Source organism: Lysobacter sp. H21R4, assembly GCF_015277535.1.
GTDB lineage: Bacteria > Pseudomonadota > Gammaproteobacteria > Xanthomonadales > Xanthomonadaceae > Novilysobacter > Novilysobacter ciconiae.
This window is the reverse complement of record NZ_CP063772.1, coordinates 2,592,244-2,649,914: the sequence shown is the minus strand read 5'-3', so window position 1 is coordinate 2,649,914 and position 57,671 is coordinate 2,592,244. Positions and strand designations below refer to the sequence as shown.

Annotated in this window: 51 protein-coding genes and 1 riboswitch (2 of these 52 only partly in view); of the genes, 33 read left to right on the top strand and 18 right to left on the bottom strand. The window is 68.0% G+C overall.

All coding sequences use genetic code 11. From position 1 onward, the window contains the following. The 7 genes from INQ40_RS13105 to INQ40_RS12005 form a co-directional block, all read right to left on the bottom strand. Positions 1-3,404, bottom strand: partial view of a hypothetical protein gene (locus INQ40_RS13105; protein WP_228482025.1) — the 5' portion only. It extends 2,347 nt beyond the left edge of the window; the window shows 3,404 of its 5,751 coding nt (coding positions 1-3,404); it begins with the start codon at positions 3,402-3,404; its stop codon lies beyond the left edge, outside the window. 556 nt (positions 3,405-3,960) lie between these two features. Next, complete coding sequence (gene metK, locus INQ40_RS12030; RefSeq protein ID WP_194340615.1) at positions 3,961-5,196, bottom strand: methionine adenosyltransferase; 1,236 nt, start codon at positions 5,194-5,196, stop codon at positions 3,961-3,963. A gap of 121 nt (positions 5,197-5,317) precedes the next feature. Beyond that, the gene (gene dusB / locus INQ40_RS12025; RefSeq protein WP_194340614.1) at positions 5,318-6,316 is read right to left on the bottom strand and encodes a tRNA dihydrouridine synthase DusB; all 999 of its coding nucleotides are present in this window, start codon (positions 6,314-6,316) and stop codon (positions 5,318-5,320) included. Between the two features lie 44 nt (positions 6,317-6,360). Next, complete coding sequence (locus tag INQ40_RS12020; RefSeq protein ID WP_194342561.1) at positions 6,361-7,317, bottom strand: ribokinase; 957 nt, start codon at positions 7,315-7,317, stop codon at positions 6,361-6,363. A gap of 22 nt (positions 7,318-7,339) precedes the next feature. Further along, positions 7,340-8,611, bottom strand: a complete 1,272-nt coding sequence (locus tag INQ40_RS12015; protein WP_194340613.1) for a nucleoside permease — start codon at positions 8,609-8,611, stop codon at positions 7,340-7,342. A gap of 84 nt (positions 8,612-8,695) precedes the next feature. Continuing rightward, the gene (locus INQ40_RS12010) at positions 8,696-9,829 is read right to left on the bottom strand and encodes a GGDEF domain-containing protein (RefSeq protein WP_194340612.1); all 1,134 of its coding nucleotides are present in this window, start codon (positions 9,827-9,829) and stop codon (positions 8,696-8,698) included. Positions 9,830-9,883: 54 nt separating this feature from the next. Beyond that, positions 9,884-10,462 carry a TMEM165/GDT1 family protein gene (locus INQ40_RS12005; RefSeq protein ID WP_194340611.1) on the bottom strand — a complete coding sequence of 193 codons (579 nt, stop codon included), beginning with the start codon at positions 10,460-10,462 and terminating at the stop codon, positions 9,884-9,886. A 109-nt stretch (positions 10,463-10,571) separates the two neighbouring features. Then, positions 10,572-10,672: riboswitch (yybP-ykoY riboswitch) on the bottom strand. Between the two features lie 114 nt (positions 10,673-10,786). Between INQ40_RS12005 and INQ40_RS12000 the strand changes: the two genes are divergently transcribed. From INQ40_RS12000 to gcvH, 5 genes are all read left to right on the top strand, one after another. After that, positions 10,787-11,758, top strand: a complete 972-nt coding sequence (locus tag INQ40_RS12000; RefSeq protein WP_194340610.1) for an aldo/keto reductase — start codon at positions 10,787-10,789, stop codon at positions 11,756-11,758. 102 nt (positions 11,759-11,860) lie between these two features. Next, positions 11,861-12,814, top strand: coding sequence for an SPFH domain-containing protein (locus tag INQ40_RS11995; RefSeq protein ID WP_194340609.1), 954 nt, complete (start codon positions 11,861-11,863; stop codon positions 12,812-12,814). A gap of 3 nt (positions 12,815-12,817) precedes the next feature. Next, positions 12,818-13,255, top strand: a complete 438-nt coding sequence (locus tag INQ40_RS11990) for an NfeD family protein (protein ID WP_194340608.1) — start codon at positions 12,818-12,820, stop codon at positions 13,253-13,255. Between the two features lie 100 nt (positions 13,256-13,355). Continuing rightward, positions 13,356-14,492: a glycine cleavage system aminomethyltransferase GcvT gene (gcvT, locus tag INQ40_RS11985; protein ID WP_194340607.1), complete on the top strand. Its 1,137-nt coding sequence runs from the start codon at positions 13,356-13,358 to the stop codon at positions 14,490-14,492. An 87-nt stretch (positions 14,493-14,579) separates the two neighbouring features. Then, entirely contained in the window at positions 14,580-14,975 is a 396-nt protein-coding gene (gcvH, locus tag INQ40_RS11980; protein WP_193984858.1) for a glycine cleavage system protein GcvH, read from the top strand. A 407-nt stretch (positions 14,976-15,382) separates the two neighbouring features. Here gcvH and INQ40_RS13185 read toward each other — a convergent pair whose 3' ends face one another. After that, the gene (locus INQ40_RS13185) at positions 15,383-16,651 is read right to left on the bottom strand and encodes a hypothetical protein (RefSeq protein WP_255524259.1); all 1,269 of its coding nucleotides are present in this window, start codon (positions 16,649-16,651) and stop codon (positions 15,383-15,385) included. A gap of 176 nt (positions 16,652-16,827) precedes the next feature. Next, complete coding sequence (locus INQ40_RS11970) at positions 16,828-18,105, bottom strand: serine hydrolase domain-containing protein (protein ID WP_228482213.1); 1,278 nt, start codon at positions 18,103-18,105, stop codon at positions 16,828-16,830. Between the two features lie 220 nt (positions 18,106-18,325). On the opposite strand from INQ40_RS11970, the gene INQ40_RS11965 reads away from it, so the two are divergent. The 4 genes from INQ40_RS11965 to INQ40_RS11950 all read left to right on the top strand — a co-directional run bounded on the left by INQ40_RS11965 (position 18,326) and on the right by INQ40_RS11950 (position 22,966). Next, positions 18,326-18,922: a LemA family protein gene (locus INQ40_RS11965; protein ID WP_194340604.1), complete on the top strand. Its 597-nt coding sequence runs from the start codon at positions 18,326-18,328 to the stop codon at positions 18,920-18,922. Between the two features lie 33 nt (positions 18,923-18,955). Continuing rightward, entirely contained in the window at positions 18,956-20,863 is a 1,908-nt protein-coding gene (locus INQ40_RS11960) for a M48 family metallopeptidase (RefSeq protein WP_194340603.1), read from the top strand. Further along, positions 20,860-22,203, top strand: coding sequence for an MFS transporter (locus INQ40_RS11955; RefSeq protein WP_228482024.1), 1,344 nt, complete (start codon positions 20,860-20,862; stop codon positions 22,201-22,203). The genes INQ40_RS11960 and INQ40_RS11955 overlap by 4 nt, the downstream gene beginning before the upstream one ends. 97 nt (positions 22,204-22,300) lie before the next feature. Then, positions 22,301-22,966 (top strand): DUF481 domain-containing protein, encoded by a 666-nt coding sequence (locus INQ40_RS11950; RefSeq protein WP_194340602.1) that lies wholly within the window; start codon positions 22,301-22,303, stop codon positions 22,964-22,966. A gap of 81 nt (positions 22,967-23,047) precedes the next feature. Here INQ40_RS11950 and hemC read toward each other — a convergent pair whose 3' ends face one another. From hemC to INQ40_RS11930, 4 genes are all read right to left on the bottom strand, one after another. Further along, a complete protein-coding gene (gene hemC / locus INQ40_RS11945; protein ID WP_194340601.1) occupies positions 23,048-23,965 on the bottom strand; it encodes a hydroxymethylbilane synthase in 918 nt (305 codons plus the stop codon). A gap of 17 nt (positions 23,966-23,982) precedes the next feature. Next, on the bottom strand, positions 23,983-24,738 hold the full coding sequence (locus INQ40_RS11940; protein WP_194340600.1) for a LytTR family DNA-binding domain-containing protein: 756 nt from the start codon (positions 24,736-24,738) through the stop codon (positions 23,983-23,985). Between the two features lie 37 nt (positions 24,739-24,775). Next, entirely contained in the window at positions 24,776-25,459 is a 684-nt protein-coding gene (locus INQ40_RS11935; RefSeq protein WP_194340599.1) for an alpha/beta hydrolase, read from the bottom strand. 76 nt (positions 25,460-25,535) lie between these two features. After that, entirely contained in the window at positions 25,536-27,299 is a 1,764-nt protein-coding gene (locus INQ40_RS11930) for an SLC13 family permease (RefSeq protein WP_194340598.1), read from the bottom strand. 180 nt (positions 27,300-27,479) lie between these two features. On the opposite strand from INQ40_RS11930, the gene INQ40_RS11925 reads away from it, so the two are divergent. From INQ40_RS11925 to hslU, 11 genes are all read left to right on the top strand, one after another. Further along, complete coding sequence (locus INQ40_RS11925) at positions 27,480-28,457, top strand: YafY family protein (protein ID WP_194340597.1); 978 nt, start codon at positions 27,480-27,482, stop codon at positions 28,455-28,457. Positions 28,458-28,565: 108 nt separating this feature from the next. Continuing rightward, positions 28,566-28,916 (top strand): hypothetical protein, encoded by a 351-nt coding sequence (locus INQ40_RS11920; protein WP_194340596.1) that lies wholly within the window; start codon positions 28,566-28,568, stop codon positions 28,914-28,916. Positions 28,917-29,002: 86 nt separating this feature from the next. Continuing rightward, positions 29,003-31,117 carry a prolyl oligopeptidase family serine peptidase gene (locus INQ40_RS11915; protein WP_194340595.1) on the top strand — a complete coding sequence of 705 codons (2,115 nt, stop codon included), beginning with the start codon at positions 29,003-29,005 and terminating at the stop codon, positions 31,115-31,117. Positions 31,118-31,292: 175 nt separating this feature from the next. Beyond that, positions 31,293-33,485 (top strand): S9 family peptidase, encoded by a 2,193-nt coding sequence (locus tag INQ40_RS11910; RefSeq protein WP_194340594.1) that lies wholly within the window; start codon positions 31,293-31,295, stop codon positions 33,483-33,485. A gap of 11 nt (positions 33,486-33,496) precedes the next feature. Further along, on the top strand, positions 33,497-33,880 hold the full coding sequence (locus tag INQ40_RS11905) for a YbaN family protein (protein WP_194340593.1): 384 nt from the start codon (positions 33,497-33,499) through the stop codon (positions 33,878-33,880). 40 nt (positions 33,881-33,920) lie between these two features. Next, entirely contained in the window at positions 33,921-34,217 is a 297-nt protein-coding gene (locus tag INQ40_RS11900) for a hypothetical protein (RefSeq protein WP_194340592.1), read from the top strand. Further along, complete coding sequence (dapF, locus tag INQ40_RS11895) at positions 34,210-35,076, top strand: diaminopimelate epimerase (protein ID WP_194340591.1); 867 nt, start codon at positions 34,210-34,212, stop codon at positions 35,074-35,076. Before INQ40_RS11900 ends, dapF begins: the two co-directional genes overlap by 8 nt. Then, positions 35,073-35,747 (top strand): DUF484 family protein, encoded by a 675-nt coding sequence (locus INQ40_RS11890; RefSeq protein ID WP_194340590.1) that lies wholly within the window; start codon positions 35,073-35,075, stop codon positions 35,745-35,747. The genes dapF and INQ40_RS11890 overlap by 4 nt, the downstream gene beginning before the upstream one ends. After that, the gene (xerC, locus tag INQ40_RS11885) at positions 35,737-36,669 is read left to right on the top strand and encodes a tyrosine recombinase XerC (protein WP_194340589.1); all 933 of its coding nucleotides are present in this window, start codon (positions 35,737-35,739) and stop codon (positions 36,667-36,669) included. The genes INQ40_RS11890 and xerC overlap by 11 nt, the downstream gene beginning before the upstream one ends. Positions 36,670-37,290: 621 nt before the next feature. Then, positions 37,291-37,842, top strand: a complete 552-nt coding sequence (hslV, locus tag INQ40_RS11880; protein WP_194034437.1) for an ATP-dependent protease subunit HslV — start codon at positions 37,291-37,293, stop codon at positions 37,840-37,842. A gap of 2 nt (positions 37,843-37,844) precedes the next feature. Continuing rightward, complete coding sequence (hslU, locus tag INQ40_RS11875) at positions 37,845-39,227, top strand: ATP-dependent protease ATPase subunit HslU (protein ID WP_228482023.1); 1,383 nt, start codon at positions 37,845-37,847, stop codon at positions 39,225-39,227. Here hslU and fabR read toward each other — a convergent pair. Further along, positions 39,224-39,919, bottom strand: coding sequence for an HTH-type transcriptional repressor FabR (gene fabR, locus INQ40_RS11870; protein WP_194342558.1), 696 nt, complete (start codon positions 39,917-39,919; stop codon positions 39,224-39,226). The two genes, hslU and fabR, sit on opposite strands and share 4 nt — an antisense overlap. A gap of 25 nt (positions 39,920-39,944) precedes the next feature. After that, positions 39,945-40,451, bottom strand: a complete 507-nt coding sequence (locus INQ40_RS11865; protein ID WP_193984816.1) for a hemerythrin domain-containing protein — start codon at positions 40,449-40,451, stop codon at positions 39,945-39,947. A 189-nt stretch (positions 40,452-40,640) separates the two neighbouring features. Between INQ40_RS11865 and INQ40_RS11860 the strand changes: the two genes are divergently transcribed. After that, a complete protein-coding gene (locus tag INQ40_RS11860; protein WP_194340587.1) occupies positions 40,641-41,798 on the top strand; it encodes a GGDEF domain-containing protein in 1,158 nt (385 codons plus the stop codon). A 4-nt stretch (positions 41,799-41,802) separates the two neighbouring features. Here INQ40_RS11860 and INQ40_RS11855 read toward each other — a convergent pair whose 3' ends face one another. Both INQ40_RS11855 and INQ40_RS11850 read right to left on the bottom strand, forming a co-directional pair. Continuing rightward, on the bottom strand, positions 41,803-42,207 hold the full coding sequence (locus INQ40_RS11855) for a GFA family protein (RefSeq protein ID WP_194340586.1): 405 nt from the start codon (positions 42,205-42,207) through the stop codon (positions 41,803-41,805). A gap of 478 nt (positions 42,208-42,685) precedes the next feature. Next, positions 42,686-43,138, bottom strand: a complete 453-nt coding sequence (locus tag INQ40_RS11850; protein WP_194340585.1) for a nucleoside deaminase — start codon at positions 43,136-43,138, stop codon at positions 42,686-42,688. Positions 43,139-43,238: 100 nt separating this feature from the next. On the opposite strand from INQ40_RS11850, the gene ubiE reads away from it, so the two are divergent. The 4 genes from ubiE (at position 43,239) to INQ40_RS11830 (ending at position 47,862) form a co-directional block, all read left to right on the top strand. Further along, on the top strand, positions 43,239-44,078 hold the full coding sequence (gene ubiE / locus INQ40_RS11845) for a bifunctional demethylmenaquinone methyltransferase/2-methoxy-6-polyprenyl-1,4-benzoquinol methylase UbiE (RefSeq protein WP_194340584.1): 840 nt from the start codon (positions 43,239-43,241) through the stop codon (positions 44,076-44,078). A 72-nt stretch (positions 44,079-44,150) separates the two neighbouring features. Then, positions 44,151-46,100: a M1 family metallopeptidase gene (locus INQ40_RS11840; RefSeq protein WP_194340583.1), complete on the top strand. Its 1,950-nt coding sequence runs from the start codon at positions 44,151-44,153 to the stop codon at positions 46,098-46,100. 473 nt (positions 46,101-46,573) lie between these two features. After that, the gene (locus INQ40_RS11835) at positions 46,574-47,353 is read left to right on the top strand and encodes a hypothetical protein (protein ID WP_228482022.1); all 780 of its coding nucleotides are present in this window, start codon (positions 46,574-46,576) and stop codon (positions 47,351-47,353) included. Positions 47,354-47,433: 80 nt separating this feature from the next. After that, complete coding sequence (locus INQ40_RS11830) at positions 47,434-47,862, top strand: VOC family protein (RefSeq protein WP_194340582.1); 429 nt, start codon at positions 47,434-47,436, stop codon at positions 47,860-47,862. A gap of 13 nt (positions 47,863-47,875) precedes the next feature. Here INQ40_RS11830 and INQ40_RS11825 read toward each other — a convergent pair whose 3' ends face one another. Further along, entirely contained in the window at positions 47,876-48,808 is a 933-nt protein-coding gene (locus tag INQ40_RS11825) for a carbohydrate kinase family protein (protein WP_194340581.1), read from the bottom strand. Positions 48,809-49,116: 308 nt separating this feature from the next. Here INQ40_RS11825 and INQ40_RS11820 point away from each other — a divergent pair, with 308 nt between their 5' ends. From INQ40_RS11820 to INQ40_RS11785, 8 genes are all read left to right on the top strand, one after another. Next, complete coding sequence (locus INQ40_RS11820) at positions 49,117-50,163, top strand: rod shape-determining protein (RefSeq protein WP_043957283.1); 1,047 nt, start codon at positions 49,117-49,119, stop codon at positions 50,161-50,163. Between the two features lie 179 nt (positions 50,164-50,342). Next, on the top strand, positions 50,343-51,305 hold the full coding sequence (mreC, locus tag INQ40_RS11815) for a rod shape-determining protein MreC (RefSeq protein WP_228482021.1): 963 nt from the start codon (positions 50,343-50,345) through the stop codon (positions 51,303-51,305). Continuing rightward, complete coding sequence (gene mreD / locus INQ40_RS11810) at positions 51,302-51,787, top strand: rod shape-determining protein MreD (RefSeq protein WP_193984803.1); 486 nt, start codon at positions 51,302-51,304, stop codon at positions 51,785-51,787. Before mreC ends, mreD begins: the two co-directional genes overlap by 4 nt. 12 nt (positions 51,788-51,799) lie before the next feature. Further along, entirely contained in the window at positions 51,800-53,800 is a 2,001-nt protein-coding gene (gene mrdA / locus INQ40_RS11805) for a penicillin-binding protein 2 (RefSeq protein WP_194342556.1), read from the top strand. Then, positions 53,797-54,909 (top strand): rod shape-determining protein RodA, encoded by a 1,113-nt coding sequence (rodA, locus tag INQ40_RS11800; protein WP_194340579.1) that lies wholly within the window; start codon positions 53,797-53,799, stop codon positions 54,907-54,909. Before mrdA ends, rodA begins: the two co-directional genes overlap by 4 nt. A gap of 100 nt (positions 54,910-55,009) precedes the next feature. Next, positions 55,010-56,164: a lytic murein transglycosylase B gene (gene mltB, locus INQ40_RS11795; protein ID WP_194340578.1), complete on the top strand. Its 1,155-nt coding sequence runs from the start codon at positions 55,010-55,012 to the stop codon at positions 56,162-56,164. Beyond that, positions 56,161-57,498, top strand: a complete 1,338-nt coding sequence (locus INQ40_RS11790) for a septal ring lytic transglycosylase RlpA family protein (RefSeq protein ID WP_194340577.1) — start codon at positions 56,161-56,163, stop codon at positions 57,496-57,498. The genes mltB and INQ40_RS11790 overlap by 4 nt, the downstream gene beginning before the upstream one ends. A gap of 61 nt (positions 57,499-57,559) precedes the next feature. Next, positions 57,560-57,671 carry the start of a D-alanyl-D-alanine carboxypeptidase family protein gene (locus INQ40_RS11785; RefSeq protein WP_193984796.1) on the top strand. 1,124 nt of this gene lie beyond the right edge of the window, so 112 of the gene's 1,236 nt are visible here — the first part of the coding sequence; the start codon lies at positions 57,560-57,562; its stop codon lies beyond the right edge, outside the window.

Below are 57,671 nucleotides of genomic sequence, written 5' to 3'. Positions count from 1 at the left end.
CCCGGTGCCCAGGCGCCGCCGCCGACGGCGGTGGAGTAGGCGCCCGACGCCTCCGACGGGAGGAACCCGAACAGGGCACCACCTACGGCGACACTGTTGGTGCCACTGGCGATGCTGGAACTGCCCACCGCGGTGCTGTCGGCGCCGCTGGCGGACGCGCTGGCGCCCACGGCGGTGGCGTAGTCGCTGCTGGCCTCGGCGCCGTAGCCGATCGCCGATGACAGGAAGCTGTTCGCGCTGGAGTAGCCGCCGATCGCGCTGCTGCCGTCGCCGCTGGCCTCGCTGCGGAAGCCGTTGGCGGTGCTCTGCAGGCCCGAAGCGACGGCCTCGCTGCCGCTGGCGGTCGCGTAGGCAGCCGATGCATCGGCACCTGCACCCAGGGCGGTGGCACCGGTCTCGGACGCGTTGGCACCGGCACCGATCGCGGTGCTGTCGTCCGCGGCGGCCACGGTGTTGGAGTAGACGGGGTTGCCGTCGGCATCCAGGACCGAGTTGCCATCCTCATCCAGCACGGCGCGGCGTCCGCCGACCGCCACGCTGGAGTTGCCGGAAGCCTCGCTGCTGCTGCCGCTGGCGACGCTGTCGTTGCCGAGGGCGGAAGCGTTGTAGCCGCTGGCGGTGGCGTAATCGCCGGATGCGAGGGCGCCGCTGCCGAACGCGGACGCGCCTTCGCCAAGTGCGCTGCTGCTGGAGCCGACCGCGGTGGCGTAGTCGGCGCCGGCGTAGGCATTGCTGCCTGCGGCGACTGCGTCCTCGCCATCGACGATCGCCTCGCTGTCACCCGTCGCCTTGAAGTACTTGTTGGTCTCCTCCGCGACTGCGGCCACATCGTTGAGCTGGTCCAGGTTCACCGCATCGGTGCCTTCGGTACCGGCGGCGACGTTGGTGATCTGGCGCTCGCCGCCGACCTCACCGACCGAGACGCTGTTTTCGCGATCGGCGACCGAACCGGCACCGAGCGCGACACTGTTGGCTGCATCGGCGTAGGCGCCGTAGCCCAGCGCGGTGGAGTCCTGCTCGGCCGCCCAGGCCCCGGCGCCCAGCGCCGTGGAGCCGTCAGCGTCGGCGCTGCTCATCCAGCCGATCGAGGTGCTCTCATCGCCGCTGGCCCAGGCGCCGTTACCGAAGGCGGCACTGCCATCGCCGGTGGCTTCGGTGGCGATGAATCCGTACGCGGTACCGCCCACGGCGGTGCTCTCCATGCCGGAGGCATCGGCCGACTCGCCGACCGCGGTGCTGCTGGTGCCGGCAGCGGCCGCTCCGATACCGACGGCGGTGGCATAATCGCCGGAGGCGTCGGCGCTGTAACCAATCGCCGAGGACAGGAAGCCCGAGGCGCTGGAGTAACTGCCCAGGGCGCTGCTGCCATCGCCGTCGGCCTCGCTGCGGAAGCCATTGGCGGTCGCCTGCGTGCCCGCTGCGATCGACTCGCTGCCGCTGGCGGTGGCGTAGGCGCCGGAGGCCTGCGCATCCGCACCCATCGCGGTGCTGCCGACCTCAAGCGCGGCCGCGCCGGAGCCGGCGGCGGTGCTGTCCTCGCCAAGGGCCAGCGAGTTGTAGCCGGCGGCAGTGGCACCGTTCGCAATGGCGTTGGCGCCGGCACCGAAGGCGGAAGCGCCATCGCCGATCGCATTGGCGGCTTCGCCGGCGGCGGTGGCGTCATCTCCTTCGGCGTAGGCGCCGGCATCGCTGTCGTCGCTGCCGGTCGCCTTGAAGTACTTGTTGGTCTCCTCCGCGACTGCGGCCACATCGTTGAGCTGGTCCAGGTTCACCGCATCGGTGCCTTCGGTACCGGCGGCGACGTTGGTGATCTGGCGCTCGCCGCCGACCTCACCGACCGAGACGCTGTTTTCGCGATCGGCGACCGAACCGGCACCGAGCGCGACACTGTTGGCTGCATCGGCGTAGGCGCCGTAGCCCAGCGCGGTGGAGTCCTGCTCGGCCGCCCAGGCCCCGGCGCCCAGCGCCGTGGAGCCGTCAGCGTCGGCGCTGCTCATCCAGCCGATCGAGGTGCTCTCATCGCCGCTGGCCCAGGCGCCGTTACCGAAGGCGGCACTGCCATCGCCGGTGGCTTCGGTGGCGATGAATCCGTACGCGGTACCGCCCACGGCGGTGCTCTCCATGCCGGACGCGTCGGCCGACTCGCCGACCGCGGTGCTGCTGGTGCCGGCAGCGGCCGCTCCGATACCGACGGCGGTGGCGTAATCGCCGGACGCGTCGGCGCTGTAACCAATCGCGGAGGACAGGAAGCCCGAGGCGCTGGAGTAACTCCCGAGGGCGCTGCTGCCATCGCCGTCGGCCTCGCTGCGGAAGCCATTGGCGGTCGCCTGGGTGCCCGCTGCGATCGACTCGCTGCCGCTGGCGGTGGCGTAGGCACCGGAAGCCTGGGCATCGGCACCCATCGCGGTGCTGCCGACCTCAAGCGCGGCCGCGCCGGAGCCGACGGCGGTGCTGATCTCGCCCGTGGCCTGGCTGCCACTGCCGCTGGCAAGGCTGTTGGTACCGGTGGCGGTGGCGTTGTAGCCGCTGGCGGTGGCGTAATCGCCGGATGCGAAGGCGCCGCTGCCGAACGCGGAGGCGCCTTCGCCGAAGGCGCTGCTGCTGGAGCCGACCGCGGTGGCGTAGTCGGCGCCGGCGTAGGCGTTGCTGCCTGCGGCAACCGCGTCCTCGCCATCGACGATCGCCTCGCTGTCACCAGTCGCCTTGAAGTATTTGTTGGTCTCCTCCGCGACTGCGGCCACATCGTTGAGCTGGTCCAGGTTCACCGCATCGGTGCCTTCGGTACCGGCGGCGACGTTGGTGATCTGGCGCTCGTTGCCGGTCGATCCGACCGAGACGCTGTTCTGGCGATCCGCGATGGAGTTGGCTCCCAGCGCGACGCTGTTGTCCGCCGTGGCCTCGGCCAAGTAGCCGAGTGCCGTGGATTCATCACCGCCGGCGTAGCTGCCGCTGCCCAGGGCGCTGCTGCCGCTGCCTTCGGCGTCGGCCGAGTCACCGATGGCGATCGAGTCGCTGCCACTGGCGTCGGCCGAGGCCCCGACTGCGGTGGCACTCTTCGCGCTGGCCGACGAATTGGCTCCCAGTGCCGTGGCGGAGGCCTTCGAGGCGCTGGCGTTGTTGCCGACCGCCGTCGCCTCCTTGCCCGTTGCGCTGCTGTAGGCGCCGATGGCCGTGGCGCCCTTGCGGCTGGCGACGCTGCCCTCGCCGCAGGCCAGTGCCTGGGCGCCGCTGGCGACCGAACCGTTCGCCGGATCGGTGGTCTTGCAAGTTTCCGCGGCCATGACGCCGGTCGAGCTCATCGCCAGCACGGTGGCGAGAGCGGCGTACAGGGGTGCACGACGGGTCAGGGAATGACGCTTGGCATCGGCCGGGATGGCGCTGTTGGGAGTCTTCGAGACGGGCATGGATGGTCTTCTCTCGTTGGGGCGTCAGGTTTGGAGCCCTGCGCGCATCGCACCGGCTCCCCATGAGGGCCGCGTTGTGATCGCGCAGCTGGAGAAACGGCGCGCGACCGCCAAAACGGCGCGCGCTTGATCCCTGCGAAGGTGATCAAGCGCGTAATCCGAAGAGATGACGTCTGGCGTCACATTCCGACCGGATCGGATATAGCGATAGCACACAAAATGACTGTGTGGTGAACAGTATTCTTCGCGTTCACCACCGCAGTGGCAGCCCAAGGGGCCGCAAGGCGCATGGTTATAGGGTTTTCCGCGGTTGGTCCGTACAGCTTTGTGCGGTGCGTCAACAAGTGACCCCGGGAGTCACCCACGACGAAATGCGCAACTTTGCGGAGGTGACCGCGATCCGCGTAATCCGTGAACTGCGTCACGTCGGCAGCCCCCGGCGGGTCGATTCAGCCCGTCGAATACGGCCCATCGCGCGGGTGAATTCCACGCATAAAAAAACGGACCGCTATGCGGTCCGTTTTCGTGTCGACGTCCGGCTGGGACTGGCGCGCGGCTACTTCAGCTTGGCGGCCTTGCGCAGGTCTTCAGCCCGATCGGTCTTCTCCCAGGAGAACGCGGTCGCCTCGTGCTCGGCGCCGTCGGAGTCCTTGTACTTGACGAGCTTGGGCTTGCGACCGAAGTGGCCGTAGGCAGCGGTGGACTGGTAGACCGGATGGATCAGGTCGAGCATCTTGACGATGCCGTACGGACGCAGGTCGAAGTGCTTGCGGATCAGCAGCTCGATCTTGTCGTCGCTGAGCTTGCCGGTACCGAAGGTCGTCACCGAGATCGAGGTCGGCTCGGCCACGCCGATGGCATACGACAGCTGCACTTCGCACTTGTCGGCCAGCCCGGCCGCGACGAGGTTCTTGGCCACATAGCGCGCCGCATACGCCGCCGAGCGATCGACCTTGGACGGGTCCTTGCCCGAGAACGCGCCGCCGCCGTGGCGCGCCATGCCGCCGTAGGTGTCGACGATGATCTTGCGCCCGGTCAGGCCGCAGTCGCCCACCGGGCCGCCAATCACGAAGATGCCGGTCGGGTTGATGTGGATCTTGTTCTTGGGCAGCGTCTCCAGCCACTCCTTGGGCAGGACGGGCTTGAGGATGTGCTCGCGTACCGCCTCGATCAGGTCCTTCTGCTTGATGCCTGGATCGTGCTGCGTGGACAGCACCACCGCATCCAGACCGGCGATCTGGCCGGCGTTGTCGTAGCGCAGGGTGACCTGGCTCTTCGCGTCCGGGCGCAGCCAGGGCATCGGCGAGTTGCGCTTCTTGCGCATTTTCGCCTGTTGCTCGACCAGCCGGTGGCTGTAGTAGATCGGCGCGGGCATGAACTCGGGCGCCTCGTTGCAGGCGTAGCCGAACATCAGGCCCTGGTCGCCGGCACCCTGCTCCTCGGGCTTCTTCAGATTCCTGTCGCTGCCGTCCACACCCGCGGCGATGTCGGGCGACTGTTTGCCGATCAGGTTCAGCACGCCGCAGGTTGCGCCGTCAAAACCGACTTCCGAGCTGTCATAGCCGATGTCGACGATGACCTTGCGGGTCAGCTCCTCCAGGTCGATCCAGGCCGAGGTGGTGATCTCGCCGGCGACAATCGCCACGCCGGTCTTGACCATCGTCTCGCAGGCCACGCGGGCGCGCTTGTCCTGGGTCAGGATGGCGTCGAGCACCGCATCGGAAATCTGGTCGGCGACTTTGTCGGGGTGGCCTTCGGAGACCGATTCGGAGGTAAACAGGTAGCTGGACATCAGGGCTATATCCTTGCATTCGGATAGAGGGATGGGTGCGAATCATACAGGCATCGCCCGCGCCGCGCATGGATCCGGCCCCCGGGTTTGTCCGCCGTTAATCCGGATACGGGCGGCGCGATCAGGCGGCGGCGGACAGTTCCGGGGGGACGCCCGCAATCAACGCATCGAAATAGTCCCGGGTCAGGCGGAGCTGCAACTCGGCGGTCTCGGCGCGGTTGACCACGGCGCGGAAGGCCGCGTTTTCCGGGTGATCCTTGGCGTACCAGCCCAGGTGCTTGCGCGCGATGCGCACGCCGGAGCGCTCGCCATAGAAGGCGTGCAGATCGTGCAGGTGCTCCAGCAGCACGTCGCGCACCTCGCCCAGGCCCGGCGACGGCAGCAGCTCGCCGGATGCCAGGTAGTGGGCGATCTCACGCAGGATCCACGGCCGGCCCTGCGCGGCGCGGCCAACGAGCACCGCGTCGCAGCCGGTGTAGTCCAGAACGTGCGCGGCCTTGAGCGGCGAGTCAATGTCGCCGTTGGCCATGACCGGGATCGACAGCGCCGCCTTGACCGCGGCAATGGTGTCGTACTCCGCCAGCCCCTTGTATTGCTGGTCGCGGGTGCGCCCGTGCACCGCCAGCGCGGCGATGCCGGCCGACTCGGCGATGCGGGCGATCTCCAGCGCGTTGCGGTGGTCGGCCGCCCAGCCGGTGCGGATCTTCAGCGTCACCGGCACGTCGACCGCGCTGACCACGGCCTCGAGGATCGCCGCCACCAGCGCCGGCTCGCGCATCAGCGCCGAGCCGGCCCACGCGTTGCAGACCTTCTTTGCCGGGCAGCCCATGTTGATGTCGATGATCTGCGCGCCCTGGTCGACGTTGTGGCGCGCCGCGTCGGCCAAGACCGCCGGCACGGTGCCGGCGATCTGCACGCTGATCGGCGCCGGCTCACCGGCGTGGTCCATGCGGTGCAGCGACTTGCTGGTCGTCCAGAAACGCGGATCCGAGGTGGTCATCTCCGACACGCACAGCCCCGCGCCCAGCCGCTTGCACAGCACCCGGAACGGCTTGTCGGTGACCCCGGCCATCGGTGCCAGGATCACTTTGGGGTCGATCGTGTAAGCGCCGATCTGCATGGCGCCATTCTACCGCTGCGCCGAAGGTCGGCCTTGCGCCGAAATCAGTCCGCCGGTGGCGACTGCCGGGGCATGGCCGCCGCTGCGCCGCGCCGTTCGGTGGCGCGGCCTGCGTACGACGTCGCGAAGGCGACATGGCGCGAAAACGCGCGCGCCGGAAACTGCGCCATCGACGCGACCAGTGCGCCGTTGAACGCATCGCCCGCGCCGGTGGTGTCGATCGCCTTTGCTGGCGAAGCGCCGACGCGGTAATGCGCGTCGTCGTCGCCGCGGCACTGATCCTGCGGGTGGGAGACGAAACAGCCCGCCGCGCCCAAGGTGATGACCACGCTGCCGGCGGGCAGCAGGGCGCGGCAATACCGGTGCAACTGCGCGTCGTCCAGCCCGGGGACCGTGTCGGCGCCGACCTCCAGACCCTGCTGGCGCTGCAGTTGCGCACAGAACTCGGACTCGTTAGGTGTGATCACGTCGCTCAACGCGAGCAACCCGGCGCTGAGCAGGGCATCCGCCGGCGCCGGGTTCAGCACCGTCACCGCGCCGGCATCTCGTGCGAGGCGGAATCCGGCTTCCACCGCCGCGGCGGGTGATTCCAGCTGTGCGATCACCACCGCCGCGCCCGCCAGCGCCGTTGACTGCTCCCCGATGAAGTCGACATCGAGAGAGGCGTTCGCGCCCGCGCCGATGACAATGGTATTGCGGCCGTGCGCGTCGACGTAGATGCCGGCCGTGCCCGTGGGCGCAACGCTGGCCTGCACGTGCAGCGCGATCCCGTCCGCATCGGCCAGTTCCCGTGCTACCTGGCCGCCCGCGTCGGATCCCAGCGAGCACACGAACGCGGTGGCGGCGCCGGCCCGCGCGCAGGCGGTGGCCTGGTTGAAGCCCTTGCCGCCCGGCCCGGTGTGGTACTCGCCGACCAGCGTCTGGCCGACCTGTGGCAACGCGGGCAGCGCCCACACGTGGTCGATGTTGAACGACCCGATCACCACCACCTGCGCGGGCACGGCCGTGTCCAACGCGGCGCCCTCAGACACCGAGACGGGCGGCAGCGCGTTCGGCCGCCGGGCCGCGGGTGTGTCTGTGCTTGAACAGCGGCACGAACAGCACTGCCAGGGTCAGCGAGTACAGGGCGAACGTCATCCAGATGCCGTGCCAGTTCTTGCTCTGGTCGGGATAGGTGAAGAAGTGCTCGATGATGTAGCCGCTGAGCACGCTGCCCAGCACGGCGCCGAAGCCGTTGGTCATCATCATGAAAAGGCCCTGCGCGCTGGCGCGGATCTTCGGATCGCTCTGGCTCTCCACGAACAGCGAGCCGGAAATGTTGAAGAAGTCGAAGGCCATGCCATAGACGATGCACGACAGCACGATCATCCACAGGCCCGGGCCCGGATCGCCGTAGGCGAACAGCCCGAAGCGCAGGAACCAGGCCAGCATGCTCATCGTCATCACCGCCTTGATCCCGAATCGCTTCAGGAAGAACGGGATGGTCAGGATGAACAGCGCCTCGGAGGCCTGCGAGATCGACATGATGATGGCCGGGTAGCGCACCGCCAGCAGGCCGGAAAAGCGCTCATCGTTGGCGAAGTCGTGCAGGAAGGTGTCGCCGTAGGCGTTGGTCAGCTGCAGCGCCGCGCCCAACAGCATCGCGAAGACGAAAAACACCGCCATGTTGCGGTCGCGGAACAGGCGGAACGAGGTCAGCCCCAGCACGTCGACCAGGCTGCGCTTCTCGCCCTTGCCCAGCTTGGGCGGGCACTTTGGCAGGGTGAAGGCGTACAGGCCCAGCACCAGTGACGCGCCCGCGGCGACGTAGAACTGCGCGGCCGATTGCTCCAGCTGCAGCAGGCTGACCGTCCACAGCGCGACGATGAAACCGATCGTGCCCCAGACCCGGATCGGCGGGTAGTCGTTGACCACGTCGCGGCCGTCGACGATCAGCGCGTTGTAGGCCACCGTGATCGCCAGGGCGATGGTGGGCATGTAGAACAGCATGCACAGCAGCATCACCCAGAACATCGTCTGCGGATTGTCCACCTGCGGCAGGTAGAACAGCACCGCCGCGCCGCACAGGTGGAGGATGCCGTACAGCCGCTCGGCGTTGATCCACTTGTCGGCGACGATGCCCATCAGCGAGGGCATGAACAGCGAGGCGATGCCCATGGTCGAGAAGATCGCGCCGAAGCCGGTGCCCGACCAGCCCTTGTTCTGGAACCAGTAGGCACCGATGGTCAGCAGCCACGAGCCCCAGATGAAGAATTGCAGAAAGTTCAGCAGGATCAGTCGGAGTTTCAGGCTCACCGGTTCGCTTCCTCTGGGTGCACGGCAGCAGCGCGCAGCAATCGGCCAGCGTAGTGGGATTCGACGGCGTAGTGAAGCGCCCGCTCACTCGTCGCGTGCGACCACCCGGTTGCGACCGCCGCGCTTAGCGTGTTTGAGCCGGCGATCGGCCCGACCCAGCAGCTGCGAGGTGTCGTGGCCATCGTGGGGGCTGGCCGCGACGCCGACGCTGACCGTGATGCGGATCGGCTCCGCCCGGGGCGTGCCGGGATGGAACGGGTGCGCGGCCGCGCGCCGCCGCAGTACCTCCATGCGTTCCCAGGCCGCGCCGACCGGCAGTGGCATCACCAGCACCAGTTCCTCCCCGCCCAGTCGTACCAGCCACTCGCTCTCGTTGAGCGCATCCTGCAGGACCGCCGCGAGGTGGCACAGCACGCGATCGCCCACGCGATGACCGACCTCGGTATTGATGGCCTTGAAGTGGTCCAGGTCGATCAATGCCAGGCTCAGGCTCCGGCCCTGTTCGTGCGCGGCCTCCAGCAGCCATGGCATCCGGTGCAGCAGCCACGTCCGGTTGGGCAGGCCGGTCAGGCCATCGATGCCCGACATCTGCACCAGCCGTTGCATGCGGTAGACGATGGTGGCCGTCAGCGCGGTGGTGAGGGCGAGCAGGATCAGGCGCTGGATCTGGCTGCCCGGCGTCACCGCGCCATACTCGGGCGAGAGCAGCTGATCGGCCGAGGCGGTGAGGAACACCATCGCGATGAGCATGCCGTACTGCACCAGTGCCAGTGCGCCGGCAAAGACCGTGATGCGTCCGTCGCTGCGCAACGCGGTCATCAGGATCGCCAGTACGTAGCAGCACCACACGACCATCGAGTTGAGCGCCGCCGGCAGGTACTGCGCGCCCAGCAGTGCCAGCACGACGGTGGTGGCGGTCACGTCGAAGGCCGCAGTGGCGAACGGCAGCCATCGGTAATGGCGCGGACGGCGGGCCAGCCGCAACCACAGGAGCGCGAAGATGTTGACGAAAGCGGCGCCGCCAAAGCCGATCACGCTTTCTCCCGGCAGGCCGCCGGTCAGCGCATTGGTCAGCGGCAGCAGGAACAGGCAGGCCGCCAGCGCCACCCGCAGGCGCGCCGCCAGCAGTTCGCCCGAGGCGCCGGCCGCGAGCATGATCTCGTCGGGCCGCGACAGTACGGTCCTGAACGTGCCGCCGATGTTGCGGTTCTGATTCATCCCTGTGTCCCGCGCCTGTAGCGGCGAGGATAGCGCGCGCCGGCGGCATGCGGCTCAGCCCACGCCGCGCAGCGCCACCCACAGCCCGATCAGCAGGAATACCGCCGCGGCGGCCCGACGCGCGGCGACCAGCGGCAAGCGGTTCGCAAACCGGCTGCCCAGGAGGACCACCGGAACATTCGCCAGCAGCATTCCGAGCGTGGTGCCGACCACCACTTCCCACAGCGGCACGTATCTGGCGGCCAGCAGCACCGTGGCGATCTGGGTCTTGTCACCGATCTCGGCGATGAAGAACGCCACCGTGCTGGCCATGAACGCGCTGCGCGTGGCAATCGGGGTGTCCTCGTCCAGGGTGTCGGGCTTCAGGGTCCACAGCGCCACCAGGATGAAGCTGGCGGCAACCACCCAGCGCAGCACGTCCGGCTGCAGCCAGTGGGCCACCGCGCTGCCGGCCCAGGCGGCCACGGCATGGTTGAGCACTGTCGCCACGGCGATGCCGGCGATGATCGGCCACGGCCGGCGGAATCGCGCGGCCAGCAGCAGGGCCAGCAGTTGGGTCTTGTCGCCGATCTCCGCCAACGCAACGGTGGCGGTGGAAATCAGTGCGGTCGAAAACGGAAGCGCATCAATCATGGATTCTGCAAGGGGCCGGGCGGCGAGGCGAAAGCAGGCCGCGCGGCCCGGCCCCGATGGCCGGTGGCCAGCATGGGTTGTTCGCGCAAACCTGCCTTCGGTCTCGCTCAGCCTGCGCGACTGGGCGCGGGCCGCATGCACCATGGCCGGCGGGCCAAGTATGTTGATGCGTGCTTCTGCGCAGTGCGCAGACGAGCTACTCCCCGGAGGAACAGCGCCGGCAGTCTAGCCCGGCGCCGGCAAGACGGCCAGCTCGCCGTGTTTTCGAGGGCCGGCGCTTACACTGCAGGCGTCCGCCGCCGCGCCATCCAGCAAGGAGCCACCATGCAATACCGTCGCCTCGGTTCATCCGGCCTGCAGTTGTCGGCCCTGTCCTTCGGCGCCTGGGTGACCTTCGGTGGTCAGGTGGGACGAACGACCGCGCGCGAGCTGATCGCGGCCGCCTGGGACAACGGCATCAATTTCTTCGACAACGCCGAGGGCTACGGCCACGGCGCGGCCGAATCGCTGATGGGCGATGTGATCGCCGACCTGCGTCTGCCGCGCGACGGCTATTGCGTGTCGAGCAAGGTGTTCTTCGGCGCGACCGAAGAGCCGCGGCCGACCCAGCGCGGCCTCTCGCGAAAGCACGTGACCGACGCCTGCCACGCCGCCCTGCGCCGGCTGCGGGTCGACTATCTGGACCTGTACTACTGCCACCGCCCCGACCCCGATACGCCGGTGGAGGAAACCGTGTGGGCGATGGACGCGCTGGTGCGCCAGGGCAAGGTCCTCTACTGGGGCACCTCGGAATGGTCGGTCGGCCAGATCCGCGAAGCGCACAAGGTGGCGCGGCAGAACCATCTGGTCGCGCCGACGATGGAGCAGCCGCAGTACAACCTGCTGCACCGCGAGCGCGTCGAACTCGAGTACGCGCCGCTGTACGCCGAATACGGCATGGGTGCGACGGTGTGGTCGCCGCTGGCCTCGGGCCTGCTGACTGGCAAGTACAACGACGGCATCCCCGAGCACAGCCGCCTGGCCGACCCGTCCATCGGCTGGCTGCGCGGGATGGTCATCGGCGATCCGGAGCAGCGGCGGCTCGAGCGCGCGCGCGAGTTCACGGCGCTGGCCGGCGAGTTCGGCGTCGCGCCGGCGCCGCTGGCGATCGCCTGGTGCCTGCGCAACCCGCATGTCTCCAGCGTCATCCTGGGCGCCACGCGCGTGGATCAGTTGCTGCAGAACCTGCAGGCACTGGACATCCTGGAGACGCTGGAGGAGGCGTGCTGGCACAAGATCCGCGTGGTCGCCAGCTGACGGCACGTCTTCGGCGGGCGGCCGCGTCCGCCGCGGATCGCGAGCCGCGCCGCTGGCCGGGCGCGTGCCTATACTCGCGTTCTCACTGAAGGGGATGCAGGGATGAATCTGGGAACGAGCTTGGCGGTGGTGTTGCTGGTGGTGTGCGTGGTGGTCGTGTTCAAGGCCGTGCGCATGGTTCCCCAGGGCTACGAATGGACCGTGGAGGCGTTCGGCAAATACACCCACACGCTCTCGCCGGGCCTGCATTTCCTGGTGCCGATCTACCAGAGCATCGGGCGCAAGATCAACATGATGGAGCAGGTGCTCGACGTGCCCAGCCAGGACGTGATCACCAAGGACAACGCGGTGGTCAAGGTCGACGGCGTGGTCTATTTCCAGGTCCTGGACGCCGCCAAGGCCGCCTACGAGGTCGCCCAGCTGGAGATCGCCACGCTCAACCTGGTGATGACCAACATCCGCACCTCGATCGGTTCGATGGACCTGGACGAGTCGCTGTCGCGGCGCGACGAGATCAACGCCAAGGTGCTGGTGGCCGTGGACCAGGCGACCCACCCGTGGGGGCTGAAGGTCAACCGCATCGAGCTCAAGGACATCGCACCGCCGCGCGACCTGGTCGATGCGATGGCACGGCAGATGAAGGCCGAGCGCGAGAAGCGCGCCAACATCCTGGAGGCCGAGGGCTTCCGCCAGGCCGAGATCCTCAAGGCGGAGGGCCAGAAGCAGGGCGCGATCCTGCACGCCGAGGGCGAGAAGGAGGCCGCCTTCCGCGAAGCCGAAGCGCGCGAGCGGCTGGCCGAGGCGGAGGCGAAGGCCACCGAGATGGTGTCCAACGCGATCGCCAACGGCAACGTGCAGGCGATCAACTACTTCATCGCCCAGAAGTACATCGAGGCGTTCAAGGCGCTGGCCGAGGCGCCCAACCAGAAGTTCGTGCTGATGCCGATGGAATCCGCCGGCGTGATCGGCTCGCTGGCCGGCATCGCCGAGCTGGCCAAGGACGCGCTGGGCGCGCAACCCGGCGCGGCGTCCGCAGCGCCGCGGATCGGGCGCTGAGCCATGCACTGGGATTGGCAGGCGGTCACATGGGCGGTGGTCGCACTGGTGCTGATCGCCGCCGAAACCCTGATACCGGGCGCGTTCCTGCTCTGGCTCGGCGTCGCCGCCGCGGCGGTGTTCGTGCTGCTGCTGCTGTTCGACCTGTCGCTGCTGTCGCAGGCGGTGGCGTTCGTCGTGCTCAGCGTGATCTCCATCCAGATCTATCGCACCCGCTTCCGCGGTCGCGGCCGCCAGAGTGACCGGCCCAGCCTCAACCGCCGCGCCGATGCGCTGGTCGGCCATGTGGCCACCCTGCACACGGACATCGTGCAGGGGCGCGGCCGGGTCCAGATCGCCGATGCGTACTGGGACGTGACCGGGCCGGAGCTTCCCGCCGGCACGAGGGTGCGCGTGGTCGGCAGCGAAGGCATGACCCTGCGGGTGCAATCGGCGGAGTAGGCGCGGCGTTTCGAACGTCGCCGCCGCCACCGTACGCCGGTGCCACGTCGCCGCCGTCCGGTCTGGGATAATGGCCGGATCATTCCTGCCAGGATCGACCATGACCTCCACCACGGCCCCACGGCACACTGTCCTCAACGCCCATCATCGCGCGCTCGGCGCCAAGATGGTCGACTTCGGCGGCTGGGACATGCCGATTCACTACGGCTCGCAGATCGACGAGCACCACCTGGTGCGCCAGTCCGCCGGGATGTTCGACGTCAGCCACATGACTGTTATAGACCTGCGCGGCCCGCGCACCCGCGAGCTGCTGCGGCTGCTGATGGCCAACTCGATCGACAAGCTGAAGAAGCCGGGCAAGGCGCTCTACAGCTGCATGCTCAACGAGCGCGGTGGCGTGATCGACGACCTGATCATCTACTTCATCGCCGAGGACTTCTTCCGCCTGGTGTCCAACGCGTCCACCCGCGACAAGGACCTGGCCTGGATCGAACGCCACGCCAAGGCTTTCGATGTCAGCGTCGACGAGCGCGCCGACTTCGGCCTGATCGCGGTGCAGGGACCGCAGGCGCGCGACAGGGTCATCGAACTGCTGGATCCCGCCGAGCGCGAGCGCATCGGCAAGCTGCCCAAGTTCTCCTTCACCCAGACCCGCGGCAACGATGGCACCGACATCTTCATCGCGCGGACCGGTTACACCGGCGAGGACGGCTTCGAGCTGGTGCTGCCCGAGTCGGCCACGGTGTCCATATGGCAGGCGTTGCTGGATGCCGGCGTCAAACCGGCGGGCCTGGGCGCGCGCGACACCCTGCGCCTGGAGGCGGGGATGAATCTCTACGGGCAGGACATGGACGAGGACGTCACGCCCTACCAGGCCGCGCTCGGCTGGACGGTGAGCCTGGACGAAGGCCGTGATTTCATCGGCCGCGACGTGCTCGAGCGCCAACACCGCGACGGTGCCGGGTGGCAGATGATCGCGCTGGTGATGGACGATCGCGGCGTGCTCCGGCACGGCCAGAAAGTGCTCACCGATCTGGGCGACGGCGAGATCCTTTCCGGTACTTTTTCGCCCACGCTCGGCAAGGGCATCGCCTTCGCCCGGGTGCCGGCCGGCGAGATCGCCCTGGGTCGAGCCGGCAACGTGCGCGTCGACATCCGCGGCAAGGAAGTGCCGCTGCGCGTGGTCAAGTTCCCCTTCGTCCGCGATGGCCAGGCGCAGCCCGGCGTGCTTGACTGACCACGCACCCAGGCCGCGCGCTCGCCGCCGGCCGGCTTGGTTACACTAGCGACCCTTCCATCCACCAGCGGTAAGCGGAGCAATGCCATGAGTGAGATCCCCGGCGACCTGAAGTTTCTGAAATCACACGAATGGGTGCGCGTCGAAGACGACGGCACGGTGACCATCGGTATTTCCGACCACGCCCAGGGCATGCTCGGCGACCTGGTCTATGTCGAACTGCCCGCGGTGGGCGATCGCGTCGAGGTCGGCAACGCCTGCGCGGTGGTGGAGTCGGTGAAGGCCGCATCGGACATCTATGCGCCGGTCACCGGCACCGTCGAGGCGGTCAACGACGCCCTCGAGGACAAGCCGGAGACGATCAACGAGGATGCCTTCGGCGAAGGCTGGATGTTCACGATCAAGATCGAGGATCCAGACCAGCTCAACGACCTGCTCGATCCCGACGCGTACGCGGCGATGGTGGAAGACGACGACGCCTGAGTTTCGCGACATGGCCTGATCGCACCTGCGCCGGAAACGGCGCGGGTGTTCTTTTGTCCACATCACGGTGCGCAAGCGGCGCGCGAAGTGCCCTTGTACCGCGCAATTGGTTTGGTGCAGCGCGAAACCGGCATCGCCTTCGCGTCATTTCGGTTGCCTGCGCACTGGTCAATAATTCACCAGCGAATACGCGTTGGTGAAAACTTCACCACTTGATCCGCGACGGCCACGCAGTGCCGTCAGCCTTGTACCGCGCGGTCTGCAGCGCTGCATGCAGCACTCTGCCTGGACTTTGCACGACGCGACGCGCGGTAAGCCGTCGATGCGTAGATTGCACGTTCCTCCGTCGTGTCGATGAATCAACGCGCGCGCGCCCTGAACTTTGTTGACACCGACAAACCGCGTGACTAGGTTGCGCGAAGGACACACTTGCGCGGATAAGAGTGAGCAAATTCACGACGGCCAGTCGTATTGCCAAACCGACCAACGCACCGATCGACGGCGCGGCGGTCCGGTCTCCGTCGTCGCTGACGCGCGCGGCGGCGTACAAGCTCCGGAAAACGTATCGCGCCGAACCCGGTTCTTCCCTTGCGGAGAATCGGGTTTTTGTTTTTCCGGGTACGGCGTGTCGGCGTCGGAAAGCCGCGCAGACGGCGTTGCCTGGAACCGGGTTGTATCCACGATAGACCACTGACGAGGAACCATCGCATGGCCATGAGAAAAGCTGCAACCAAGTCGCCCACCCCGAGAAAGACGGCCAGCAGGTCTGCCGCGAAATCATCGGCCACCAACTCCGGCAGCAACGGCGCTGCCACCGATGGCATGGATGCCGGCTCGACCACTACCGACGGGGCGGCAGGCGCCGGCAAGCCGGCAACGCGCAAGACGCCAGCCGGAAAGACCGCCACGGCAAAGGCGCCGGCCAGGAAGGCAGCCAGCAAGTCGGCCGCCGCCGGCACCACGACGAAAAAGGCGACGGTGAAAAAAGCCGCCAGCAGCAAGACCGCCGCAAAAAAAGCGACGGCGAAAACGGCCGGTGTGAAAAAGCCGGTGGCGAAAAAAGCCGCGGCCAAGAAGGCGACGGTAAAGAGCGCCAGCGCCAAGAAAGCGACGGCGAAAAAGGCGACAGCAAAAAAGGCACCCGCGAAGAAGGCAACCGCAAAGGCGTCGACCGCAGCGAAAGCGACCAAGAGCGCAGCCGCCAAGAAGGCAACCGTGAAGAAGGCCGCGGCGAAGAAGGCGCCGGCAAAGAAAGTGGCAGCCGGGAAGACCGCCGCCAAGAAGACGGCAAGCAAGAAGACGGCGAGCAAGTCGACCACGGGCAAGTCGAGCGCGGCGAAAAAGACATCGGGTAGCGCCGCTGCAGCGAAGACCGGCGCGAAGAAAACCACAGCCGGTAAAGCCGCGGCAAAGAAGCCCGCGTCCAGCAAGGCCACGGCAAAGAAGGCCACGGCAAAGAAGGCTCCTGCGAAGAAGGCAGCCTCCGGCAAGACCGCGGGCAAGCAGGCTCCGGCAAGCAAGGTCGCCGCGAAGAAGTCCCCATCTTCGGCCGCCTCGAAGACCCCGGCAAAGACCGCGGCAAAGACCGCGGCAAAGTCCGCGGGGAACTCCGCTGCAGCCAAGAAGGCGGCCAGCAAGCCGGCCAGCAAGTCCGCCAGCAAGAAGAAGCCGGTCATGCCGCCCACCGCGACGCCCGAAACCCCCAAGGCCCTGCTCTAGGGAGCGGCCTCGCGCCAAGCAGGCGGTGATAAAAAAGCCCTCTACCGACGCGTGCGGTAGAGGGCTTTTTCCATCAGGTCCGCGCCAGCGCGGCGGGCGTCAGATCGTTACGTCGCGGAAGAGCGCGCCCCGGTTACTGCGGGGCGGCGGTCGAGCGGGTCGCGGTCGAGCCGGGCGCGTCGCTGTTCTCCTGCGGCCGGGCGGCGTAGCGGATGCTGGGATCGATCTTCGGATCCAGCCACGCGGTCAGCGAGGACGGGATGTTCAAGGCCCGGTCGAGCATCGTCGGCAGCAGGCCGGTCGGCAGCGTGCTCTCGCCGTTCCACAGCATCACGATGCCCAGGTCGGTGTCGGGGACCAGCGCGATCATGCCGCGGTAACCCTGGACGGCGCCGGCGTGGTAGACCACCCGATGGCCGCCGTACTCGTAGACGCGCCAACCCAGCGCATAGCCGGCGGAATCCAGGCGCGCGCGGCGCCAGGCCGAAGAACGCGTCTGGTCCGGGGTGTCGACCAGCGGCGCATGCAGTGTCGCCAGCAGTGGCGCGGGCAGGACGTCGGGGCGATGACCGGTGTGGGCCAGCAGCCACTGCGCCATGTCGTTGGCGCTGGCGTTGACGCCGGCGGCGGGCGCGACTTCGTAATAGGTCGACTTGGGCATCACCGACACCCAGCCGCCCTTGCCGCGCACGTGCGGCTTGGCCCAGCGCGCGCTCGACTCGATCCCTTCCAGGCCCAGGCTGGCGTCGTTCATGCCCAGCGGCTTGAGCAGTCGGCGGCTGACTTCCTGGCTGTAGAAGTCGCCGGTGGTCGCAAACACGATGTCGCCGATCAGGCTGAAGGCAACGTTCTGGTAGGCGTAGCAGGTGCCTGGCGCGCACTTCATCGGCGCCGCCGCCAGCTTGCGGCTGAGTTCGCGGTAGGGCACGTAGCCCTCCAGGTCGCGGTCGTAGGCGTTGTTGGTCAGGCCGACGCGGTGGCTGAGGATGTCGGCCACGGTGATCTGCTGGGCGGCACCGGGCTGGCTCATGCGGAACTCGGGCACGTAGTCGGTCAGGTGGCTGTCCCAGCGCAGGTTGCCGTTGTTGACCAGCAGCCCCGCCATCGTGCCGGCAAAGCCCTTGGACAAGGAGGCCAGGCGGAACACGGTGTGCGCATCGACCGGTTGCGCGTCGCTCACGTCGGTGATGCCGTAGCCGCGGGCGCTGAGCACCTGGCCGTTGTGCACGATCGCCATCGCCATGCCCGGCACGCGCTGGTCGGCGACCATCTGCTGGGCGATCGCTTCAAAGGTGGCCACGTCGAATCCCGCCGGCAGTGCGGGGCCCTTGGGCTTGGCCGGCGGCGGTGCCTGCAGCGCCTGCTCTGCACGCAGGTCGGGCACCACCTGGGTGGCAATGAAGGTGTCCATCGCCGAGCTGGTGGCCGGCAGCGGCGAACCGCTTTGCGCATCCGCGCCCAACAGCGGCGTCTGCGCCGTGGAGGCCAACGCCACCGTCAGCAGGAAGGTCAGGGCGGCTGCGCGCCGGGCGAGTCGGGTTCGCCGGTTCGATTCGTCTTTCATCGGTCGCATCGCCTGCGTATGCTGGGTTCACCCGATCATAACGCCGTTTTCCAGAGGTTTGCGAGCAATGACGTTCAGCTTCCTGATTCTATTGGGATTAATTCTCCTGTTCAGCTTCTGGGCGGTGGGGATCTACAACGGTCTGATCGGCGCCCGCAATGCCTACAGGAACGCGTTCGCACAGATCGACGTGCAGCTCCAGCGGCGCTTTGAGCTGATACCCAATCTGGTGGAGATCGCCAAGCGCTACATGTCGCATGAGCGCGAAACGCTCGAAGCGGTGATGACCGCGCGCTCGGCGGCGATGTCCGGTGCGGCCGCAGCCAAGAGCGTGCCGGGTGATCCTGCGGCGATGGCCCGGCTTGGCAGCAGCGAAGGTGTACTCGGCGGCGCGCTGGGTCGTCTGATGATGGTGGCCGAGGCCTACCCCGAACTGCAGGCCAACCAGACCATGCGCGAGTTGACCGAAGAGCTGCGCAGCACGGAGAACCGGGTAGCGTTCTCCCGTCAGGCATACAACGACGGGGTGACCGCTTACAACAACCGCCGCGAAGTGTTCCCGGCGAGCCTGATCGCGGGCAACTGCGGCTTCAGGCCGGCCGGGCTGCTCGCCATTCCGATCGACGAGACCGAGATGCGGCAGAGCCCGAAAGTCGCGTTCTGACCGGCGTCAAGCCGTCGTCGATGGGTTGATCGGATGAACTTCTTCGAACACCAGGCGGCTGCCCGGCGCAGTTCCGCGCGGCTGCTGGCATTGTTTTCACTCGCCGTCGTGTCGGTGGTGCTGGCGGTGGACCTGGTTGCGTGGTCGGTGGCCGGCAGCAACGTGACGGTTCTGGCCTGGTGCACCGTGTTGACTCTGTTGGTGATCGGGATGGGTTCGCTGTACCGCCTTGCGAGCCTGGGTCGGGGCGGCGAGTCGATCGCGATGGAGATGGGTGGCGAGCCGGCGCCGGAAGACAGCACCGATCCGGATCTGCGCCGCTTCCGCAATGTGGTCGAGGAAATGGCGATCGCTTCCGGTGTGCCGATGCCGCGGCTGTATGTGCTGGAGCACGATGCCGGGATCAACGCCTTCGCCGCCGGTTACTCGCCGTCCGATGCGGTGGTCGCGGTGACGCGTGGCGCCTTGGAGCGGCTGAACCGTGACGAGCTGCAGGCGGTGGTGGCGCATGAGTTCAGCCATATCCTCAATGGCGACATGCGCCTCAACCTGCGTCTGGTGGGCGTGCTGTTCGGGATCTCGATGATCGCCCTGATCGGGCACAAGGTCCTGCATTTCGGCTTGTACGGTTCGCGCGACGGCGGGCGCGGTCCCACCGCAGCGATCTTCATGATGGCCGGCGCAGTGGTGGCCCTCGTGGTCGGTTGGATCGGCCTGTTCTTCGCGCGCATGATCCGTGCTGGCATCAGCCGCAGCCGCGAGCGGCTGGCCGATGCAAGCGCGGTCCAGTTCACGCGCCAGACGACGGGCCTGGCAGGGGCTTTGAAAAAGATCGCCGGGTTGCCCGACGGCTCGCATCTGTTCGCCGTCGCGGACGCGGAGGAAATCAGCCACATGCTGTTTGGCGAGGGCCTGCGTTTTGGCAGCCTGTTTGGTCCGCTGCTGGCCACGCACCCGCCTGTGCTGGAACGGATCAAGGCATTGGATCCTTCATTTTCCAACGCCCGACTGGACACCCTGGCCCGGCGCTGGATGGACCATCCGCCGCATGGGCTGGAGGAGGACGTGCAACTGGGATTGCATGACAGCAGCCCGCTTCCGGCCAGCGGCGCCGCCTATCGCGTCGACGAACAGCGGGTGTCGGGCCACGTAGGCCAGCCCGACGCGACCGACTACCGCCTTGCGGGCGGCATCGTGGCCGCGATTCCCGAAGAGCTGCGGGTGTTCGCCGCCGACCGCGAAAAGGTCATGCCGTTGATCCTCGGCCTGTTGCTGGACGACCAGAAGCCGATTGCCGACAAACAGCTTTTCGGGGTCGGCGCGCGGCTGGGTCGTGCGGTCGCCGCCGACCTGGCGACGATGGCAGAGCCATTGCGGGGCCTGCACCCGGCGTTGCGGATGCCGCTGGCCGCGCTGGCGTTTCCGGTACTGCGCCGGCGGCCCCGGCCGGAGCTGGAGCTGTTCCTGGATGCTGCCAATGCGATGGTGCTCGCCGATGGCAGCGTGTCGCTGTTTGAATATTGCCTGGGTCGTTTGTTGACAGTGCAGCTGCGCGAGTCGCTGGATCCGTCGCGCTACGCCCGGACCGGCCGACGCAGTCCGCCGAAGGTCAAGCAGGAAATCGCGATCATGCTCGCGGTGGTGGCCTCGTCCGGTCATCCAGACGCCGCGGTGGCGCGGCGGGCCTACATCGCCGGCATGCAGCGGATACTGCCGCAGGCGACCCTGCCGTACGTGGTCCCACCACAAGGAGTGCTGGCGCTGGAGGATGTGTGGGTTCCGCTGGATTCCCTGGACCCGCTGGCCAAGCGCCTGCTGGTTGAGGCGATCACACTGGCGATCGGTCACGACGGCCGCGTGACGGTCGCCGAATCCGAACTGCTGCGCACCGTCTGCGGCGTGCTGCACTGCCCGTTGCCGCCGATGCTGGCGCAGGCGTGAGCGGTTCCAGCGGGCTGGGCCGGATCCGCCGATTGCGCGCCGCGCTGGCGGACTCGCCGCCGCTGTGGTGGTCGCTGCTGTATTTCTTCAGCCTGTTGTGCGGCTACTACGTGGTGCGCCCGGTACGCGATGCGATGGGCGCCTCCGGCGATCCCAGCACGGTGTTTCCGCAGTGGCTGCTGGACCTGGCCGACGGCGCGGGCTTCGCCCTGGGCGAGTACACCCTGCAACTGCTGTTCACCGGCACGTTCGTCACGATGGTGGTGCTGCAGCCGGTGTACGGCGCGCTGGTCGCGCGCTTTCCGCGGCGCGTGTTCCTGCCGGTCGTGTACCTGTTCTTCATCGCCTGCCTGGTGTTTTTCTTCGGCCTGTTCCATACCGGCGTCGCCGGCCGTGGCGGGGCGTTCTTCATCTGGACGGCGGTGTTCAACCTGTTCGCGGTGACCGTGTTCTGGAGCTTCATGGCCGACGTGTTCGACAACCAGCAGGCCAAGCTGGTGTACGGCTACATCGGCGCGGGCGGCACGATCGGTGCGCTGGTCGGGCCCGGCATCACCCGCCTGCTGGTCGAGGTGATCGGCGTGGCCAACCTGCTGCTGGTGTCCGCCGGGTTCCTCGCCATCTGCCTGCTGTGCATCCTCAAGCTGCGGCCGTGGGCGCGGCGGCGCGAGGAGCAGCACGGCGAGACCGGCGGCGAGCAGGCGATGGGTGGCTCGATGCTGGCCGGGCTGAAACTGGTGTGGCAGCGGCCGCTGCTGCGCGCGCTCGCGATCACCATGTTCTTTGGCGTCGGCGTCGGCACGCTGCTCTACAACGAGCAGGCGGCGATCGTGAAGCAGTTCTATCCCGGCGCGGAGGCGGGCACCTGGTACTACGCGACGGTCGACTGGGCGGTCAACGGGGTGACCCTGCTGGTGCAGGTGTTCGTGACGCGCTCGCTGCTGCAGCGCTTCGGCGTGGCGCCGGCGCTGCTGGGCCCGGCCATTGCGATCCTGCTGGGCTACTGCCTGCTGGCGGCCTCGCCGTTGCCGCTGATGGTGGCGATCGTGCAGGTGGTGACCCGCTCCGGTGAGTTCTCCCTGGCCAAGCCCGCACGCGAGACGCTGTATACCCGGGTCGACCGCGAGTCGCGCTACAAGGCCAAGGCGGTGATCGACACGGTGGTCTACCGCGGCGGTGACCTGACCTTCGTCTGGCTGCACAAGGCGATCGCGGTGCTGGGCTCGAGCATGGTGTTTGCCGCCGGCATCTTCGTCGCGCTGGGCATGAGCCTGGGCGCATGGGGGATCGTTCGCGCGCAGCGCGACCTGCCCGACGAGCGAGCGCACGAAAAGCGCTGACGTCGGCATCGATCGTCGGTGCGCCGTTTAAGCGCGGTATCCAACCTGGCGCGGGCTTCGGGGCATACTCACGGGCCCGTGTTAAGCATGTTCAACGATGAGCGTCGTACTGGGAATGGCCCTGGCGGTCATTCCGTTCACCACCTTGCCTGCTGCCTCCGCGGTGTCCGGTGATCCCACGCTGGTCCAGTTGGGAAGCGATCCGGCGCAACTGCGGCAGTTCTGCTACTCCACCCGCTGCGGCGACGAGGAGTGGCGGCGCGGCTCGGCATTGGCACCAAGCCTGACCTTCCACGACAAGCGCAAGGCACGGCCGGCACTGCCGGGCAGCCAGCGCTGGATCAGTCTGTGGGCACCGGCCCGGCCGCGCGATCACACCGCCAGCTACTCCAACAACTGGCGCGTGGGCACGCGCTACCACGTGGATGCCTTGCGTGACGGTCCGACCCGCCTGGGCCTGCAGCTGGGGGCGGGCTACCGGCTGGCGCCGCTGAACGATGACGGCATCGACCACCGCGGCGCGGTGCTGCGCGGGGCGGTGGATTTTGGCCACCGCATCAACGACCGCGCCAACTGGTCGCAGCGGATCCAGTTCGAGGCCGGCCAGGACGGCAGCACCTTCGTCAAGCAGTCCTTCGGGCTGGACGTGTCGCTGTGGCCGGAGTGGACGCTGGAAAGCGATTTCCAGATCCGCCACCGGGAAACCGGGCAGAGCGGATCGGAGTCGGCCGAGTCGACGCTCAAGCTGCGTCGGCGGTTCTGATGTCTTCGGTCAGGCCGCCCGGCCGCCACCGCCAACGCGAGTGCGGACGGCGGCACGAACAGCTGGCGTCGCGTGCGAGCGTCAGTCGCGCGGCGGCAGGAACTCGCCCGCACCCTGCCTGAGCAGCCCTTCCGCCACGTCTCGACCGACTGCCGCAGGGTCATCGGCGCGGCCGGTGCTGAACGCGCGCACCGAGCGGCCGTCCTCGGCGCAACTGACCATCCCGTGCAGCGACAACGCATCACCGTCCAGCGCGGCGTAGCCGGCGACCGGCACATGGCAACTGCCGTGCAAGGCGCGGTTCATCGCCCGCTCGGCCTCCACGCAGGTGCGGGTCGGGCCGTGGTCGAGCGCGGCGAACAGGTCGGCGATGGCCGGATCGTCGTCCCGGCACTCGATCGCGATGGCGCCCTGGGCGGGTGCCGGCAGCCAGTCGGGAACCAGCAGCCGGGCGCGGATCCGATCGCCCAGACCGAGCCGATGCAGACCCGCGCAGGCGAGCACGATGGCGTCGTAGTCGCCGGCATCCAGCTTGGCCAGGCGGGTGTTGACGTTGCCGCGCAGGTCGCGCAACTGCAGGTCCGGGCGTAGCGCGCGAAGCTGGGCCTGTCGGCGCAGGGACGAGGTGCCGACCACCGCGCCCTGGGGCAGGCTGCCGATATCCTCGAAGCGGTTACTGATGAAGGCATCGGCGTAGTCGGCGCGCTCCAGGATGGCGGGCAGGGCGAAACCGGGCTCCAGGTCCATCGGCACGTCCTTGAGCGAGTGCACCGCGCAGTCGGCCTCGCCGCGCAGCATCGCGACTTCGAGCTCTTTCAGGAACAGGCCCTTGCCGCCGATCGCCGCCAGCGGCCGGTCCAGCACCTCGTCGCCGCGGGTGCTCATCGGTACCAGTTCGACCAGCAGGCCGGGATGGGCGGCGCGCAGGGCGGTGGCGACGTGTTCGCTCTGCCACAGGGCGAGCGGGCTTTTACGGGTGGCGATGCGCAGTGTGGTCATGCGGGCATTATCGCCGGTTACAGCTGGAGCAGCGTTTCGCGCACGGCCGGCACGCAGCGTCGGCTGACTTCCAGCGCCTGCTCGACCGCGCGCAGGACCACCGTGACCTGGCCCTCGGGGCTGCGCCGCAACTCCACGATGCGGTCGCGCGCGACCAGGCAGTTGCGATGGATGCGCACGAAGCGCTCGCCGAATTCCTCCTCCAGCGAGCGCAGCGATTCCTCGATCAGGTCCTCGCCGCCGGCATGGTGGACGACGACGTACTTCTCGTCGGCGAACAGGTAGCGCACCTCGTCCAGCGGAATCAGCCGCAGGCCGCCGCGCAGCCGCGCGCACAGGTGGCTGCGCTGCGCCGTGTCCACGGTGAGTGACGGGGTGACATCGTCAAACGCGGTCCCGCTGCGGGCCGCGCCGGCGCGGAAGGTACGCACGCGGTCCAGCGCCGCGGTCAGCCGCTCCGCACGCACCGGCTTGACCAGGTAGTCGATGGCTTCCGCCTCGAAGGCGGACAGCGCGTGGGCGTCGTAGGCGGTGCAGAACACCACCGCCGGGCGCGCTTCCAAGGTGGCCATGTGGCGCGCGGTTTCCAGCCCGTCCATCCCCGGCATGGCGATGTCGAGCAGGAGCAGGTCGGGTGCGTGCTCGGCGCACGCCTTCAGCGCCTGATGCCCGTCGCCGGCCTCGGCAACCAGCTCGATCCCCGGCATGTCGCTGAGCAGGCTGCGCAGGCGCGTGCGCGCCAGCGGCTCATCGTCGGCTATGACCACCTTCATCGCTTCTCCCCAACGCGGCCGTGCAGCCGCCGCCCCTTCACGCCACGGCGAAACGCGCCGTCATCCACTCACCCAGCGCCTGGATCTGTTCGGCGCACACCTGGTGCGCCATTGGATAGGCATGCCAATCGACATTGAAACCCAATTTGCGCATCGCCTCCGCGCTGCGCTCGCCGGCCTGGAAGGGCACCACCGGATCGTGCGTCCCGTGCGCCATGAACAGGGGCTGCGCGCCCGCGCCCGGCTGCAGCAGTTCGGCGGCGCGGTTGGCCATCGGCAGATAGGTCGACAGCGCGACCAGCCCGGCCAGTGGTTCGCGCCGGCGCAGCCCGGTGGCCAGCACGATCGCGCCGCCCTGCGAAAACCCGGCCAGCAGGATATGCCCGACCGGCACCCCGCGCTGCACTTCACGTGCAATCAGCGCCTCGACCTGGGCGACGGATTCCTCCACCCCGACCTCGTCGGCGCGGTTGGCCAGGTCGAAATCGCGGATGTCGTACCAGGCCCGCATCCGCGCGCCGTTGTTGACCGTCACCGCGCGCACCGGCGCATGCGGGAACACGAAGCGCAGCGCCGGCCAGTCGCGGCCCACCAGCTCCGGGACGATCGGGGCGAAGTCGTTGCCGTCCGCGCCCAGGCCGTGCAGCCAGATGACCGACCATTCCGGCGCCGGGCCGGTTTCGTGCTCGACGGTCTCGAGCAGTGCAGCGTTGATTTCCATCCCGCCATTGTCCCCGCTTGCGTCGCCGTCGGCCAGTTGGCTCTGTGCCGGTGCCGGAGCGAACGGCGGTGTGAGGTCAGAACGGGAAATAGAGCGGAATCAGCAGCACCGCCGTGACCCAGAAGATCACGGTCAGCGGCAGGCCGATGCGCATGAAGTCGGAGAATTTGTAGCCGCCGGCTGCATGGACCATGGCGTTGGTCTGGTAACCCACCGGGGTGGCGAACGCGGTCGAGGCGGCAAAGGCGACCGCAACCAGGAATGGCTTGGCGTCCACGCCCAGCGACTCGGCGGTGGCAATGGCGATGGGCACGATCAGCACCGCGGCGGCGTTGTTGCTCATCATCTCCGTCAGCACCGAGGTCATCAGGTAGATCACCGCCAGCGAGACCACCGGGCCCATATGGCCGACCAGGCCGATCGCGTTCTGGGCCAGCCAGTCCGCGCCGCCGGAGCGCTCCAGCGCGATCCCCAGCGGCAGCACGCCGGCCAGCAGCATCACCACCCGCCAGTCCACCGCGGCGTAGGCCTCGTCGGGCTCCAGGCAGCGCAACACGATCAGCGCCACGCAGCCCAGGATCGCCGAGGCCACGATCGGCAGCAGGCCCAGTCCGGCCGCGCCGATCACCGCGAACATGACCAGGAATGAGGTCCACGCGCGCTGCTTGTCCACCCGCGGCTGCGCGCGCTCGCCCAGGACGACGAAGTTGGCATCGTCGCGCAGGGTCGACAGCGCGGCCTCGGTGCTGTCCACCAGCAGGATGTCGCCCACCGCCAGCGGCGCATGGTCGATGTGCTGCCAGAACGGCGCGCGCTGCTGGCGCTGCATGCCGCGCACGCGGGCCCGGTAGATGTGGCCGAAGCGCAGGCTGGCCAGGGTGTGGCCGACCAGGTGCGAGCCCGGCGCGATCATCACCTTGGCGTGCAGCCGGACCGCCTCCACGTCGCCTTCCAGGTCGCGCGCGACGTGGTCGAATTCCAGCTTGAGCTGCTTGCGCAGGCGCTGGATCAGGCTCCATTCGCCGCGCAGCAGGAGCCGGTCGCCGGCCTCGATGGTCGCGTTGCGGCGCGGCCGGATCGCGCCGTCGCGGACCAGCTTGAGGGTCATTTTGGCCGCCATGTCCTCCGGCAACGCCTTCATCGCCTCCGTGCCGATGACCGGTGAGCCTTCCGGCACCCGCAGTTCGACCAGGAAGATGCCGTCCAGGCCGCCGTCATCGACCTCCGGCACGCCCAGGTCGGGCAGCAGGAAGTTGCCAAACAGCATCAGGTAGGTGATGCCGATGCCGACGAAGATGATTCCCAGCGGCGCGAACTCGAACAGGCCGAAGCCTTCGCGGCCCGATTGCACCGCCAGCGAGTTCACCAGCAGGTTGGTCGAGGTGCCCACCAGCGTGCACACGCCGCCGAACTGGGCGGCATAGGACAGCGGGATCAGCAGCTTGGAGGGCGCGCGGCGCTGGGAGATGGCAGCGGCGATCACCAGTGGCAGGAACACCGCGACCGCCGCGGTGTTGTTGACGAACGCGGAGATGAAGGCGATCACCACCATCATCACCAGCGCGAACAGCCAGCTCCAGCGGATCCGCGCCAGCGCCTCGCCCAGGCCTTCCAGAGCACCGCTGCGCTGCAGCCCCGCGCTGAGCACGAACATGGCCGCGACAGTGATCGTCGCCTCGCTGCTGAAACCCGACAGCGCCTCCGTTGGCGTCACCAGTCCCAGCACCAGCAGGGAAGCCAGCACCAGCAGCGCGACCACGTCGGTGGCCAGCTTCTCGCTGACGAACAGGTAAACCGCGCCGGCCAGGACGGCCAGCGTCAGCCACAGGTCGATCTGCATCAGCGGCGGGCTCGCGCGGTGCAGGGCTCGGGCATGGTTCGCATGGCGGGGGCCGGCGCTGTCTTGGGGCGGGGACTGTCATGCATGGGGCGCATTGTGCCCGCAGGGGCGGGGCTGGGCGAGTTGCGCCGTCATGCGTTGTTGGCGTAGGAAGTCCCGGAACCGTCTAAAGTGCGCACCATGGAACGCATCGAACGCATCCACGCCCTGCACCGCATCCTCACAGGCGCGCGCTATCCGGTCACGGTGCCGCGCCTGCAGGAAGAACTCGAGTGTTCGCGCGCCACCGTCTATCGCGACCTGGCCTATCTGCGCGACCAGCTGATGGCGCCGGTGATCGGCAACGGCGAGGCCGGCTTCCGCTACGACCCGGAGGACAGCCACCGCTTCGAGCTGCCCGGCCTGTGGCTGAGCTCGGACGAGCTGCATTCGTTGCTGGCTGCGCAGCAACTGATGCTGCGCAGCGGCGGTGGCGTGCTGGCCAATGCGCTGGCGCCGCTGCAGCAGCGCATCGAGAAACTGCTCGACGACCACGCCGGCGGACGGCGGGTGCCGGTGGAGAGGGTCAGGGTGGTCGCCCATCGCACCCGCCGGCTGGAGGAGACCGCGTTCCGCCACGTCGCCACCGCGGTGCTGGACCGGCGCCAGCTGGTGTTCGACTACCGCGCCCGCTCGACCGACCAGCTGACCCGGCGCACGGTGTCGCCGCAGCGGCTGACCCATTACCGCGACAACTGGTACCTGGATGCGTTCGACCACGACCGCGACGCGCTGCGCAGCTTCGCCGTGGACCGGATCAGCGCCGCCCGCCAGCTGGAAGAGGTTGCCAGCGACGTGCCCAACGAGGAGCTCGACCGCCAGCTGGCCTCCAGCTACGGCATCTTCTCGGGCACGCCCAAGGGCTGGGCGACGATCGTCTTCAGTGCCAAGGCGGCGCGCTGGGTGGCCGATGAGCACTGGCACTCGCAGCAGGAAGGCCGCTTCCTGCCGGACGGGCGCTACGAGCTGAAAATCCCCTTCAGTTCCGGCCGCGAGTTGCTGATGGACGTTTTGCACTACGGCAGCGATGCGGAGATCACCGCGCCGCCGTCCCTGCGCGAGCAGGCGCGGGCGCTGCTGAGCCTGGCGATCAGCAACTACGACCGCGATCCGGTCTGAGCCGCCGGCTCGCGGGCTGACGACGGCGTTGGCCCGTCAGCTGCCCGGTCGCAGCCCCTGAGATGGTCCAGCGCAATCCTCGGCGCATCGCCACCGAGGAGCCCCGTCATGACCCGACCCGCCGACCGCCCGCTGTCCGCCCACCGCCTGGCACCGCGCCTGCATGCGGCCCTGTGCCATGCGCTGGCAGTCGGCGTAACGCTGCTGATCGTGCTGCCCGCCGCCCGTGGCTCGCACGAGCTGATCGGCTGGCTGCCGCTGTGGCTGCTCGGCATGCCCTTGAGTGCGCTGGTCGTGCTGCACTGGCTCGGTCGCCGGAGCAATGCCGCCCCGGCGCTGCGGCGCGGAGCGCGGACCGGCACGCAGGCGTGGCCCGCAGCCAAACGCCGCGCTTCGACGACGCTGCCGCTGCGTCCGGCGCGCGGCGGCAGGCGCGGGGGCATCGCCGAGGCCGCATAGCTGGCGCCACCGGCCGGGGGAAAGTGGCGCTGTGCTAACTTTCCATGGTTGTCCCACCTGTCCCCACTTTGCACACCGGAGCGCCCATGTCGCAGCTGTCGAAGGCCCGTCGGGCCGCCATCCTTGTCGCCGGCCTCGCAGTGGCGATGGGCAGCGCCCACGCCCAGGAGGCCCCAGTGTCCGACCCGTACCAATGGCTGGAAGACGTCGAAGCGCCCAAGGCGCTGGAGTGGGTCAAGGCCCGCAATGCCGCGGCCGAAGCCGAGCTCGCCGCCACGCCCGCCTTCAAGCAGCTGGAATCGCAGATCCTGGCGATCCTCGATTCGGACGCCAAGATTCCCTACGTCGAGAAGATCGGCGACTACTACTACAACTTCTGGAAGGACGCGCAGCACCAGCGCGGCCTGTGGCGTCGCACCTCGCTGGCCGAGTTCCGCAAGGACAAGCCGCAGTGGCAGACGGTGATCGACCTGGACGCGCTGAACAAGACCGAGGGCGAGAACTGGGTCTGGCACGGCGCCGACTGCCTGAAGCCGGAGTACCAGCGCTGCCTGGTCGCCCTGTCGCGCGGTGGCGCCGATGCGGACGTCACCCGCGAGTTCGATCTGGGCACGATGGGCTGGGTCAAGGACGGCTTCTTCCGTGACGAGGCCAAGGGCGGCCTGGGCTGGATCGACCGCGACAGCGTCTACGTGTTCACCGATTTCGGCCCCGGCACGATGACCGAATCGGGCTACCCGCGCATCGTCAAGCAATGGCAGCGCGGTACGCCGATGGACAGCGCGACGCTGGTCTACGAGGGCAAGCCCGACGACATGTACATCGCCGCCGGTCGCGACCACACGCCGGGCTACGAGCGCGACTTCGTCACCCGCACCCTGGCGTTCTACAACGACGAGCTCTACCTGCGCGGCGCCGACGGCAAGCTGACCAAGGTCGATGCGCCCAACTCGGCGATGAAGTCCGTGCACAAGGACTGGATGGTCCTGGAGCTGCGCGCCCCGTACGAAGCCGGCGGCAAGACCTGGCCGGCAGGCAGCCTGATCGCGATCAACTTCGACGACTTCATGGCCGGCAAGCGCGATTTCACCAGCCTGTTCGAGCCGACGGAAACCTCATCGCTCGCAAGCTCGACCTGGACCGCCAACCACCTCGTGCTGAACGTGCTGGAGGACGTCAAGAACCGGCTCAGCGTGCTGACCCCGCCCAAGGAGGCGGACGGCGATTGGACGCGCAGTGCCTTTGTCGACCAGCCCGAAGGCACCGTCAGCGTGGCCGCGGTGGACGCGGACAACAACGACGATCTGTGGGTGATGGCGTCCGACTACCTCAATCCGCAGTCGCTGTCGCTGGCGACCATCGGCCAGGCGCCGGAAGTGCTGAAGACCATGCCGACCTTCTTCGACGCCTCCAACGAGGTGGTCGAGCAGCATTTCGCCACCAGCAAGGACGGCACCCGCGTGCCGTACTTTCTCGTCCACCCCAAGGGCATGCCGCTGGACGGCAGCACGCCGACCCTGCTGTACGGCTACGGCGGTTTCGAGATCTCGCTGACGCCGGGGTATTCCGGCGCGGTCGGCAAGGGCTGGCTGGAGAAGGGCGGCGCGTATGCGGTGGCCAACATCCGCGGCGGCGGCGAGTACGGTCCGCGCTGGCACCAGGCCGCGCTGAAGGCCAACCGGCACAAGGCGTACGAGGATTTCGCCGCGGTGGCCAAGGACCTGGTCGCCCGCAAGGTGACATCTCCCAAGCACCTGGGCATCCAGGGCGGCAGCAACGGCGGCCTGCTCACCGGCAACATGCTGACCCAGTACCCGGAGCTGTTTGGTGCGGTGGTGATCCAGGTGCCGCTGCTGGACATGCAGCGCTACCACAAGCTGCTGGCCGGCGCGTCGTGGATGGCCGAGTACGGCGATCCCGACAAGCCGGAGGAGTGGGAGTTCATCAAGACCTTCTCGCCCTACCACCTGTTCGACGCTGACAAGGATTACCCGCCGACCCTGTTCACCACCTCCACCCGCGATGACCGCGTCCACCCGGGCCACGCCCGCAAGATGATGGCCAAAATGCTCGACGCCGGTAAGGACGTGCGCTACTACGAGAACATCGAAGGCGGCCACGGCGGTTCGGCCAACAACCAGCAGGCCGCGCACATGAGCGCGCTGGCCTACACCTTCCTGTGGAACCAGCTGGCCGATTGATGCGCGCCGGGGTGGCAGGTGAGATGCCACCGGATTCAGAGAGGCCGGGTCTGTCGCCCGGCCTCTTTTCATGGAATTTCGGGTCCCAGGGACCACTTTTTGTCCGCCTGCGGGCAAGCTGTCCGCCGACCTCCAGTTGCTTCGCCGTTGCGCTTTCTCTCCGGAGCCCCCATCCATGAAGCCCGCCTTGCTGCTTGCCGTCCTGATGACCGCCGCCACGCCGGCCCTCGCCACGAGTTCTTCCATGTCTGTCGATTCCGCACCGTCCCCCGCCGCGCCCATCACCCCGCCCGATGTCGAGAAACGCCCGCACGTGGTTACCGCCCCGCACGGTGCAACGCGGCAGGATGAGTACTACTGGCTGCGCGACGACACCCGCAAGGATCCGGCGATGCTGGCCTACCTGGAAGCGGAGAATGCCTACGTCGATGCCGTGATGGCGCCTCTGAAGGGCCTTGAGGACACGCTGTACGAGGAGATCGTCGGGCGCATCAAGCAGGACGACAGCTCGGTGCCGTACCGCGAGCGAGGCTGGTGGTACTACACGCGTTTCGAGACCGGCCAGGACTACCCGATCCACGCGCGTCGCAAGGGTTCGATGGACGCCGACGAGCAGGTCCTGCTCGACGTCAATGCGATGGCTGCCGGCGAGGAGTATTTCAGCGTCGGCGACTACCAGGTCAGCCAGGACAACCGCCTGCTGGCCTGGGCCGAAGACGATGTCGGTCGGCGCCAGTACGTAATCCGCTTCAAGGACCTGGACACCGGCAGGATCCTCGACGATGCCATTCCGGGCGTGTCGGCCAACGTGGTCTGGGCCGATGACAACCGCACGGTCTTCTACGTCGAGAACGACCCGGAAACCCTGCTTACCGTGCGCGTCAGGAAGCACGTGCTTGGCACTCCGGTCGCCGATGACGTGCTGGTCTACGAGGAGCACGATGACAGCTTCTACATGGGCATTGGCCGCACCCGCGATGACAAGTACATCTGCATCGGCGTGGAAAGCACCGTGTCCAGCGAGAGCCGCTGCGCGCCGGCCGCCGACCCGGGCACGTTCACCGTGCTGGCCCCGCGCGAGCGCGACGTGGAGTACAGCGCCGACCACCACGACGGACGCTGGGTCATCCGCACCAACGCACCCGGCGCGGACGGCAGGCCGGCCGACAACTTCAAGCTGATGACCGCGCCCAGCGACGCGAGCTCGCGCGCGCAGTGGCAGGAGTGGATCGGCGTCGACGAGGACGTGTTCATCGACGGCTTCGAGCTGTTTGACGGCTTCACCGCCGTGGCCGAGCGCTCCGGCGGCCTGGAGCGGCTGCGCCTGATCCGCGGCGACGTCGGCCAGGCCGACCCGGCCTCCGAATACGTCAAGGCCGACGAGAGCGCCTACTCGATGGGCCTGTCGACCAATTCCGAGCCCGACACCGACTGGCTGCGCTACAGCTACACCTCGCTGACCACGCCGGACACCACCTACGAGCTCAACACCCGCACCGGCGAGCGCCGCCAGCTCAAGCAGCAGCCGGTGATCGGGTACGACTCCACGGTTTACACCACCGAACGGTTGTGGGCGAGCGCGCGCGACGGCAGCAAGGTGCCGGTCTCGGTGGTCTATCGCAAGGGCTTCAAGAAGGACGGCACCGCCGCGTTGTTGCAGTACGCCTACGGCAGCTACGGCTATTCGATGGACCCGGCCTTCAACCTGCCGGTCGTCAGCCTGCTGGATCGCGGCATGGTCTATGCGATCGCCCACGTCCGCGGCGGCCAGGAGATGGGCCGCAAGTGGTACGACGCCGGCAAGCTGGAGCACAAGCAGAACACCTTCAACGACTTCATCGACGTCACCCGCTTCCTGGTCGGGCAGGGCTACGCCGCAAAGGATCGTGTCGCAGCCTACGGCGGCAGCGCTGGCGGCCTGCTGATGGGCGCGATCTCCAACCAGGCGCCCCACGACTACCGCGTGATCCTCTCGCAGGTGCCGTTCGTGGACGTGGTCACCACCATGCTCGACGCCAGCATTCCGCTGACCACCAACGAATACGACCAGTGGGGCAATCCGGAGGACAAGGCGTTCTACGACGTGATGCTGGCGTATTCGCCGTACGACAATCTGGTCGCGCAGGACTACCCGGCGATGTTCATCGGTACCGGCCTGTGGGACTCGCAGGTCCAGTACTGGGAGCCGGCCAAGTACGTCGCCCGTTTGCGCGACCTGGACACCAGCAGCGCGCCGATCCTGTTCCGCACCAACATGGACGCCGGCCACGGCGGCAAGTCCGGCCGTTTCCGCCGCTACCGCGAGCTGGCCGAGATGTACGCGTTCATGCTCGACCAGCTGGCGGTCGAGACAGCCGCTTCCCGCTAGCCGCCGTGCCGATGGGGCGCGACCCACATGGTCCGGTGCCCTGGGCCTGGTTGCTGCTCGCCTACCTGAGCCTGGGGTTGGCGGCGGCCGGCGTGGTCCTGCCGCTGCTGCCCACGGTGCCCTTCGTGTTGCTGGCAGCGTACGCGGCGGCGCGGGGCTCCAAGCAACTGCACCAGCGGTTGCTGACACATCGTGTGTTCGGTCCGATGATCCGTGACTGGCAGTGCCACGGAGCGGTCTCGCGACGCGCCAAGTGGCTCGCCAGCGCGTCGATGTTGCTGGCCGCTGCCGTCGCGTTCCTGACCGCTCCGCACCTGTGGATCGCCGCCGTCGCCACGATCAGCATGGCGGTCATCGCCTGCTGGCTGTGGCTGCGGCCCGAGCCGGAGCGCTGAGCGGTATCGCCTTGACCGCCGGCGCCGTTACACTGCGGCGATGAACGCACGACTGCCGATTTGCCTGCTCGCCCTCGTCCTCGCCCTGCCGCTCGCCGTTGCCGGCTGCGGCAACAGTGGACCCCTGGTACTGCCCGAGGCCGTTCCCGCCGATGCCCCGGTCGACAGCGACGGCCAGGATGTCGACCAGCACGATGTCGACGAGCACGATGTCGACGAGCAGGACGTGGAGGCCACCGAACCGGTCGAGGACGACGCCCCGACCGACGACACCATCAAGGAACCCGGCGCCGACCCGATCCCCGAGGTGGGCGGTGACGACGACGGGAATGACTGAAGCAGCGCGGACCGGATCCAGTTCCGCCCTGCCTTTCAGCAAGATGCACGGCGCCGGCAACGACTTCGTCGTGCTGGACCTGCGCGGTGGCCGCGACGCCCCCGAACCGGACCTGTGCCGCGCCATCGCCCATCGCCACCACGGCGTGGGCTGCGACCAGATCCTGACCATCGAAGCGCCGCGCACCGCGGCCGCTGTCGCCAGCTACCGCATCTGGAACGCGGACGGCTCCAGCTCGCAGCAGTGCGGCAACGGCGCCCGCTGCGTCGCCGCCTGGCTGGTGCGCGAAGGCAGCGCGCCCGTGGCAGGCGAGTTCCAGCTCGACAGCCCGATCGGTGCCCACACGGTGCAGCGCCTCGGGGATGGCCGTTACCGGGTCGACATGGGCGTGCCGGAGTTCGAGCCGGCACGGATCCCGATGGTTGGCTTCGACGCCGCGCGCGATCCTTACGTGCTGCCGGTGCGCGGCAGCATCATGCCGGTGGGCGCGGTATCCATGGGCAATCCGCACGCGCTGATCGAAGTCGAGGACATCGATACCGCCGAGCTGGACGTTGCCGGATCCGGCCTGCAGGACCATCCGGCGTTTCCCGAATCAGTCAACGTCGGTTTTGCCCAGATCCTCGGCCGCGACCGCATCCGCCTGCGCGTGTATGAGCGTGGCGTCGGTGAAACCCTGGCCTGCGGCAGCGGTGCGTGCGCGGCAGTCGCCATCCTCACCCGGCGCGGCCTGGTCGATCGCGACGTAAGAGTGTCGCTGCCCGGCGGCGACCTGCAGATCAGCTGGCCCGCCGACGACCGGCCGATGGTGATGACCGGCGCGGCCGCATTCGTATTTGAAGGAGAATGGAACGCATGAGCGAGACCACCGAAACCCTGGGTGCGCACGAGGTCGCCGCGTGGCTGCGCCGCCATCCGACCTTCCTGCAGCAGTTCCCCGACCTGTCACTCAGCTTGGTGGTCCCGCGCGAGGAGGGCTCGGCCGCCTCGCTGGCCAGCTACCAGCTGGAGGTGTTGCGCGACAAGAACCGCGAACTGTCCAAGCGCCTGCGCGAGCTGTTCGCCAATGCCGAGGAAAACGAGCGGCTGGCGGTGCGTACCCACCAGCTGGCCTTGGCCCTGATGCGCCAGGACACCGCCGCCGACACCGTGCGCGCGATGGCGGCGACGCTGGCGGAGGACTTCAACGGCGACCTGGTGCAACTGGTGCTGTTTGAGCCCATCGACGGACTGGACGAGAACGAGTGGCTGCAGGTGGTCAAGCGCGATGACGTGCGCCTGCAACCGTTCCTCGATTGTCTGGCCGACGGCGAGCCGCTGTGCGGTCGTCTGCAGCCGGAAAAGCACGCGCTGCTCTACGGCGACAACGCCGACCAGGTGCAGTCGACCGCATTGCTGCCGCTGCCCGCGCTGGGGCTGGTAGCGGTGGGCAGCCGCGATCCCAACCGGTTCTTCCCCGGCATGGGCACGCTGTTCCTGCAGATGATGGGCGAGGCGCTGGAAACAGCGCTGGCGAGGTATGCCCGCTGATTCCGGCACCCCCGCGCCTGCGCCGGCCGCGCCGCTCGACGCTAACGTCGCCGCGTTCCTCGAGCACCTGCAGGTCGAGCGCGCGGTCTCCGCGCACACGCTGGATGCCTACCGCCGCGACCTGACCGCGCTGGCGCAGTGGGCCGCCGCGCAGGCACTCGACCTGGTCGGGCTGGAGGCCGACTCCCTGCGCAGCTTCATCGCTGCCGAACACCGCCGCGGACTCGCGCCCAAGAGTTTGCAGCGCCGCCTGTCCGCCTGCCGCAGCTTCTACGCGTGGCTCCTGCGCCACTGTCGCATCACCGCCAGCCCCGCCGCCGCGATCCGCGCCCCGCGCGCGCCGCGCAAGCTGCCGCAGGTCCTGGACGCCGACGAGGTCAAGGTGCTGGTCGAGGTCCCCACCGACGCGCCGCTCGGCCTGCGCGACCGCGCCCTGCTGGAGCTGTTCTATTCCTCCGGCCTGCGCCTGTCGGAGCTGTGCGCCCTGCATTGGCGCGACCTGGATCTCGACGACGGCCTGGTCACCGTGCTCGGCAAGGGCAGCCGCCAACGCAGCGTCCCGCTGGGCTCCTACGCGCGCATTGCCCTCGCCGAGTGGCGCGCCTCGACCGGCGCCGGCAATGACAGCCCGGTCTTCCCCGGCCGCAACGGCACCATTACACCGCGCGCCGTGCAATACCGGCTGCGCCAACTGGCCCAGCGCCAGGGCCTGACCAAAGCCGTCCACCCGCACATGCTCCGCCACAGCTTCGCCAGCCACATCCTGGAGTCCTCCGGCGACCTGCGCGGCGTGCAGGAACTGCTCGGCCACGCGGACATCGCCACCACGCAGATCTACACGCACCTCGACTTCCAGCACCTGGCGACGGTGTACGACGCGGCTCACCCACGTGCGAAACGGAAACCGCCTTCGAAAGATTGAGGGGTTGGGTTTAAAGCACGAGCGGGCGGGGCGGGGGACCCGGTTCAAGTCGCTCCACGATATTCGCTTGGTCGAACCGGATCCCCCGCCCCGCCTAACGGTTCACGCCGTGAATTGGGGGCGACCGGCCTTGCTTCCTGCGTTCGCGTTTGCTCGCGTCTGGCTTTGGCAGGCGCCGATGACCGCGGGTTGTTGGAGCGCGCGGCCTTCTATCTAATCGCAACGGACATCGCATCTTGCCTCGTCGCAGAACGTCGGTTGCGAGTCGTCGCAGCAGCGGCGCTATTTGTCACCGAAGAGGTCCACACTTCGGCGCTCCGATCTTGCTTGCCCCACCAGATCACCGCGCCCTCCGAGAGCGGCTGCCGGGTGCCGTTTCCACAAAGCGAATTTCGTGGAGCGACTGGAAACGGTACCCGGCAGCCGCCCCCGAGCATCCCATACGCAACCAGCCAGCACCTCGGCCGGAACCCGGCAGCCGCCCCGGAGGATCCCATACGCAACCAGCCAGCACCTCGGCCGGTCCCCGGCAGCCGCCCCCGCGCATCCCCACCATTCAGCCCCCAGCGCTTGAACAGCGCCGCGCGACCCCCATCCATGAGGTTCGACCACGGAGCCCACATGGATCCCAGCCAGAACCCCACCGTCTTCCACGCCACCACCATCGTCTCGGTGCGCCGCAACGGCCGCGTCGCCATCGCCGGTGACGGCCAGGTCACCCTGGGCAACACGGTGATGAAGTCCAACGCCCGCAAGATCCGCCGCCTCGGCCGCGATGAGCAGGTCATCGCCGGGTTCGCCGGCGCCGCCGCCGATGCTTTCACCCTGTTTGAAGTCTTCGAAGCCAAGCTCGAGAAACACGGCCAGCTGACCCGCGCCGCCGTCGAGATGGCCAAGGACTGGCGCACCGAGCGCCGCTTTGGAAAGCTCGAAGCGCTGCTCGCCGTGGCCGACAAGGAAACCTCGCTGATCATCAGCGGCACCGGCGATGTCATTGAGCCCGACGACGGCATCATCGCCATCGGCTCGGGCGGCATGTACGCCCTGTCCGCCGCCCGCGCGCTGTACGCGCATACCGAATTGGACGCCCGCACCATCGCGACCGAGGCGATCAACATCGCCGGCGACGTGTGCATCTACACCAACCGCAACGTCGTGGTTGAGGAGCTGTAAGCATGAAGTTCAACCACACCAGCGCCACGATGACGCCGCGCGAGATCGTGCAGTCGCTCGATACCCACATCATCGGCCAGCAGGACGCCAAGCGCGCCGTGGCCATCGCGCTGCGCAACCGCTGGCGCCGCAGCATGCTCGCTGACGACCTGCGCAACGAGGTCATGCCCAAGAACATCCTGATGATCGGCCCGACCGGCGTGGGCAAGACCGAGATCGCGCGGCGCCTGGCGACCCTGGCCAACGCGCCGTTCGTGAAGGTCGAGGCGACCCGCTTCACCGAGGTCGGCTACGTCGGCAAGGACGTGGAGCAGATCATCCGCGACCTGGCCGATACCGCGGTCAAGCTGTATCGCGAGCAGGCCAAGCAGAAGGTCCGCACCGAGGCCGAGGAGCGCGCCGAGGACCGCATCCTGGATGCACTGCTGCCCAAGCGTGTCACCGGATTGGGCGGCGGTATCGGCTTTGATCCGCAGGCGGCCGCGGCCGAGCCGTCCGCGCAGGAATCGGAGACCCGCATCAAGCTGCGCCGTCAGCTGCGTGCCGGCGAGCTGGACGAGCGCCAGATCGATATCGAGACCGCGGTCAACGTCAGCGGCGTGGACATCATGGCGCCGCCGGGCATGGAAGAGATGGGCCAGCAGCTGCGGCAGATGTTCTCCCAGCTGGGCAGCAGCAAGACCAACACCAAGACCATGACCATCAAGGCCGCGCGCCCGCTGCTGATCGAAGAGGAAGCCGGCAAGCTGGTCAACGAGGACGAGGTCCGCGAGGCCGCGATCGAGGCCTGCGAACAGCACGGCATCGTCTTCCTGGACGAGATCGACAAGGTCGCCAAGCGCGGTGAGAACGTGGGTGGCGGCGATGTCAGCCGCGAAGGCGTGCAGCGCGACCTGCTGCCGCTGGTGGAAGGCTCGACCGTCAGCACCAAATACGGCTCGGTGAAGACCGACCACATCCTCTTCATCGCCTCCGGCGCGTTCCACATGGCCAAGCCATCGGACCTGATCCCGGAGCTGCAGGGCCGCTTCCCGATCCGGGTCGAGCTGTCGGCGCTGACCAAGGGCGACTTCATCCGCATCCTGACCGAGCCCAAGGCGGCCTTGACCGTCCAGTACATCGAGCTGATGAAGACCGAAGGCGTCAGCCTGGCGTTTACCGACGATGCCATCGAGCGCATCGCCGAGATCGCCGCGCTGGTCAACGAGCGCCAGGAAAACATCGGTGCCCGCCGCCTGCACACCGTGCTGGAGCGTCTGCTGGACACCCTCAGCTATGAGGCGCCGGACCGCGACGGCCAGGCGATCACCATCGACCGCAATTACGTCGACGCCAACCTGGGCGAGTTGGTGAAGGATCCGGACCTGAGCCGCTACATCCTCTAGGCGCTGGACCCAAGCCCGCCGGCCGCCCGATTCGTCGCCTGGGCGCCGTTGACGATCATCCGCACCATCGTGGTGAGCTCGTCGATCTGCTGCGGGTAGCGCTCCGGCGGCAGGTCCATCGCGCTGCCACCGACGGCAAACACCAGCCGCGTGATCGCCCGGGCCACCAGCGCCGGCTCGTGCATCGGCACCCGGTTGAGCTTGGAGAGCCGGATCAGGTCCACCCGCAGCTCTTCCTCGAAGAAGCGCAACTGCCGGTCGACTGCCTCCTTGTACGCATCCGAGCCCACCAGACCTTCGCGCAGCAGCAGGTGCAGCAGCTTGTCGTCGGCGCGGAGCTGATCGAAGAACGCCTCCACCGAACTGCGCACCACGCCGCCGTTGGGGTCGGCGCGATTGCGCGCCCGCCCGATGATGGCGCGCAAGGACGTGCCGGCGCGCTCGATCAGCACCACGGCCAGCTCGTCGATGTCGCGGAAATGCCGGTAGAAACTGTTGGGCGCGATCTTCGCCTCGCGCGCCACCTCGCGCAGGCCGAGCGTGGAGACGCTGCGGTTCGGGCCCAGGATCGCCAGCGCGGCCTCGATCAGGTCTTCGCGGCTGATCGCCGGTCTGCGGCCGGGGCCGTCGCTGGTGGTCGGAATCGGTTTGGGCACCTGTGCCGCCGGGAGTGCAGGGGAAGAGGCCGACATCATCTCTTAAAACGCGCTGCGCACCTCACAGGTGATACAGCACGTACAGCTCCGACTCCTCGCGCGCGATGCGCTGGGTCAGCAGCCGTCCGACTTCGCCATGGGCGGCCAGGAATTCCGCCTGGTTCGCCGCGTTCACCGGCTCCTTGCGGTACCGGGCGACGAAGTCGACCACGCCGCGCGCGATGGAGTTCATCTCGCGCCGGAAACCACGGATCAGCGCCGTGTTCTCGGCGTCGTCGGCCAGCATCTGTTCCAGATAGACGTAGAAGCGCACGTTCTCCGTCAGCAGGTGCGATTCCAGGCGCACCTTGAACTCCTGCAGCGCCGCGTCGAGCCCATCGAAGCGGCCCGCAGCCGCGTCCTCGCCCATGCGCGTGTACATCGCGACGAGCTCTTCGTGGTCGTGCTTGAGGCTGTCGACGAGGGTCTCGTCGTAGCGGATGGTGCGTGCGGCGTTGCCTGGCTCAGGCAACACCGGCGCCGCGGGTTCAGGCGCCTGCGTGCCGAAAAGCCGTTTCAAGAAACCCATTGTGACCTCCCCTGTGAACAGGGAGTTGTAGCCCGTCGCCCCGGTGCAGGCAAGTTGAGGCCTGGCCGCACTTCACGGGCTGTGATTGTGGAACACACAAATTTCGCGAACGCCCTTCAGGTTCTGCCGGGCCGGCCGATAGGTCCAATAGGTCAACCCTCCCGGTAGCCGTGCTGGAGCGCCAGAACAATGCAATCGCTACTTTCCCGGATGGTGGACCTGGTGGGCAGCGCCCACCCGCGGCGCAGGGAACGACTGATGCAATGGCTGATCGCGGGCTACATCTACATGGGCGCGGCGATCTGGCTGATCGCCGGCGTGCTGCAGGGATGGATGAGCAAGACCGCGACCCTGCTCTGGCTGGGCTTCGTCTTCGCCGGACTTCTGGCCGGCTATGTCGCCCTTCGCAGCGGCTGGACCGAGCGGTTCCAGGACCCGTCGCTGACCATCTGGCAACTGTCCATCGGCGTGCTCTGTGCCAACTGGGGCTACCTGCTCATCGGCCCAATGCGCACCGCGGCCCTGTTGCCGATGGTCGTGACCATCGTATTCGGCGCATTCGCCCTGCAGTGGCGGCAGATCGCGTTCCTGACGGTCTTGAACCTGTTCGCGCTGGTCGCGGCGGTGATGCTGCGTGCGTGGTTCCCGCAATGGATCCCGCAGCACGGCGCGATGACGCCGCTCATGGTCGACATCAACAATGTGCTGATGCTGCTGGTGGTGCTGCCGCCGCTGGGGTTTATTGTGGCGCGCCTGTCCAGTGTCCGGCGCAAGCTCCACCGCCAGCGCGAAGCGCTCATGCAGGCACTCTCGCAGGTCGAGCGGCTGGCGGTGAGCGATGAACTCACCGGCATTGCAAACCGGCGTTCCATGCGAACGCTGCTGGAGCGGAGCGCCGCGCTGTCCTCGCGTGAGTTCGCCCCGTTTTGCGTGGCGCTGATCGACATCGACCACTTCAAGGCCATCAATGACGAGCTCGGACACGCCGGTGGCGACGAGGTGCTCAGGGAATTCGCCCGCCGCGCGACGGCGATGCTGCGCACCACCGACGCGATCGGCCGCTGGGGCGGCGAGGAATTCGTGGTGCTGGCGTGCGGCAACGTCGACGGCATCTGCCGCCTGCTGGAACGGATGCGAAGGGCGGTAGCGAACTGCGGGACCGACAGCCGGTGCATCACCTTCTCCGCCGGCGTCGCCCAGCACCGCCGTGACGAGACCGCCGATGACCTGCTGGAGCGCGCAGACCGCGCGCTGTACCAGGCAAAGCGCGCGGGCCGCAACCGCAATGCCGTGGCGCCCGAGGGGGACGCATCGCAGCGCTACGCCACCGCTGAGTCACCGCAATAGGCTCTCATCGATCGCGCGCATCCGCCGGGTGGTGGACGCCGTCTTCGGTGACGACGTCGGGCAGATCAAACGGGTTGATACTCTCCAGGCAGCCGACGTTGTAGCCGTACTGCCTGGGATCGGACCGACGCTGGTGATGCGTGTAGATACCGCAGATCCGGCAGAAGTAGTGCTTCGCCGTATAGGTGTTGAACTGGTAGAGCGCCAGTTGCTCCGAGCCCTTCGTGACACGCAGGCCGTCCAACGGGACCGAGGCGACGATTGCGCCCTTGCGCCGGCAGATGAAGCAGTCGCAGCGCCGCGGATCGACGATCCCGTCGGGCAGGTCGAGCTCCAGCTCGACCGCGCCGCAATGGCATGACGCCCGGTGGATGGGTTGGACCTCGACGCCGCCTACCAGTTTGATCATCGGGAGATGTCCGCGTGGGGAGGGAGCAAGTCTACGTTCGATAGCTACAGGCAGCCGCGGCACGCCGCCGAGACCGGGTATGCGGCCGGGGACGGGTAGGTGAAGGTGTCTCGATTGGCGTTTTGACGCCTCGGTGTCCGCGCTAAAAGCTCCATGTGCCGAGCAGCCGGTGCCGATGTTGAGCAAAAAAGCCCCGGTGCTGAGGCTTCGAGGGGCATTGGTCGCGCAAAAAGCGCCGGCCATCGAGGTTGGAGGCTCACGTTCGCGGGGAAAAGGGCCGCGCGTGAGCCGAGGAACCTCACGAAAGAGGCAGAAAGCTGCGCGCTTGAGGTTTGGAGCGCCACCGGTGACGAAAAAAGCGCCATCGATGAGCGTCCGTGGTGCATTGGAGGGGCGCGGCGCGTCACGAATGTGGCCCTCACCATCCCGGCGAAGCTAAGGAGCTACGCTTTGCTTGAGTACGTCAGGACAAGTCTCCTCACTCCCCAATATCCTCGTTCCAGACCTCAGGATTAGCCGCAATATACCCCTGCATCATCTCCATGCAATCCTTGTCCGCCAGATCGATCACGGTTGTGCCGTTCTCCCGCAGCCAGTCGATCCCGCCGCGGAATGTTTCCGACTCGCCCACCACCACGGTGCCGATATTGAACTGTCGGATCAGGCCGCTGCAGTACCAGCACGGGGCCAGGGTGGTGACCATGATGGTGTCGCGGTAGTTGCGCTGGCGGCCGGCCTTGCGAAAGGCGTCGGTCTCGCCGTGGCTGGACGGGTCGCCGTCCTGTACGCGGCGGTTGTGGCCGCAGCCCAGCAGGCGGCCGTCGGCGTGGTACAGCGCGGCGCCGATCGGGATGCCGCCTTCGGCCAGGCCCTGGCGGGCTTCGGCGACAGCGGTGGCGAGCAGGGCGGGGTAGTCGGGGGTGCTGATCATCGGTCGGCCGGTAGAGTTGGATGGAGGGATCGTCGCCGCGCCCACGCGGGATGTCGAGCACGTGAGCGCAACGCCGGCGGGGCGGTGCGATAATCGGCGCATGAACGATCCAAACCCCAGCAGCGCCTCCGATACCGCCGCCGACACCGCGCGCGCGCCCGATGCGTCCACCGCCGCCCCGGCGGCGCAGGCCAATCCCGCCGGCACGACCCATTTCGGCTTCCGCGATGTTCCCACCGGGGACAAGCAGAAGCTGGTCGGGGAAGTGTTCTCATCGGTCGCCGGCAGCTACGACCTGATGAACGACCTGATGTCGATGGGCATCCACCGGATCTGGAAGCGCTTTTTCGTCGCCACCGCGCAGGTCAAGCGCGGCGACCGGGTGCTCGATCTGGCTGGCGGCACCGGCGATATCGCGCTGTTGCTGAAGGATCGCGTCGGGGATACCGGCTCGATCGTGCTGGGCGATATCAACGGCGCGATGCTGCGCGTCGGCCGCGACCGGATGACCGACAAGGGCAAGGTCGCCGGCTTTGACTACGTGCAGATGAATGCCGAGAAGCTGCCGTTCCCGGACGCGAGTTTCGACCTGGTCACCATCGCCTTCGGCCTGCGCAACGTGACCGACAAGGACGCGGCGCTGGCCGAGATGCACCGCGTGCTGAAGGTCGGCGGCCAGGCGCGGGTGCTGGAGTTCTCCGAGGTGAAGCCGGAGTGGTTCAAGCCGATCTACGACTTCCATTCCTTCAAGATCCTGCCGCGCCTGGGCCAGCTGTTCGCCAGGGATGCCGACAGCTACCAGTACCTCGCCGAGAGCATCCGCAAGCACCCGCCGCAGGACGAGCTCAAAGCGATGATGGAGGGCGCGGGTTTCGCCCGCTGCAGCTACCGCAACATGTCCGCCGGCATCGTCGCCATCCACACCGGCTACAAGGTGTAGGACGGAAGTCACTTCGCGCCCCGCGCGGGCGCGGCTACACTCGGGGATTGTCCTGCAACCCCGGGCCTGCCCATGCGCTCCTCGATCCTGACCCTGTTTTTTGCCGCCGCCGTGGTACTGGGCGGCTGCTCGCGCGACAACGCGCCGGCCGCGGATACGGCCGCCAAACCCGATGCCGATGTGGCCACCGCCGCGCCCGCCGAGTACGACTCGCTGTCCTACGCCGAGCCCGACAAGGTCCGCATCAAGGACCTCGCGCTCGCCCTCAACGTCGATTTCGAGGCCAGGGAAATCAGCGGCAGCGCCACCTACGACCTGGACTGGGTCGCCGATGACGCCAACGAGCTGGTGCTCGACACCCGCGACCTGACCATCGAGAAGGTGGTCGGTGAGCGCAGCGACGACAAGTGGACCGACCTCAAGTACGAGCTGGCCGACGCCGACAAGCGCCTGGGCAGCAAGCTGACGATCCAGGTGCCCGACCGCAACGAGCGCGTCCGCGTGACCTACCGCACCTCGCCGGACGCATCCGGCCTGCAGTGGCTGACCCCGGCGATGACCGAGGGCGGCAAGCAGCCCTTCATGTTCAGCCAATCGCAGCAGATCCACGCGCGCTCCTGGGTGCCGCTGCAGGACACGCCCCGAGTGCGCTTCACCTACACCGCGCACGTGACCAGCCCCAAGGACGTGATGGTGCTGATGAGCGCCGACAACGACCCCAAAGCCGAGCGTGACGGCGACTACACCTTCGCCATGCCGCAGGCGATCCCGTCCTACCTGCTGGCCATCGCCGCCGGCGACCTGGAGTTCAAGCCGATCTCCGACCGCAGCGGCGTGTGGGCCGAGCCGGCCATGGTCGACAAGGCCGCCGCCGAGTTCGCCGACACCGAGAAGATGATCGAGGCCACCGAGGCCATGTACGGCCCGTACCGCTGGGGCCGCTACGACATCCTCGTGCTGCCGCCGTCGTTCCCCTACGGCGGCATGGAAAACCCGCGCATCACCTTCGCCACCCCGACCGTGATCGTCGGCGACAAGTCGCTGGTTTCGCTGATCGCGCACGAGCTGGCGCACAGCTGGGCCGGCAACCTGGTGACCTTCTCCAGCCCGAAAGACCAGTGGATGAACGAGGGCATCACCAGTTACGTCGAGAACCGCATCATCGAGTCCCTGTACGGCAAGGACTTCGCCAACATGGAAGCGGCGATCGCCCAGAACGAGCTGCGCAAGACCATCGGCGACATGGAGCCGCAGGCGCAGGCGCTGGCGATCCGTCCCGACATCCACGTCAAGGCCGGCGACACCCTGACCGAGGTCGCCTACGACAAGGGCGCCTGGTTCATGATGTTCCTGGAGCACCGCTTCGGCCGCGAGGACTTCGACCCGTTCCTGCGCGGCTACTTTGACCACTTCGCGTTCCAGTCGATCCCGACCACGACCTTCATCCAGTACGCCAAGGACAACCTGCTGGCCAAGCACCCCGGCAAGGTCACCGAGGCCGAGCTGGACGAGTGGATCTACGGCCAGGGCATCCCCGAGTCCGCGCCGGTGACGAAGTCGCCGCAGTTCGACGCGGTCGACACCGTGCGAAAGGCCTGGCTGGACGACGGCACCCTGCCGGCCAGGGACGTCACCGCCAAGTGGAGCACGCAGGAGTGGCTGCACTTTCTGGAAGGCATGCCGCAGACGCTGAGCCACGAGCAGCTGGCCGCGCTTGACGCTGCCTACAAGTTCACCGGCACCCCCAACGGCGAGATCGCGATGCGCTGGTACCCGCTGACCGTGCGTAGCGGCTACCCGGAAGCCAACGACGCGATTGCCGCGTTCCTGGAGCGCGTCGGTCGCCGCAAGCTGATCATGCCGACCTACGCCGAGCTGGTGAAGACTCCGGAAGGCCTGGCAATGGCCGAGAAGGTGCTCGCCCAGGCGCGTCCGGGCTACCACCCAATCACCACCGGTTCGGTGGACGCCGTCATCGCCGAGGCCAAGGGCGACAAGTCGGTGACCAAGCCGGTCGACTGATCGCTCAGTTGATTGGACATCTTCTTCGCGGCCGCCTCCCGGGCGGTCGCGTTGTATCCGGCTTTCGTCTCCGCGCTCATCCCGGTGATTTTCGGGGGGCGTGATCTGTATGCCTTCCGGGCGAATGTCCCCCGGCCACCGCCTGCGGCGGAGGCCTCCTCCTTTATTTCGCCCGGAAGGCATACAGACCGCGCCGGAACTGGTGGATTCTCGCTCCTGCAACCACCGCGTCGTCGCAATGACGGGGGTGAATGCCCTTGCGGCGAAATAAAGGAGGAGGCACCGGCCTCATCGGTGCCGGAGGACATTCGCCGCAAGGGCGTTCATCCCCGGCTCTCCCGCCAAAGCCCCGACCAGAGATCCCATCGAAGCGATCGAGCCACACGGCAGCCGCGCCGCGAACCCCATCGGATGCGGGAAGAACGACTCAAAATCAGGCACGCTTGAGTCCTGCACTAAAAGAGAACCGCGCAATGACCTGTAAACCCTTCGAGCCCGCCGACCACCCACCGCAATCCGGTCCACAACTGACGCGCGGATTGCCGATGCTCGTCGCCCTGACGTGCGCGGTGCTCCTTGGCGGGTGCAAGCCCGAGCCGGATCCCGAGATCGCCCGCGCCGAGCAGGCCGCCGCGCTCGACCGCCAGGCCGAGGCGATAGCGGCCGATTTCGACGCCCAGTTCGATGCCGGCAAGTGGGACCTGGCCAAGGCGCACGGTGACGTGCTGATCGCCGAATACCCCGACAGCGCGGCCGCCGAACGCATCGCCGGTCGCCACCAAGAGGCGGCTGCAAAAGCCAATGAGATACGCGAGACGAGGCGACTGACAGGGCTGTGGTCCTACCAGACCCAGCCGGTCGGCAAGAAGGAGCAGCTGTCGGCGGCGATCTACGCGCGTGAAAACGTCGAGACCGACGGCACCGCCGCCCGGCCGGTGCGCCTTATCTTCCGCGACCACCCCGAGTGGGGCCGCAGCAGCTACCTCGTCCTGGAGGTCGGCGACTTCGACTGCTACAAGGGCTGCAAGCTCGCCGTCACCGTCGACGGGGAAAAGCCGCGCTCCATGGCCGGCAGCCGCCCCGACACCGACGATGCGATCGCGATGTTCGTCGAGGACGAGAAGACTCTCTGGAAGCTGGCCAAACAGGCCGGCGTGCTCAGCATCGAGTTCCCGGTCAAGGCCGGCGTCAAACGCACTGCCTCATTCGAAGTCGGCGGCCTCGATCCCGAGCGGATGCCGGGCTGGAACTAATTCTGGAAAGCCGGCCGACTGGCCGTCCGGCTCGCATTCACGCGCAATCGACACAACGCCAACGTAAAGGGAGAACCACCATGGAACCGACGATCTATCTGTTCTTCGAGGGAAACTGCCTTGAGGCGATGACCCATTACGCCGAGGTCCTCGGTGGGCAGATCACGGATGTAGCGCACAATGGCGATGCGCCGGATGCGGAAAGTCGCATGCCCGGCGGCGACGACCTGGTGCTCAACATGGCCATGAAGCTGGGCAGCGCCACGGTCATGGCCTCTGACGGGGTCGGTGAGATGTACGAGAAGCCGCAGGGCTTCCGCGTGGCCATTTCCCCGCCATCGCTGGCGGAGTTCGACCGCGTGCACGCCGCGCTGGCCAAAGACGCACGTTCCGTCGAGATGCCTCCGGGTGAGACATTCTGGGCCGAGCGCTTTGCCATGTTCACCGACCGCTACGGCACCCCGTGGATGCTCAACTTCGACCGGAACAAAGCTCAGGGGCCGGCGTAACCGGTCCGGCCTGCTACAGCGCGTACCCGAACTGCTGCACGAACTGTTCGGCGAACTCGTCGTAGTCGAAGCGCTGGTTCTGGGTGCCGGGGTGCTCGACCTTCAGCGCGCCCATCAGGTTGCCGATGCGGCCGATGGTCGGCCAGTCGTAGCCCTTCTGGATGCCGAAGATCAGCCCGGCGCGGAACGCATCGCCGCAGCCGGTCGGGTCGGTGATGCGGCTCTCGTGCGCGGGAGCGACGTCATGCACCTGGCCGTCGGCGTGAATGATCACGCCCTTGGGGCCGCGAGTGGCGATGTAGGCCTTGACCTTGCTGGCGATCGTCGCCTCGTCCCAACCGGTGCGCTCCTGCAGCAGGTTGGACTCGTAGTCGTTGACGGTCACGTAGTCTGCCTGCTCGATGAAGGCGCGCAGTTCCTCGCCGTTGAACAGCGGCATCGCCTGGCCGGGATCGAAGATGAACGGAATACCGGCCTCGGCGAACTCGTTGGCGTTCTGGATCATGCCCTCGTAGCCGTCCGGGCTGACGATGCCGATCGTCACGCCGGGCACGTCGCGCACGTGGTTCTCGTAGGAGCGCATCATCGCGCCGGGGTGGAAGGCGGTGATCTGGTTGTTGTCGTGGTCGGTGGTGATGAACGCCTGCGGGGTGAACAGCTCGTCGATCACCTTGACGTGGTCCAGGCGGATCTGCTGCTGCTCGAACCACTCGCGGTACGGCCCGAAATCCTGGCCGACGGTGGCCATCGGGATCGGGTCGCCGCCCAGCAACTTGAGGTTGTAGGCGATGTTGCCCGCGCAGCCGCCGAACTCGCGGCGCATCCGCGGCACCAGGAAGGAGACGTTCAGGATGTGCACCTTGTCCGGCAGGATGTGGTTCTTGAACTGGTCGGGGAACACCATGATGGTGTCGTAGGCCAGCGAGCCGCAGATCAGGGCTGACATCGGTAATCGCACTCCGGGGAGCTCCGCCGGCAGGTTCCTGGCGGGAGCGTGGTTTGACGGATGGGTGGGGGCGCAGGTCACCGCTTGGTGCGCACCGCATAGAATATCCGCTGGCCGGGGTCGCGGCCAGCCGGGCCGCGTTGCCGCCCCGGTCGAGGGGCTTCCGCGCAGGGCGCCGGATCGCCGCCGCGGTGGGCTACCAAAAACGCCCATTAGCGACGGGTTACGCCATTTCTCCTTGCCCGGCAAGGGGGCGGTTGCTAGTCTTGTCGGCCGCTTCCGGCACCCCTCCCACGGCCCAATCGACGATGTTCAAGAAGTTTCGCGGCATGTTTTCCAACGACCTGTCCATCGATCTGGGCACGGCAAACACGTTGATCTACGTCCGCGGCCAGGGAATCGTGCTGAACGAGCCATCGGTGGTCGCGGTGCGCCAGGACCGCGTGGTCGGCGGCAACCGCACCGTCGCCGCCGTCGGCATGGAGGCCAAGCTCATGCTGGGCCGCACGCCGGGCCACATCACCACGATCCGGCCGATGAAGGACGGCGTCATCGCCGACTTCACCTACACCGAGGAAATGCTCAAGCATTTCATCCGCAAGGCGCACAAGTCGCGTTTCCTGCGGCCCAGCCCGCGGGTGCTGGTGTGCGTGCCGTGCGGCTCGACCCAGGTCGAGCGGCGCGCGATCAAGGAATCGGCCGAGGAGGCCGGTGCCCGCGAGGTTTATTTGATCGAGGAGCCGATGGCTGCCGCGATCGGTGCCGGCATGCCGGTGGCCGAGGCGCGCGGTTCGATGGTGGTCGATATCGGCGGCGGCACCACCGAAGTGGCCGTGATCGCGCTCAACGGCATCGTGTATGCCGCTTCGGTGCGCATCGGCGGCGACCGGTTTGACGAGGCGATCATCGCCTACGTCCGCCGCACCTACGGCACCCTGATCGGCGAGGCCACGGCCGAGCGGATCAAGGAAACGCTGGGCTGCGCCTACCAGCAGGAAGAGAACACCAGCATGGAGATCACCGGGCGCAACCTCGCCGAGGGCGTGCCGAAGATGATCACCATCACCGCCAACGAAGTGCTGGAGGCGCTGCACGAGCCGCTGGCCGGCATCGTCACCGCGATCAAGCTGGCGCTGGAACAGACCCCGCCGGAGCTGGGTGCCGACGTCGCCGAGCGCGGCATCGTGCTGACCGGAGGCGGTGCGTTGCTGGCCGACTTCGACCGGCTGGTGAGCGAGGAGACCGGCGTGCACGTGCAGGTCGCCGAGGACCCGCTGACATGCGTCGCCCGTGGCGGCGGTCGCGCGCTGGACCTGCTGGACATGCACGGCAACGAGTTTTTCGCTCCCGAGTAATGGCGATGCGGTGACCGGCACGGCGTGGTGCCGTGCCTGATCGCCGCGACACCGGAGCATGCCGCGGCGGGTGGGCCGGCGGCCTGTGCCACCATTGACGGTCCGCCACGCCAGATCAGCCGGTTTCCCTTCCATTGCGCTCCTACGCCAGCCCTTCGACTCCGAACCGTCCAGGCGACGTGTCCGCAACGCTGTGGCTGTCGGCCTATCTGGCGCTGGCGGTGGTGCTGATCGTGCTGGACCACCGCGGCGGCTGGCTGAGCCAGGCCCGCGGGCATGCCACCTTGCTGGTGCAGCCGCTGTGGATCGCCGCGGGCTGGCCGGGCCGGGCGATCACCCGCCTGTACGACGACGCCGGCACGATGCGCCAGTTGACCGAGGACAACCGCCGCCTGCGCAACGAGCTGCTGGTCAACAGCGCGCGCATGGCCCGGCTGCAGACGCTCGCCTCTGACAACACGCGCCTGCGCGGACTGCTCGATGCGGCCCACAACAACCAGCTGGACGTGCAGCTGGCGCCGATCCTGGACATCGACCTGGACCCCACCCGGCAACGGCTGGTGCTGGGCGCGGGCAGCAACGAGTCGGTCCGCCTGGGCCAGAGCGTGATCGACGCCGGCGGGTTGCTGGGCCAGATCATCGACGTGCAGCCGGCGGTGGCTACCGTGCTGCTGGTCACCGACGCGGCGCACGCGGTGCCGGTGGCGATCGAGCGCAACGGCGTTCGCCTGGTGGCCTACGGCGAGGGACGCAGCGACATGCTGCGACTGCACAGCATCCCGTTGTCCAGCGACGTCAAGGTCGGTGACCGCCTGCTGACCTCGGGGCTGGGCGGGCGCTTCGTCGCCGGCTTCCCGGTGGGGACGATCGTGTCCCTGCAGCCCGATGACAGCCGCGCGTTCCTGATCGGCGAGGTGATGCCGGCAGCGCAGCTGGACCGTGGCCGCGACGTGCTGCTGCTGCGCGGCGGTCCGGACGAGCGGTCATCGGCCACCGGAAGCGATTCCCTGGACGGCGACGCGGAAGAAGCGCCGGAGGTTGCTCTTGGCCCCGCGACGGGCCCCGCGGACGCTGCACCGAAGGCCGCCCCGGATGCGCCGCCCGTACCGGCGGCCGCCCCCGCCTCCGGTGACCGGCGATGACCCGCCGCTACCAACCGTGGCTGCTGCCGGCGAGCATCGTCGCCGCCCTGCTGCTGGGGCTGTTGCCGCTGCCGCTGCTGTTGCAGGGCCTGCGCCCGTACTGGCTGGCCCTGGTGGTCGCCTACTGGGTGATCGAGGATCCCGAGCGCGTTGGCCTGGGCTTCGCATTCCTGGCCGGCGTGCTGGCGGACATCACCTTCGGCGGCCTGCTCGGCGAGCAGGCACTGCGGCTGGTGGTGATGACCTTCATCATCCAGCGCTTCCGCGCGCGCCTGCGCTTCTTTCCGCTGTGGCAGCAGGCGCTGGCGATCGGCGGCCTGTTGCTCAATGACCGCATCGTGGTCGCCGCGGTACACGTGGCCCTCGGCATTCCCTCGCTGCCGGCGATGTTCTGGCTGGCGCCGCTGACCGGGATGGCGCTGTGGCCGCCGGTGTTCCTGCTGCTGGACGCGCTGCGTCTGGGCAGCTGGCGCAGGAGCTGAGAAGTGCGCCCGATACGGCGCCGCCCGCGACGCGTGCTCAAGGACGCCGCGGCCGAAGTCCGCCACTTCCGCACCCGCGTGATCATCGCCTTCATCGGCGTGACCCTGGTCCTGTCGGGACTCGCGCTGGGCTACTACCGCCTGCAGGTCTGGCATCACGACGAGTACGCCACGCGTGCGGAGCAGAACCGTATCAAGCTGCGCCCGGTGGTGCCCGGCCGCGGCCTGATCTACGACCGCAAGGGCCGCATCCTGGCCGACAACGTGCCCGCGTTCCGCCTGGAGGTCACCCCGCGCGAAGCCGGTGACCCCGAAGACTGGCTGCCCGGGCTGGCCGGGATCATCGACCTGTCCGAGCAGGAGATCGAGGACTTCCTCGCCGCGCGCAAGGTCACCCGCAGCTACAAGCCGATCATCCTCAAGCTGCGGGTGAAGCCCGACGAACTGGCCCGGCTGGCCGTGGACCGCTGGAAGTACCCCGGCGTGGAGGTGGTCTCCTACCTGCAGCGCCGCTACCTGCACGGCGAGCTGTTCGCCCACGTGATCGGCTACGTAGGCCGCATCGACGAGGCCGATCTGGCCGAGATGGGCGAGGCGGGCAGCGTCTTCAGCCACACCGGCAAGACCGGGCTGGAGCGCTCCTATGAGGAGGCGCTACGCGGCAAGCTGGGTTACGAGAAGGTCGAGACCAACGTCGACGGCCGGCCGATGCGGATCGTCGGCCGGGTGCCGGCGGTGCCCGGCGCGGACCTGCGCCTGTCGGTGGACCTGGACCTGCAGCGCGCGATGGTGGCGGCGTTCGGTGATGCCGACGGCTCGGCAATCGCGGTGGATACCAAAACCGGCCAGGTACTGGCGATGGTCAGCCTGCCCTCGTATGACACCAACCTGTTCGTCAACGGCATCTCCCACGCCGACTACAACGGCCTGATCAACAACCCCTCGCGCCCGCTGTTCAACCGCAACGTGCTCGGCGGCGGCCCGCCGGGCTCGACGATCAAGCCGGTGATGGCGCTGGCCGGGCTCGACAGCGGATTGCGCACGCCGTCCGACCGCATCCTCTCCACCGGCGAGTTCCGCATCCCCGGCCAGGCGCGCGGCTACCGCGATGCCTCCGGCGGCGGGCACGGCTGGACGGACCTGCGCGATTCCATCTCCCGCTCGGTCAACACCTACTACTACAAGCTCGCCCTGGACCTGGGCATCGACCGGCTCTCCGAGTACATGCATCTCTATGGGTTCGGCGAGAAGAGCGGCATCGACCTGCTGGGCGAGAACGCCGGCGTGGTGCCATCGCGGGAGTACAAGCGCACGATCAGCAAGGAGTCCTGGTACCCGGGCGAGACGGTGATCTCCGGGATCGGGCAGGGCTACTGGATCGCCACCGCCCTGCAGATTGCCCGCTCCACCGCGGCAGTCGCCAACGGCGGTGACCTGCACGAGCTGCGCTTGCTGCAGTCGCGCCGGGATGGCTACGAGTCGCCGTGGCAGGACCTGCCGCCCACGCCCAGCCACCGCATCACCGACAAGCCGGCCAACCTGCGCGCGGTGCAGGAGGGCATGATCGCCACGATCAACGGGCCCGGCGGCACCGCCCGCCGCATGGCCATTGGCGCGTCGTACACGATGGCCGGCAAGACCGGTACCGCCCAGCGCTCCAGCCGCAAGGGCAACATCAGCCTCAACCCGCACACGCTGCCCTACCACCTGCGCCATACCGCGCTGTTCACCGGCTACGCCCCGGCCGAGGACCCGCAGATTGCCGTCGCGGTGGTGGTGGAGCACGGCGGTTACGGCGGCAGCGCGGCCGCGCCCATCGCCCGCACGATCTTCGATGCGTGGTTGCTGGGCAAGATGCCCGAAGGCATGGAGCCCACCGACGATGTCGTGACCGATCCGCTGGAGGCGGCGGTGGAGATGGCCCGGGACACGGACGATGCCGAGGCTGCGACCGAAACGGGCGGGGACGCGGGCGCAGCCGCGGCTGACTCCACCACGGACCCGGCGCAATGAGGACGATCCTGCGCTGGCTGCTGGACATGGTTGCGCGCTTCACCCGCACATTGGACCTGCCGTTGCTGGCCGCCCTGCTGGCGCTGATGGGCATCGGCCTGGCCGTGCTCTACAGCGCGGGCGGCAAGTCCGAGGCGCTGGTGATGGCGCAGGCCTCGCGCTTTGTCATCGGTCTGGGCGTTATGTGGCTGCTCTCGCGGGTATCGCCGCTGCAACTGCGCAACTGGACGCCGCTGGCCTACGCCGCGACGATCGTGCCCCTGTTGATCGTGTTGTTCATTGGCCAGGGCCGGCACGGCGGGCACTGGATCAACCTGGGGGTGTTCTACTTCCAGCCGGCCGAGGTGCTCAAGCTGAGTCTGCCGATGATGGTGGCCTGGCAACTCAACCGTGGTCCGTTGCCGCCGTCCTTCCGCGCGACCGTGGTGGCGATGGTCCTGATCGGGCTGCCGACCGGGCTGGTCCTGCTGCAACCGGACTTGGGCACGGCCTTGCTGGTCGGCATCAGCGGGGCGTTCGTGCTCTACCTGGCCGGCCTGTCGTGGTGGTGGTTCGTTGCCGCGGCGGGAAGCATCGCGGTGGCCGCGCCGGCGGCGTGGTTCTGGATGTTCATGCCCTACCAGAAGGACCGCATCCTGATGTTCCTGGATCCCGAGCGCGACCCGCTGGGCGCGGGCTGGAACATCATCCAGTCCAAGATCGCCATCGGTGGCGGCGGCCTGACCGGCAAGGGCTGGGGCGATGGCAGCCAGTCACACCTGAACTACATCCCCGAGCACACCACCGACTTCATCTTCGCCGTGCTCAGCGAGGAGTTCGGCTGGATCGGCGTGGCAATCACGCTGGGCCTCTACCTGTTCGTGGTCGGGCGCTGCCTGTGGGTATCGGCGCAGGCGCGCGACGGGTATTCGCGGCTGCTGACCGGCGCGCTCGGGCTGGCGTTCTTCGTCTACGTGGTGGTCAACGGCGGCATGGTCGCCGGGATGCTGCCGGTGGTTGGCGTGCCGATGCCGCTGCTCAGCTATGGCGGCACCTCGGCGGTGTCGCTGCTGGCCGGGATGGGCGTGGTGATGGCGGTGCGTGCCCACCGGCCGGTCCACGGGCACTGAAAGGCGCGGCCCGGATGCTTCAACAACACAGGCTGACTGGACACCATCGAGGCCGCGCGAGCGGTTCAGGCCTTTGCGAACAAGTGCTAACCTCATCCAGATGAGCCGAACCCTTGCCAGCCGCGCCCTGCTATGTGCGCTCCCGTTCGCCCTGGTCGCCTGCGCCACGCCCGTCCAGCCCACTGACAAGCCTTCCTCCGCGTCCACCATCCTGGTGCCCGACGAGACCTCCCCGCCGAAGCCGCCAAGCCAGCCGGTGGTGTCCAACGCGCAGCCGATCGCGGTGGCGGTACCCGAGTTCATCCGCACCACCTCTGCCAAGTACGACGTCGATGCCGCCTACATCACTTCGGTGATGGCCAAGGCGCAGATGCGCGAGGGCATCATCGCGGCCATGTCGCGGCCGGCCGAGGCCAAGCCGTGGAAGGACTACCGGCCGATCTTCATCTCCCAGCAGCGCATCACCGCCGGCAAGGCGTTCCTCGCCAAGCACCGAGCCGCGCTGGACAAGGTCGAGGCGCAGTACGGCGTTCCGGCGGAGATCATCGTCGCCATCATCGGCGTGGAAACCAGCTACGGCGGCAACACCGGCAGCTATCCGGTAGTGGACGCGCTCTATACCCTCGCGTTCGCCTATCCGCGCACCAACGAGCCGGGCCGGATCGAGCGCGAGAACAACCGTGAGCAATTCTTCCGCGACGAGCTCGCCCAGCTGTTCGCCATGGGCAAGGAAAACGGCTTCGACGTGACCACGCTCAAGGGCAGCTACGCCGGGGCGATGGGCTGGGGCCAGTTCATGCCGTCCAGCTACCGCGACTACGCCGTGGACGGCAATGGCGACGGCAAGGTCGACCTGTTCAACAACCTCGATGACGTGTTCGCCTCGGTCGCCAACTACTTCGTCAATAAGGGCGGCTGGAAGCGCGGCGAGCCGATCGTCTCGCGGGCGGTGCGGGCGAAGGGTGCCGCGGCGTTCGAGCCGGAAGGTCTGGAGCCGCGCTACACCCTGGAGCAGCTGGCTGCACGGGGTTACAAGCCGCAGACGCCCATCGCCGGTGCCGGCAACGCGACCCTGCTCAACCTGGACGGCGTGAACGGGCCGGAGTACTGGCTGGGCTACCAGAACTTCTATGCGATCACCCGCTACAACATCTCCAAGCACTACGCGATGGCGGTGTACCAGCTGTCCGAGGCGATCGCGGGGCGGGAGAATCCGCTCGCGGCAGTTCCGGCCAGTGGCCGTCCGGGCGCATGAAGCGGCTGCTGGGGGCCGGCCTCGTCCTCGGCCTGGCCGCCTGCGCCAGCGGTCCCGGCAAGAAATCCGATCCTCCGGCTGACACGGCGGGCACGGCCAAGGCGGCCGGTCACACGGTGCGCGGAAAGTCGCCGTATCCGCCGGCGCAGGAAGACCTGTCCAAGCGCGGCCACTACACGGCCGGCGGGCTCTACGCGCCACACATCAAGGACTCCGCCCCGGACATCGACATCGATGTCTCGCTGATTCCCGAGCCGGAGGTGGTCGCCGAGGCGCGGTCGGCCTACGGCAACCGGCCAACCTATGCCGTGCTGGGCAAGAACTACCAGGTGCTGAACGACACCAGGGGGTTCGTCGAGCGCGGCACGGCCTCGTACTACGGCAACAAGTTCCACGGCCGGCGCACCTCCAACATGGAGGTCTACGACATGTACGCCTTCACCGCCGCGCACAAGTCGCTGCCGCTGCCCAGCTTTGCGCGGGTCACCAACCTGGACAACGGCCGCTCGGTGGTGGTCCGGGTCAACGACCGCGGCCCGTTCCACGAGGGCCGGGTGGTGGACCTGAGCTATGCCGCGGCGGTCAAGCTCGGCGTCCATCCGGCCGGTACCGGCCGGGTCGAGGTGCGCGCGCTGCAACCGGGTGAGGCGCCGCCGACGCAGTATGCGGCCGCTGCAACGCCGCCGGCGCCAGCGGTTCAGACTCCCGCGACCCGGCCCGCAGCCACCGCGCGCGCGCCGGACTCATCGATGGATTCGCTGGTCGCCAAATTGCCCACCGCTGTGGCGCCCGTCGCTGCCCCGACGGTCGTGGCCGCCGCCGTGCCCGTCGCGACCACCGGCGGGACCGAGGACTGGCGCTTCCAGATGAGCCGCGATGGCCGGGCGATGACCGCCGACGACTTCGATGCGTGGATGGCCGAGCGCCACATCAGCATCGTCGGCGGACGGGTCGTACGCGACGATGCCGTGCCCGGCAAAACCCCGTCACAGGCGACCGTGGCATCGGCCGCCCCGGGCGTCAGCCCCCCCAGCGCCCCATCCAGTGCACCGCCGCCGACGGCCGCGGCCACCGCCGGCGTGATCCAGGCCAGCGAGGTCGGCGACGGCGTGGTCCTGCAGGTGGCCAGCTTCACCGCGCGCGATAATGCCGACCGGGCCCTGGCCACCCTGCGCGGCGCCGGCATCGCCGCCGCCAACCTGCACGACGGCATGGCCAACGGCCGCCAGGTCTGGCGGGTGCGGGTCGGTCCGCTGGAAGCGGCGGCCGCCAATGGCCTGGCCAGCCGCATCGCCGGCCTCGGCTTCGGCACACCCCAACGCGTCAAAGAGTAGTTTCGCTTCCCTTCCAATATCGATACCCATCGGCCCCGCGCCGACCCGGAGCAGTTCACCAATGAAGTCCTACCGCGCAATTGGCATCGCCGCGCTCACCACCTTTGCTTTCGGCCTCGCCTTCGCCCAGACCCCGGCGCCGCAGCCCACCCCGCAACCGACTCCCCAGCCGC

Coding starts and splice junctions, on each gene's coding strand:
- metK (WP_194340615.1), bottom strand. CDS start 5,196: ATGTCCAGCTACCTGTTTACCTCCGAATCGGTCTCCGAAGGCCACCCC.
- dusB (WP_194340614.1), bottom strand. CDS start 6,316: ATGCAGATCGGCGCTTACACGATCGACCCCAAAGTGATCCTGGCACCG.
- INQ40_RS12010 (WP_194340612.1), bottom strand. CDS start 9,829: ATGAATCAGAACCGCAACATCGGCGGCACGTTCAGGACCGTACTGTCG.
- INQ40_RS12005 (WP_194340611.1), bottom strand. CDS start 10,462: ATGATTGATGCGCTTCCGTTTTCGACCGCACTGATTTCCACCGCCACC.
- INQ40_RS12000 (WP_194340610.1), top strand. CDS start 10,787: ATGCAATACCGTCGCCTCGGTTCATCCGGCCTGCAGTTGTCGGCCCTG.
- INQ40_RS11995 (WP_194340609.1), top strand. CDS start 11,861: ATGAATCTGGGAACGAGCTTGGCGGTGGTGTTGCTGGTGGTGTGCGTG.
- INQ40_RS11990 (WP_194340608.1), top strand. CDS start 12,818: ATGCACTGGGATTGGCAGGCGGTCACATGGGCGGTGGTCGCACTGGTG.
- gcvT (WP_194340607.1), top strand. CDS start 13,356: ATGACCTCCACCACGGCCCCACGGCACACTGTCCTCAACGCCCATCAT.
- gcvH (WP_193984858.1), top strand. CDS start 14,580: ATGAGTGAGATCCCCGGCGACCTGAAGTTTCTGAAATCACACGAATGG.
- INQ40_RS13185 (WP_255524259.1), bottom strand. CDS start 16,651: ATGACCGGCTTCTTCTTGCTGGCGGACTTGCTGGCCGGCTTGCTGGCC.
- INQ40_RS11970 (WP_228482213.1), bottom strand. CDS start 18,105: ATGGACACCTTCATTGCCACCCAGGTGGTGCCCGACCTGCGTGCAGAG.
- INQ40_RS11965 (WP_194340604.1), top strand. CDS start 18,326: ATGACGTTCAGCTTCCTGATTCTATTGGGATTAATTCTCCTGTTCAGC.
- INQ40_RS11960 (WP_194340603.1), top strand. CDS start 18,956: ATGAACTTCTTCGAACACCAGGCGGCTGCCCGGCGCAGTTCCGCGCGG.
- INQ40_RS11950 (WP_194340602.1), top strand. CDS start 22,301: ATGAGCGTCGTACTGGGAATGGCCCTGGCGGTCATTCCGTTCACCACC.
- hemC (WP_194340601.1), bottom strand. CDS start 23,965: ATGACCACACTGCGCATCGCCACCCGTAAAAGCCCGCTCGCCCTGTGG.
- INQ40_RS11940 (WP_194340600.1), bottom strand. CDS start 24,738: ATGAAGGTGGTCATAGCCGACGATGAGCCGCTGGCGCGCACGCGCCTG.
- INQ40_RS11935 (WP_194340599.1), bottom strand. CDS start 25,459: ATGGAAATCAACGCTGCACTGCTCGAGACCGTCGAGCACGAAACCGGC.
- INQ40_RS11930 (WP_194340598.1), bottom strand. CDS start 27,299: ATGCAGATCGACCTGTGGCTGACGCTGGCCGTCCTGGCCGGCGCGGTT.
- INQ40_RS11925 (WP_194340597.1), top strand. CDS start 27,480: ATGGAACGCATCGAACGCATCCACGCCCTGCACCGCATCCTCACAGGC.
- INQ40_RS11920 (WP_194340596.1), top strand. CDS start 28,566: ATGACCCGACCCGCCGACCGCCCGCTGTCCGCCCACCGCCTGGCACCG.
- INQ40_RS11915 (WP_194340595.1), top strand. CDS start 29,003: ATGTCGCAGCTGTCGAAGGCCCGTCGGGCCGCCATCCTTGTCGCCGGC.
- INQ40_RS11910 (WP_194340594.1), top strand. CDS start 31,293: ATGAAGCCCGCCTTGCTGCTTGCCGTCCTGATGACCGCCGCCACGCCG.
- INQ40_RS11905 (WP_194340593.1), top strand. CDS start 33,497: ATGGGGCGCGACCCACATGGTCCGGTGCCCTGGGCCTGGTTGCTGCTC.
- INQ40_RS11900 (WP_194340592.1), top strand. CDS start 33,921: ATGAACGCACGACTGCCGATTTGCCTGCTCGCCCTCGTCCTCGCCCTG.
- dapF (WP_194340591.1), top strand. CDS start 34,210: ATGACTGAAGCAGCGCGGACCGGATCCAGTTCCGCCCTGCCTTTCAGC.
- INQ40_RS11890 (WP_194340590.1), top strand. CDS start 35,073: ATGAGCGAGACCACCGAAACCCTGGGTGCGCACGAGGTCGCCGCGTGG.
- xerC (WP_194340589.1), top strand. CDS start 35,737: ATGCCCGCTGATTCCGGCACCCCCGCGCCTGCGCCGGCCGCGCCGCTC.
- hslV (WP_194034437.1), top strand. CDS start 37,291: ATGGATCCCAGCCAGAACCCCACCGTCTTCCACGCCACCACCATCGTC.
- hslU (WP_228482023.1), top strand. CDS start 37,845: ATGAAGTTCAACCACACCAGCGCCACGATGACGCCGCGCGAGATCGTG.
- fabR (WP_194342558.1), bottom strand. CDS start 39,919: ATGTCGGCCTCTTCCCCTGCACTCCCGGCGGCACAGGTGCCCAAACCG.
- INQ40_RS11865 (WP_193984816.1), bottom strand. CDS start 40,451: ATGGGTTTCTTGAAACGGCTTTTCGGCACGCAGGCGCCTGAACCCGCG.
- INQ40_RS11860 (WP_194340587.1), top strand. CDS start 40,641: ATGCAATCGCTACTTTCCCGGATGGTGGACCTGGTGGGCAGCGCCCAC.
- INQ40_RS11855 (WP_194340586.1), bottom strand. CDS start 42,207: ATGATCAAACTGGTAGGCGGCGTCGAGGTCCAACCCATCCACCGGGCG.
- INQ40_RS11850 (WP_194340585.1), bottom strand. CDS start 43,138: ATGATCAGCACCCCCGACTACCCCGCCCTGCTCGCCACCGCTGTCGCC.
- ubiE (WP_194340584.1), top strand. CDS start 43,239: ATGAACGATCCAAACCCCAGCAGCGCCTCCGATACCGCCGCCGACACC.
- INQ40_RS11840 (WP_194340583.1), top strand. CDS start 44,151: ATGCGCTCCTCGATCCTGACCCTGTTTTTTGCCGCCGCCGTGGTACTG.
- INQ40_RS11835 (WP_228482022.1), top strand. CDS start 46,574: ATGACCTGTAAACCCTTCGAGCCCGCCGACCACCCACCGCAATCCGGT.
- INQ40_RS11830 (WP_194340582.1), top strand. CDS start 47,434: ATGGAACCGACGATCTATCTGTTCTTCGAGGGAAACTGCCTTGAGGCG.
- INQ40_RS11825 (WP_194340581.1), bottom strand. CDS start 48,808: ATGTCAGCCCTGATCTGCGGCTCGCTGGCCTACGACACCATCATGGTG.
- INQ40_RS11820 (WP_043957283.1), top strand. CDS start 49,117: ATGTTCAAGAAGTTTCGCGGCATGTTTTCCAACGACCTGTCCATCGAT.
- mreD (WP_193984803.1), top strand. CDS start 51,302: ATGACCCGCCGCTACCAACCGTGGCTGCTGCCGGCGAGCATCGTCGCC.
- rodA (WP_194340579.1), top strand. CDS start 53,797: ATGAGGACGATCCTGCGCTGGCTGCTGGACATGGTTGCGCGCTTCACC.
- mltB (WP_194340578.1), top strand. CDS start 55,010: ATGAGCCGAACCCTTGCCAGCCGCGCCCTGCTATGTGCGCTCCCGTTC.
- INQ40_RS11790 (WP_194340577.1), top strand. CDS start 56,161: ATGAAGCGGCTGCTGGGGGCCGGCCTCGTCCTCGGCCTGGCCGCCTGC.